This is a genomic window from Rhizobium sp. N324 (assembly GCF_001664485.1).
Lineage (GTDB): Bacteria > Pseudomonadota > Alphaproteobacteria > Rhizobiales > Rhizobiaceae > Rhizobium.
Genome location: NZ_CP013630.1, coordinates 1,983,296 through 2,036,988 on the forward strand (window position 1 = coordinate 1,983,296; position 53,693 = coordinate 2,036,988).

Here is a 53,693-nt window from a genome sequence, read left to right on the forward strand (position 1 = left end):
GATATCGTCAGCCGCCGCATCGCCGGATTCGGTTATCAGGATTTTCTCGTTCGCCCCGACGGCGTTGACCGGATCGTCGTCCAGGTGCTGGGATCGGTCGATGCTGAGCGGCTGAAGAGCCTGCTGAACCAGCCGGCCAAGCTTTCCTTTCACCTGATCGACCCAAGCATGTCGGGGCAGGAGGCGTTGAACGGCCGCTGGCCGGCGACATCGCAAGTGCTCTATTCGCTTGACGATCCGCCGGTGCCCTATCTCGTCGACCGCACGGCTTTCGTCGCCGGCAGCAACATGGTCGATATCGAGCCTGTCGTCGATCCGCAGACTCAGGATAGCTCGATTGCCTACCGTCTCGATGCCGAAGGCACGCGGCGGCTGGCTGAGGTGACGGGGCAGAATATCGGCAAGCACCTCGCCATCGTCTTCGACGACCAGGTGATGTCGTCACCGGTTATCGATGCGGCGATCACCGGCGGCGAGGGCACGATTTCGGCGAACTTCTCCGAAGACGGCGTTCGCGACCTTGCGATCATGCTTCGCGCCGGCGCCTTGCCGGCGACGCTGACGAGTGTCGAGGAACGTAGCGTCAGCCCGAGATTCGGCGCCGACTCCATCTTCTCCGGCCTCATTGCCGGTCTCGTCGCCGTCGTGCTGGTCGCCGCACTGATGATCGCACTTTACCGCATTCTCGGTGTCATCGCCGTCGTCTCGCTCGTCTTCAACCTGATCTTCATCGTCGCGGTGCTCAGCGTTGCCGGCGCGACGCTCACCTTGCCGGGGATTGCCGGCATCGTCCTCATCGTCGGCATGGCGGTCGACTCGAACGTTCTGATCTACGAGCGCATCCGTGAGGAGGAGAAAACCGCCCATTCCTTTGCGGAAGCCGTCGACCGCGGTTTCTCGCGCGCCTTCGCAACGATCGTCGATGCAAATGTGACGATCTTCATCGCCGCCATCATCCTCTTTTTCCTCGGCAGCGAATCCATCCGCGGTTTCGCGGTGACACTGGCGGTCGGTATCCTGACAACCGTCTTCACGGCGTTCACGCTGACGCGCTCGATCGTTGCCGTCTGGCTGGAAGGGCGCCATCCCCGGCATCTGCCGAAGAGCGTTCTGACCCATCTGTTCGAACACGCCAACATCCGTTTCATGGGAATCCGCCGTTACGTCTTTACCGCGTCGGCGATCATCTCGCTGATCGCCATGGCCGCCTTTGCCACCGCCGGCCTGCGTCTCGGCATCGATTTCACCGGCGGCTCGCTCATCGAGGTGACGGCGAAGCAGGGCAATGCCGACCTCGCCGATATTCAATCCCGCCTCAACGATCTCAACCTCGGCGAGGTCGGCGTCGAGCGCGCCGGCGGACCGTCGAATGCCCGCATCCGCATCGCCTCCCAGGGCGGCGGCGAGAATGCCGAGCAGTCGGCGGCGACGCTGGTGCGCGGCGAACTTGAAGGGGATTATGATTTTCGCCGCGTCGAGGTCGTCGGTCCCGCCATCTCCGGCGAATTGACGATGATGGCGACGCTCGGCGTGCTGGCTGCTCTGGCGGCGATCCTGATCTACATCTGGATCCGCTTCGAATGGCAGTTTGCGGTCGGCGCCATCGTCGCGACGCTGCACGATGTCGTTATCCTGCTTGGTCTCTTCGTCCTCACTGGCATGGAATTCAACCTGACGAGCGTCGCCGCCGTGCTGACGGTTGTCGGTTATTCCCTGAACGACACGGTGGTAGTCTATGACCGGATGCGCGAGAATCTGAAGCGGTACCGTAAGATGCCGCTGCCGATCCTGATCGATGCCTCGATCAACCAGACGCTGTCGCGCACCATCTTGACCGCGGCGACAACGTTGCTCGCCTTGCTCGCGCTCTATATTTTCGGGGGCGAGGTCATCCGCTCCTTCACCTTTACGATGCTCTTCGGCGTCGCCCTCGGCACCTTCTCTTCGATCTATATCGCCGCTCCTGTGCTGATCGTCTTCCGGCTGCGGCCGGAGAGCCCCGACGGGGAAGAGAGCAACAAAACGGATGCTGGTGTAAAATCCGGCACGGTGGTTTGAAAACATGGCAAAAGGCATAGAAATCCGCGCCGCCCATTTCCCCGGGCGCGCGCCCATCGATACTTACGGCAATGGCGGCTTCCGCTTTGCCGACATGTCGCATCGCGGCTCGATCCTTTGCCTTCCCTCCGGCATTCACGGCTGGGAGATGGACATGTCGAAACCGCTATCGGCCGAAAATTTCCGCCGCGTGCTTGAAGAGGCTGATGATATCGAGGTTCTGCTTGTCGGCACCGGTCCCGAGCTTCGCCGGCTGCCGGAGGAATTGAAGCAGGCGCTGAAATCGCGCGGCATCGCCTCCGATCCGATGAGCACGGGTGCGGCGGTACGCACCTTCAATATCATGCTTGCCGAGCAGCGCGCCGTCGCCGCGGCACTGATCGCGGTCTGACGATGGGTGAAGCGAAGACGGCGACGAACCAGGAGATCTGCCTGGCGATGCTGCGTGACAGCGATCGCGACCGCTACCTTGCCTGCCTGCTGTCGCCGGAGGAAAAGCGCGGCGCGCTTGCAGCCCTGTACGCCTTCAATGCCGAGCTTGCCCGCATCCGTGATCTCGTGCACGAGCCGTTGCCCGGCGAGGTGCGGCTGCAATACTGGCGCGACCTGCTGGAAGGCAGCGCCCATGGGTCGACGGCGGCCAACCCGGTCGCGGCAGCGCTTTTAACGGCGATCGAAACCCATCGTCTGCCGCGCAAGACGCTGATCGACATAATCGAGGCCCGCACCTTCGACCTCTATGACGATCCGATGGAAACGCGTCTTTCGCTCGAAGGTTATGCCGGCGAGACGGCATCGGCGCTGATCCAGCTTGCAAGCCTCGTGCTGTCGCCTGAAGAGGCTGCACGATCGGCGAATGCGGCCGGCCATGCCGGTGTGGCCCAGGCGGTCGCCGGCCTGTTGCTGCTGATGCCGCTGCATCGCCGCCGCGGCCAGGTCTATATTCCGCTGCAGATCCTTACCGCCACCGGTCTTGACCGCGATGCCTTCCTCGCCGGTGAAGACAGGCCGCGCATCTCAGCCGCCATCGAGGCCTTCGCCGGCCTCGGCCGCGAACATCTGGCAAAGGCGAGGGCGGCAGGCCCGATCGCGCCGGCGGTCTTTCCAGCCTTCCTGCCGGCGACGCTTGCCGAACCGGTGCTCGTCAAGGCGCAGAAGCATGGCGCCGTCCTGTTCGACCGGCCGCTGCAGCCGCCGCAATGGCGCCGCCAGCTGAGTATGGCGCTCTCCTCAGTCCGCAGAAAAATCTGACGACCGGTCAAACTCGCGCAAGTCTCACGCGTTACAAGGCCTGAACCACTACTGCTTTGATCGGAGACTCGGCGTGGGCATTATCGTCTGGTGCGTTCTTTTCGCCATCGTCATCTTCTTTGCCTTTGTGGCAACGCGTATGGCCGCGCAGAACAAGGAAGATGGCCTGCATGACACGGGCCTCGCCATCATCGAGTTCGGCCGTGCCTTTCCGAACGAGGCGATCCGCCAGTTGCAGGCGACTGAGAACGGCCAAGCCATCTTCGTGCGCCTGCATGACAACAAGGCCGGCTTCATGCGCAACATGTCGCGCCACTTCGCCTGCCATCTGATCGAGCCGGGCCGCGTGCGCGTCGTCAGCTCGCCAACGGGCAGGGGCCTGGTGATCGATTTCCTCGATGCGCCCCATCACAACGGCGATTTCGAATTCGCCTCCGCCAAAGAGTCTTCGGAAGTCGCGCTCTGGCTGCTCGGCAACTACATCGCCGAGCCGGATAGGGACCTGCCGTCCGGCAATATTGCGGCGGCGAACAAGCAGTAGATCAGAAGCGATCCATCAGGCGCTTTCGGCAAATGGCGAAGTCTGGCCGAGCCAGGCGGCGCAGTCTGCAAGGGCGCGCCGCGCGATCAACTGCCGTTTCATGATCGTCTTGTCCTTGCCGCGGAAACGCTTGACGCCTTTGGGCTTGACGATCGAACCGGGCTGGAGCTCCGGAAACAGCCCGAAATTGATGTTCATCGGCTGAAACGAGCGTTTGCCCGGCTCCTCGTCGGTGACGATATGTCCGCCGGTGATATGGCCGAGCAGCGCGCCGAGCGCCGTCGTTGCCGGCGGCAGCGAGATCGCTTCGCCCTTGCGTTCGGCGGCGGCGAAACGGCCGGCCATCAGCCCGACGCTGGCGCTTTCCACATAACCCTCGCAGCCGGTGATCTGGCCGGCAAAACGCAGGCCTGGCCGCGATTTCAAGGTTAGCGACGGGTCGAGCAAAGTGGGGGAGTTGATATAGGTGTTGCGGTGCAGGCCGCCGAGGCGGGCGAATTCCGCATTTTCCAGCCCTGGGATCATCCGGAAGATTTCCGCCTGCGCGCCATATTTCAGCTTCGTCTGGAAGCCGACCATGTTGTAGAGCGTGCCGAGCGCATTGTCCTGGCGCAGCTGAACGACGGCATAGGCCTTGACCGTCGGGTTATGCGCGTTGGTCAGCCCCATCGGCTTCATCGGTCCGTGACGCAGCGTCTCGCGGCCGCGTTCGGCCATGACCTCGATCGGCAGGCAGCCGTCGAAATAAGGCGTGCCTTCCCATTCCTTGAAACCGACTGCGTCACCCGATATCAGCGCGTCGACGAAGGCATTGTACTGCGCCTCGTCCATCGGGCAATTGATGTAATCCTTGCCGGTGCCGCCGGGGCCGACCTTGTCGTAGCGCGACTGGTACCAGCAGATATCCATGTCGATGCTCTCGCGGTAGACGATCGGCGCGATGGCATCGAAGAAGGCGAGCGAATCCTTGCCGGTTTCCGCTTGGATAGCGCTTGCAAGCGACGGCGCCGTCAGCGGCCCGGTGGCGACGATGGCAAGATCCCAGTCAGCAGGCGGCAGGCCGGTGATTTCCTCGCGTACGACGGTGATGAGCGGGTGGTCATCGATTGCCTTGGTCACCGCTTCGGAAAAGCCGTCGCGATCGACGGCGAGCGCGCCACCGGCCGGCACCTGGTGCCGATCGGCAGTGGCCATGATCAGCGAGCCCGCCATGCGCATCTCGGCATGAATGACGCCGACGGCATTGCTGGTCGCATCGTCGGAGCGGAAGGAGTTGGAGCAGACCAGTTCGGCAAGTCCGTCTGTTTTATGCGCATCCGTGCCGCGTAGCCCGCGCATTTCATGCAGGATAACGGGGACGCCGGAACTGGCGATCTGCCAGGCGGCTTCCGAGCCGGCGAGCCCGCCGCCAACGACGTGGATGGGGGAATAGGAAGAGATCGTGTTCATCCCGGGCTGATACCATGTCGGCAGGTGCGATCCAACACCCCGGAATCAAAAACGGCGCCCTGCGGCGCCGTCTTTTGAGCATCACGCTCGCTACTAGCGGGCCGTTAACGGCCGGCTAATTAGCGAAACGAGCGGGATGCGATATTGCGGATGTCGTAACGGCTGACGCCGATGTCGGACAGGGTCTGGTTCGAAAGGCCGCCGAGTTCGTTGAGCGTACGGCGGTAGCTGAGCCAGCTTTTTGCAATGCGGATCGGGTTCATTGTCTTTTTCCTCAAACAAATGTCCGCTGGATGGCGGGATCGCCTATCTCTCTGCGGTTGATGTTTATATAGGCGAGAACCGTCTTATTGTGCAGTGCAAATAATTGGCGTCTGCCATGCAATTGTGCAATGTGATGCCCGCCAATTAAGCGGTGAATATTTTTTAAGCGGGCTAACGAGCCGGAAAAACATGCAACCGCCGCGGCAGCTGTATGCAGGCAAAAGAAAACGCCCGCTGTGGGTACAGCGGGCGTTTCAACCGAGGACGATCCTGCTTGGGAGGAGCAGCGGATCGCCTGGAATTAGCGGGCAGAAGCCTCACGGGCAACGCGATGGATGTCCGAACGGTCGATGCCGAGATCGTGCAATTCGCGGTTGGTCATGCGGCCAAGTTCCGTGACTGTCTGACGATACTTGCGCCAGTTATTGAAAGAGCGAGAGAAGTTCATGTTAAGCCCCTTTCCGAGGGTTTCATCTGCCAGCAGCCACCGATCGGCGCTGACCTCTATTTGATGACCGGAATATATGTTGCGGCGCAAAAGACTAAAACAGCCAAGTTTTCAGATCACCTATGCGACGGATGCAACGCTTCCAGGGTATTTGACGCAGGCTCGCCGCTTTTCGGTCAACGAATAGGCAGAATGATTTTAAGGGGAGCAGTCTGGCTAGGTGCGCGAAACAGGTGCCACTGCTCAAAAAGGCTTCTCCCTCCGGCGGTTCTGCCCGTGCAGCCGCTCCACCGAGGCATTTCGCTCGCATTGAAAGCCGCCCACTTGTCCGCAGCGTCGGCGGGAGCGGTTTGACAGCAGTGCGGCACGACGGCGCCAAGCGGCGGAAAACCTGGGTCGCCAATGCTTTAATTGCATTTTTGCTCAACAAAAACGCCCACCGGGGGAGGATCCGGCGGGCGCATTATGGTGACTGGCAACTGGGAGGAGGAGTGTTGCCAGCCTATCATAGCGCGCTGGGAGGAGGAGTGCGCGGCTACGAATATCATCACGGACAAAGAGATCCGAGGGCGTCCGGCAAGAGCCGGGCAGGGGCGCCATTCCCGTGCTTCGATGTCTATAAATAGTATGACTAATGACTATTTTGCAGTGCAATAATTTCATGAGTGGTTTGCAGTCTGTGCATACCTCTCCGTCCATATGCTTATATTAGCGCTTCCGGCGTTAGCGGACGGTTAAGGCGCGATACAAGTTAGACCAATGAGGAAATTGTATTTTGTCGCAAGGGCGTTTGCGAAGCCACATGCTGCGTCTATAACGGCATAGGCCGCAGCGCCGAAGTCGGCATTGCGGAAATGAGGGGTGGAGCATGTATCGCGGCAGATTGGAGCGGGATCTCTCGCTCTGGGTGGGCAAGGGCCTGCTGGGGCAGGAAACGGCAGGCGCGCTTCTCGCCGAATATGACAGCCGCCCGGCAAGCTTCAGCCTCGGCAGGGTGCTGATGGCGCTGGCGGCGCTGCTGCTGGCAGCCGCCATCCTGCTGGTCGTCGCCTCCAACTGGGAGGCCATTCCGCGCCTCGTCCGCGTCGGCGTCATCCTGGCCCTGATCTGGGTGGTGCACATCGCCGCCGCCCGGATGCTCGCCCGCGGCGCGAGAGCGGCGGCAAGCGGCCTGCTGATCATCGGTGCGATGAGCTTCGGCGGCGCCATTTCGCTGGTGGGGCAGATGTATCATCTCTCCGGCGACGAGCAGACGGTGATGTATCTCTGGTTCGCCATCGCGACGATCTCGGCAATTCTGTTCCGTTCGGGCGCGGTGGCCGTCGTTGCCGGCTTCCTCTCCTGGGCGTCCTTTGCCGTTTATCTCGAGAATTACGACAGCCATTGGATCGGGCTCGATCCCTGGATGGCGCCCGTCATGGCGGCGATCGTCATCGCGCTGGTGCGGTATACCGGCGCCGAGCGGGCCCGCCATCTCGCCTATCTGCTGCTGATCGGCTGGCTTGCCTGGCTCTATGCGCTTTATGAGGAGATTGCCGTGGCGCTCGCCTTCGCAATCGGCGGCATGGCGGCCTTTGTCCTGACGGCGTTGCCAACCCGGCCTGTTGTCTCCCTGGTCAGGAGCGCCGGTGCAGCCCCGGCCTTCTACAGCTTCCTCGTCGCCGCGATCGGCTTCCTGCTGCTGCATATCGAGATCGAGGACGGCTGGCGGTTGGTGGTGCTCGGGGTGGCGACGCTTGGCGCTTCGGTGCTGGCGATCGCTCTGCATGGCAGGGACAACGGCGCGGTGCGTTATCTCGCTTATACGACCTTTGCCGCCGAGATGCTTTATCTCGCCTCCGTGACTGTCGGATCGATCCTCGGCACGTCGAGCCTCTTTCTCTTCTCCGGTCTCTTCGTCGCGCTGGTTGCGTGGATCGTCATTCGTCTCGAACGGCGCTTTTCGGCCAATGCACAGGGGGAACGCGCATGAACTCGCTGATGGCAAAGCTGCAGTCCGGCAGGGGCTATCTGTTTTCGGCAATCATCGTCGCCGGCCTGCAGACGGTGATCCTCGGCACGATCATCCAGAGCCGGGCATCGATCCTCGCCAACGGCGCCGAGGTGCTGCTGAAAACGGCGCCGGTCGATCCGCGCGATTTCCTGCGCGGCGATTATGTCGTGTTGAATTATGATATTTCCTCGGTGCCGGTGCAGACGGTCTCCGGCGGTATTCCGGCAGAGCCCGGCGAGCGCACTCTATGGGTTCGGTTGAAGAAGCAGGAGGACGGTTTCTGGACAGTGACCGAATCGTCGTTTCACCAACTGCCGCCACTGCCGGAGACCGTGATCCTGCGCAGCCAGCCATTCTACAGTGGCGGACTTGCTGCCGGCGACAGCATCCGTGTCGAATACGGCATCGAGCGCTATTATGTTCCCGAGGGCGAGGGCAAGCCAATCGAGGAGGCCCGCAATGATGGCAACGTCGCCATTTCAGTGCGTGTCTCGCCGGCCGGCAGCGCGCAGATTCGCAGTCTGGTCGTCGACGGCAAGCCGGTTTACGACGAGCCGCTCTACTGATCCGGCGGCAGCTCGGAAGAGGGCGGCTTGCGGGCCGCAAATCCCCTGTCATTTGCCGTTCATTTTTCCTTTGCCTCGACCAAATCGGGTGATATAGAGACGCCGCGCTCCGGAAGGCCTCATGCGCAGGCATAGGCATGCGGTTCTGTGGACGCGGGTATGGTGAAATTGGTAGACACGCCAGATTTAGGTTCTGGTGCCGCAAGGCGTGGGAGTTCAAGTCTCTCTACCCGCACCAGGCTGTTTGCAGGGGGAGACTAAGAACTTAGTTGTCCCCGAATGACGAAGGTTGTTCCGAATACTCGGAAGTGAGTGCCGTTCCCCGTTTGGCGGAATGATACAGGAATTGGGAAAAGCCACGCGCGGCACGCTGCCGGCGTCGTGCTCATCGAAACGAACGGCGTCTGGGCACGGCCGCCACGACATGAAGGTAGGAAGACATGCAGGTTATCGAAACGCTCGCTGAAGGGCTGAAGCGCGAAATCAAGGTCGTTATCCCGGCCAAGGACATGCAGGACAAGATGGATCAGCGTCTTGCCGATGTGAAGGACAAGGTCCGCATCAACGGCTTCCGTCCGGGCAAGGTACCCGCTGCTCACCTGAAGAAGGTCTACGGCAAATCGATCATGGCCGAGCTCGTCAACGAGATCGTCCGCGAGCAGCCGGCCGCCATCCTCTCCAGCCGTGGCGAGAAGTCGGCCACGCAGCCGGAAATCGCCATGACCGAGGACAAGGACGAAGCCGACAAGATCCTCGCCGCCGAGCAGGATTTCGAATTCACGCTCTCCTATGAAGTGCTGCCGCCGATCGAACTGAAGTCGGTCAAGGGCATCAAGGTCACCCGCGAAGTCATCGACATCGCCGACGACGAAGTCACCGAGCAGGTCCTGAAGGTTGCCGAAAGCGCCCGCGCTTACGAGACCAAGACCGGCAAGGCCGCTGACGGCGACCGCATCACCATGGATTATGTCGGCAAGGTCGATGGCGAAGCCTTCGAAGGCGGCACCGACCAGGGCGCCGAACTGGTGCTCGGCTCCGGCCGCTTCATCCCGGGCTTCGAAGAGCAGCTCGTCGGCGTCAAGGCCGGCCAGGAGAAGACCATCACCGTGACCTTCCCGGCCGACTATCCGGCCAAGAACCTCGCCGGCAAGGAAGCCACCTTCGACGTATCGGTCAAGGATGTTGCAGCGCCTGGCAAGGTTGAGATCAACGACGAACTCGCCTCCAAGCTTGGCATCGAATCCGCCGATCGCCTGAAGGAAATCGTCCGCGGCCAGATCGAATCGCAGTACGGCTCGCTGACCCGCCAGAAGCTGAAGCGTCAGATCCTCGACCAGCTCGACGAGATGTATAAGTTCGAAACCCCGGCCTCGCTGGTCGATGCCGAATATAACGGCATCTGGAACCAGGTGAACAACGACCTCGCTCAGTCCGGCAAGACCTTCGAGGACGAAGACACGACCGAAGAGAAGGCACGTGAGGAATACAAGACGCTCGCCGAGCGTCGCGTCCGCCTCGGCCTCGTTCTCTCCGAAATCGGCGAAAAGGCCGGCGTCGAAGTCACCGAAGACGAGATGCAGCGCGCCATCTACGATCAGCTGCGCCAGTATCCGGGCCAGGAAAAGCAGATCCTCGAATTCTTCCGCAGCCAGCCGGGTGCCGCCGCTTCGATCCGCGCGCCGATCTTCGAAGAGAAGGTCATCGATCATCTGCTGACCGAAATCGACGTCACCGACAAGAAGGTGACCAAGGAAGAGCTGCTCGCCGAGGAAGAAGGCGAAGCGAAAGCCGAGACCAAGAAGGCCGCCCCGAAGAAGAAGGCTGCCGCCAAGGCCGAAGCTGCCGACGCCGGTGAAGGCGAAGAAGCCGCTCCGAAGAAGAAGGCTGCTCCGAAGAAGAAGGCAGCTGACGAAAGCGCCGAATAATCGCTTCTCAGTTCTGAACTCTGCAAGGCCCCGCCATCGTGCGGGGCCTTTTGCTATCTCGACGCCTCCTCGATTATTGAGTTTTATTCACGGCAACAACAAATAGTTGCAATGAAGTATAATTCGATGCAGATTTCATTGACGGTGGGAGGACCGGACAATGACCGTAAAAGATGACATGAAGAAACGCGTTGAAGAAATCTACGCTGTGCGTGACCGCGGCGATATCGAGGGCACGCTGGCGCTGATTGGTGAGGATTGCACCTTCCGGATGGCCGGCAATACACGGTTGGCGCCTTTTTCAACTGAAGCCGGCGGCCATGCCTTTCGGCAAGTGATAGAGCAACTCATCACTGTGTGGGATCTATCCAAGGTCAAGACAGCCGGCATCTATGTGGACGAGGAGGAGCATATGGTCTTCGCCCATCGCGAAGGTGAGGTCAGGCACATCCCATCGGGTGTGAGCTTCTATACGGAATTCGTCGACAAGATCCATTTCAAGGATGGGAAACCGGTCAAGATCGTCGAATTCGTCGACACGCTGCAAGTGGCTGAGACGACCCGGATCATCCAGTTCGCTTAAGCCTCGGAGCTGATAAAGCATGTCGCGCAAAAGTGTGCCGCGGTTTTCCCAGGCAAAGCGCGAAGCGCTTTTGCGGCAACGACATGCATCAAAGCAAAGAGCTGAAGCGCGTCGCATGAAACAAGTTCGATGCGACGGGCTTTAGCGCAAATTGCAGCTCAATGCCGCGTCAGCTCCGCGACTTTCCTCACGTGGCTGACGGCCGCAGCGCCGCCGGCTGTTTTGGTAAAGAGGCTGAGTGTCTCTTCCTCATCATCGGCAACCGGCGTCAGGGCCTGATCCATATAGGTCTTCGACTTGGCGTCCCGTGAAATCAGGAATGCCGAAATCGTCAGCCCGACGATCGTGCCGGCGAGCGAAGCATGTTTTCTGAAGGTTTCCCAGGCAAAACGCGGCCAAAAGACAAGCGGATTTTCGCGCGGCAACTCGGGACGCCGCTCTGAAGGTGTCTTCAGGCGCAGGAGACCGCTCTGCAGCGGATGCACGTTTTCAAGCGGCACGGTGGTTGCGAAAGAGACGAGAACCTTGACGAGCCTTGCGAGCGGCACCCCGGTCGCCACAGCACGACGCAGCAGCGTCTTCATATGATCGGGAGAATAATAGAGCGACCAGGCCTCGTGGTAGATGTCTTCCCACTCCTGCTTGCTCATCTGAGGATGCGCGGTGCAGACGTGCTCGACATCGTAGATGTTGAGATCGGCGTCCATCTCGACGCCCTTCTTCCACAGCACCTGATGGTCCTCGGAGCCGGGCAGCGGCGTCAGGATGAAGAATTCAATGACGTCGAGCGGCAGCTCTTCCTGTATGATCGCGATGTCGCGGCGGATCGACTCCGGCGTGTCGGCCGGGAAGCCCAGGATATAACCGGCGAGCGTCATGATGCCCTGCGCCTTCCAGGCGAGCAGCATCTTGCGATATTCGGTGATCTTGTTCTGGTTCTTCTTGGCGGCGGTCAGGTTGTTGGGATTGACGTTTTCGAGGCCGATGAATACGCGGGTGACGCCGGCGCGCCTGGATTTCTCGATGAAATTGGGGATCTTGTGGCAGAGCGTATCGACCTGGATCATCAGGCCGAGCGGGATGCCGTCCCGCTCCTTGAGCTCGATCAGCCGGTCGAAGATCGCTTCCCAATCCTTGTTGCGGGCGAAATTATCATCGGTGATGAAGAATTTGTGGATGCCCTGCGCCCAGTTCATCCGCACCAGCTTTTCGACGTCGTCAGCCGAGCGGAAGCGTGACTTGCGTCCCTGCACATTGATGATGGTGCAGAACGAACACTGATAGGGACAACCGCGCCCGGCATCGAAGCTGGTGCTGAGCCCGAGCGTGCGCTGGATATTGTCCTTCGGCAGGAAGGGAACCGGCGTGCCGCCGATGCCGGGGAGGTCGTTCATGAAATTGTAGAGCGGCTTCAGCTCGCCGTTTGCCGCGTCGCGCAGCACCATATCGAGCCGGCCCTCGGCCTCGCCGGCAAACATCGAAATGCCCATGTCGCGGCAGGCTTCGAGCCCGACCGCCTTGCCATCCAACATCGACAGGCAGCCGGAAACATGGAAGCCGCCGATGGAAACCGGCAGGCCGGCATCGCGGAACGGCCGGGCGATATCAAGTGCGCGCGGATACTGGTTGGTCTGGACGCCGACGAGCGCGATCATGCCGAAATTGTCGTGGCGCTTGAACTGTGCGAGCAGTCCGGCGAAGTCGATCCGCGTATTGGTCTCGTCGATCACGGTGATGTCGATCGCCGTGTCGGGCCCGAGCACCTTGCGCTCGGCGCATTCGGCGGCGATGCCATAGAGAGCTGCAAGCGAATTGGAAGGAATCATCGCCCGCCACCAGCGGATGACGTAGCCGTCGTCGTCATAATGCGACGGCTTGATCAGGATCAGCTGAAAACGTCGGCGCGTAGCTTCCAAGACATGGGACAAGAGTATCTATCTTTCTTCAGAAGCTTTTGCCGGAGGCAAAATGGAGTTGAAGGCATCTGTCAGGCATCACGTATCAATACGATTCAGGCGGTCAAACTAAGGCGTAAAAAACGGCACTGCACGCAAAACGCTACGCACGGCAATTCCTCAATATACTACCCGATATCGAGCAGCAATGCGCGGTGGTCGGAGACCTCGGGTGCCTTGACCACCTCGAACCTGGCAATGTTCACCCCCGGTGTCACCAGCATGTAGTCCGCAAAGCGGCCCTGCTTCAGATAGTAGGAGGTGCGCGTGTCTACAAGGCTGTTGCTGGTGACGAGATCGGAAAGTCCCAATCTGGCGAGAATCGGAAAGGTCGTGCTGTCGGGCAATATGTTGAAATCGCCGCAGACAACGAGCCCTTCGTTGCCCGGCCAGATGCGCTCGACGAGCGCAACCAATGCTGCGGCCTGCTCTTCACGCGCCGGCGTGTCGCTCTTGCCGGTGGGATCCCGCAGGCCATGCATGTGGGCGATGGTCAGGCTGGAGGCGAGCTCATGGCTGAAGACACGGATGCAATGGGCGTTCCGCGGACGCGGATGTTCGCCCCAGCCATTGGTGGAAAAACTGCCATGCACGAAGTCCAGCCCCTGGGCGATGACCGAATGCGATTTGCGCACAAAGGTCGCCAACCCGAATTCGGCGGCAATGGCGGTTTCGCCGTTAAACAGCTCGCCTCTCGATGTCGGGCAGAAGAAGCCGTCGTGGCCGGGCAGGGCGGCGCCGATCTCTGCAAACAGATTGGCGCGCTGCGGCAGCTCCAGCCCCGCATCCCGATAGATCGACCATCCCTCATCCGCACCCGGCGCCCGCAGCACCTCCTGCAGGCACAGCACATCTGCATCGGCCTGGCTGACATAGTCGATCAGGGGCTCATACAGCCTGCCGCCCCAGGCGTTCAGCGAAATGATGCGCAATGCGGTTCGGCTCCGTTGTTAGCGGCCGGATTTAGACAGCGGTTCTGCCGTCCAAGCGATGCGTTTAAAGTTCCGACTTGATGTCGCCCATCCGGTTCCAGGCATCGAGGCCGGCGATCTTGTAGGCTTCGGCAAGCGTCGGATAGTTGAAGGTGTTTTCGACGAAATATTCGACCGTGCCTTTGAGATTGAGCACCGCCTGGCCGATATGCACCAGCTCGGTGGCGCCTTCGCCGACGATATGCACGCCGAGCAGGCGGCGCGTCTTCAGCGAGAAGATCAGCTTCAAAAGCCCGGTGTCGAGGCCCATGATATGACCGCGCGAGGTCTCGCGGAAGCGGGCGATGCCGCATTCATAGGGAATGCCGCGCTCCTTCATCTCTTCTTCGGTCAGGCCGCAGGTGGAAATCTCCGGCACGGCATAGATCCCATAGGGGAAATATTTCGGCGGCTCCTTGGCGACCGCGCCGATCGCGACGCGGGCGGCGATGCGGCCTTGTTCCATCGAGGTCGAGGCAAGGCTCGGGAAGCCGACGACGTCGCCGGCGGCGTAGACGTTGGCAACCGATGTCTGGAACGTTTCCGGATTGACCTTGAGACGGCCGCGGTTGTCGGCTTCGAGGCCGATGGCCGGCAGGTTCAGCGCGTCGGTCGCCCCCAAGCGGCCGGCAGCGAACAGCACCATGTCGGTCGTCAGGCGCCGGCCGCTGTCGAGTGTCAGCTCGACCTTGCCGTCCTCAAGCGTCTCTACCTTGTCGGCCTTCTGGCCGAGCAGCAGCTTCATGTTGCGGTCGCGCAGCTGGTAGGTGAAATCCTCGACGATTTCCTTGTCGATGAAGTCGAGCATCGTCGCCTTCGGGTCGATCACGGTGACGGCCGTGTCGAGCGCGCTGAAGATCGTCGCATATTCGATGCCGATCACGCCAGCGCCGATGACGACCATCGAGCGCGGCAGCTCCTGGATATCGAGCAGTTCGTCGCTGTCGAGAACGGTCTTGCCGTCGAAGGGTATGTAATCCGGGCGGAACGGTTTCGTGCCGACTGCAAGCAGTACGCTGGCGGCGGTGACCTGGGTAATCTCGCCATCATCCTTGATCACCTGCAGCGTCGACGGATTGATGAAGCTCGCCTTGCCGCGAATATGCTGCACGCGGTTGCGGGCGAACTGGTGTTCCAGCACCTCGACCTCGTGGTTGAGCGTGATCAGCAGGCGGCGGCGCAGGTCATCTGCACTGATCTCTTCCTTGACGCGGTAAGACCGGCCGTAGAAGCCGCGTTCGCGCCAGCCGGAAAGATTGAGCGCGGTCTCGCGCAGCGTCTTGGAGGGGATCGTGCCGGTATGCACGGAAACGCCGCCGACGCGTTTTCCCTGCTCGATGACAAGCACTTTCTTGCCGAGTTTCGCAGCCTGGATCGCGCCGCGGCGCCCTGCGGGACCGCTGCCCACCACAACAAGATCGTACTGAAGCATTATCTGGCCCCGGATTGGAAAGGAATCATTGCGCCGCGAAATGTCGCCCCTTTATCGGTAACCGGTCAATGTTACAGATTGTTTTACGACCGCCGTTTCAGCCGGATCTGAGTTTTATCAGCGTCAGGCCCTTAAGGCCGACACCGCCGTTGATGATGTGGTCATGGACGATGATATCAAGTGCATTTGCGGCGTCGATGATCACCATCGTCAAATCGATGTCAGCGCGCGACGGCTTCAGATCAACTTCAGCCCCTTGAGGCTGACATGCCCGTCCTTGCCGATAATGATATGGTCGTGGACGGTGATGTCGAGCGCCTTGGCGGCATCGATGATCACCTTGGTCATGTCCATGTCGGCGCGCGATGGCGTGGGATCGCCGGAGGGGTGGTTGTGGACGAGGATCATCGCCGTCGCCGAAAGCTCGAGCGCCCGTTTGACCACCTCGCGCGGATAGACCGGCGTATGGTCGACCGTGCCGCGGCCCTGGACCTCATCGGCGATCAGCACGTTGCGCTTGTCGAGGAAGAGGATGCGGAATTGTTCGCGCGTTTCATGGGCCATGGCGGCATGGCAATACTCGATGACCGAGGACCATGAGGACAGAACCTGCTTGTTCCTGAGCTCGCTCTTCAGGGTCCGTTGCGCCACCGTCGAGATCAGCTTCAGGTCGAGCGCCACGGTCTCGCCGACACCCTTCACTTCCGTCAGCAGCGCCGCCGGCGCGCCGAAGACGCCGGAGAGCGAGCCGAAGCGTTCGATCAGCGCCTTGGCGATCGGCTTGGTGTCGCGCCGCGGGATCAGGCGGAAAAGCAGGAGCTCGAGGATTTCGTAGTCGGCAAGGGCGGTGTCGCCCTGCTCACGGAAGCGGTCACGCAGCCGTTCGCGATGGCCGTGATAATGCTCCTGGCCGGCGAGCGAGGCGGGCAGGGCGCTCTTGGCATGCGGCACGGACGGTTTTTGCGAGCGTCCGCCGAAGAACGACCGTTCGTCGGCGGCAACAGGCTCTTCAATCGCAAAAGGCAGCTCGTCGTCGGAAGATGTCGCAACAGGCCCCTTCGCCATCGCATCGTCACCCGGCAAACGATGGCAGGCCGGGGCGGTCGAGGCCACCGGGCGACAGGGTAAAGATCTCGCAGCCGTTGGAGGTGACGCCGACGGTGTGTTCATACTGCGCCGAAAGCGACCGGTCGCGGGTGACCGCCGTCCAGCCGTCGGCCAGCACCTTCACGTGCGGCCGGCCGAGATTGATCATCGGTTCGATGGTGAAGATCATGCCTTCGCGCAGTTCCGGCCCTTCGTTGGCGCGGCCGTAATGCAGGATATTCGGCGAATCGTGGAACAGCCGGCCAACGCCATGGCCGCAGAAATCGCGCACCACCGAGCAGCGCTCGGCTTCCGCATAGGTCTGGATCGCCTCGCCGATCGCGCCGGTGCGGGCGCCGGGCCTGACGGCGGAAATGCCGCGCATCAGCGATTCATAGGTAACCTCAAGCAGTCGCTCGGCGGCGCGCTTGATCGTGCCCACAGGATACATCCGGCTGGAATCGCCGTGCCAGCCGTCGAGCACGAAGGTAACGTCGATATTGACGATATCGCCTTCACGCAGCGGCTTGTCGTTCGGAATGCCATGGCAGACGACGTGGTTGATCGAAGTGCAGGTCGATTTGGTGTAGCCGCGATAGTTCAGCGTTGCCGGGTGGGCGCCGTGATCCATGCCGAAATCGAAGACGAACCGGTCGATGTCATCGGTCACCAGCCCCGGCTTGACGATGTCGGCCAGCGCATCGAGGCAGCGCGCCGTCAGCTGGCATGCCCTGCGCATGCCCTCGAATGCTTGCGCGTCGTAAAGCCGGATGGCGCCTGTATTCTTCGAGGGCGCGGAAGAGGCTTCGATATAGTTCACCATTGCAGGGCCTTAGCGGAGAATATTAGAATTGTTCATAATGCAGCTATGCCGGGTTCGTCCATCGCGATCAACAGTCGGGGCGAGATTTCTGAGCATGTCCGATCGCTCTTGCTTACAGTCTTCTGCATCCTTTCGTGGCCAAATCATCGGCCAAGACGGAATATCCACAATCTTCCCAAGAGGATAGGATTGATTGCATGAAACCTCCCCGCTACTCACCGATTGGTGACAGCGGGGAAGGGTCGTTCGTGCTTGATGAAGCGGTGAAACTTGAAAATTTAGCTGAGGCCGGCGGCGAGCCGGAGCGGCGCGTGCGCGATCGGGGCGCCACCGAGCGCGCCATCCTTGCCGCCGCCAAGGGCCTGCTGGCCGAGGAGGGCTTCCAGAATTTCGGTATTAATGCGGTCGCCCGCCGCGCCGGTTGCGACAAGCAGCTGATCTATCGTTATTACGGCGGTCTTGACGGTCTGGTCGAGGCGATCGGCGCCGATCTCGGCACTTGGGTGAAGGATCGCATTCCGGAAGATGCCGGCGGCATGTTCCTGCTCACCTATGGCGACCTGATGGAGCGGCTGTCGCTTCTCCTTCTCGACGCCCTGAGAAACGATCCGCTGATGCGCCGCATCCTCGCCTGGGAGATATCTGAGAACACCGAGCAGGTGAGACGGCTTTCCGAGGCCCGTTCCAAGGCTTTGGCTCTCTGGCTGGAGCGCATGCGCGGCTCGCTGGCGCCGCCGAAGGGCGTGGATGCGGCGGCCGTCAATGCCGTCATCATCGCCGCGATCCAGCACCTCGTGCTTGCCGCCGCAAGCGGCGGGCAGTGCGCCGGTCTGTCGCTGAAGACGCCGAAGGACTGGGAGAAGGCGGCGACGGCGCTGAAGCGCATCGTGCGCGGCGTCTACGGCTGATACCTGTCTTATCCACAGGGGCGGCCGCGGCGTTAACCTTAACAAATGGTTTACGTTGCCTGGTCTCGGCTAACCCGACAGTGTGGGGGAGAGCAGAGATGGAATGAGTGAGAACCCCCGAGTTGAGGTCCATGGGAACCAGGATCGCCAAAGCCGCCTTTCTTTTGATGGCGATGATGTTCTTCGCAGTCCTGGCGCTGGATATCGCAATTCCGACGCTGGTGCTGTGCATCATGGCATTGTCGACCTGGTTGGTTTCCCTCGATCTGCCCGTCGCGCGCAAGCATGGAGGTGAGGCCGCATGAAGTGGTTTCTGATCTTCTGGGCCGGCCCCATCGTCTTTCTGGGCGGATGGTATTGGCTCTCTTATTACGACATGAACTTCGGCATCTTCATGCTGACGCGGCAGGTGCATGACCTGACGTTCCAGCTGTATGGCGAGGCGCTCGGCATTCCGCCGGAGAGCATTCCGCCGCTCGTTGCCCGTGCCATCGCCGTCGACAGTCTCGTGGTCTTTGCCATCATGGGCTTCCGCAAACGCAAGTCGATCATCGCCTGGTGGAAGGCGCGTCAGCTGAATTCGTCTCCATCGGATCTCGCCAGCAAGGAAAGCCTGTCGAGCGCGCCCTGAAGAATGAAGCTCGCCGCGGCCGAATCGATCCGTTCGGCCCGCTTGGCGCGCGACACGTCCATTTCCAGCAGCGTCCGTTCCGCCGCCACCGTCGAAAGCCGCTCGTCCCAATAGACGAAGGGCAGCGCCGTCTTCTGCTCTATGTTGCGCACGAAGGCCCGCGTCGCCTGCACACGCGGCCCCGCCGATCCGTCCATATTCATCGGCAGGCCGATGATGAAGCCGGCGACCTTTTCCGATTGTGCGAAATCCATGAGCGCCTGCGCATCGATGGTGAATTTGACGCGCCGGATCACCGGGCGGGGTGTGGCAAAGCGCCGGCCGAGATCGGACATCGAAAGCCCGATCGTCTTGGTGCCGAGATCGAGGCCGGCAATCGCCTGCCGCGGGGCAAGCGCCTCGGCCATTTCCTCGATCGTCAGCACCGTCATCGCCATTTCATCCCGTCAAAAGAAATTGAAGTCGCCGCCGCTTTTCTTTGGCGGCGCATGAGATATGTCCATAGAGCATGATGCCGAAAAGTGTGAGTGGTTTTCGGACGACATCATGCTCCAATTCTTTGATTGAGATACGGATTCAGATTTTAGGCAGATCCGGCCTAAAATCATCCGTATCTCCCCAAACAGGCTTTTGCATCACGTAATAAAGGAGAGATTTCATGAAGATCACCTGGCTCGGCCATTCCGCCTTCCGCATCGAGACCGGAAAGGCGACGATCCTGCTCGATCCCTTCCTCAGCTATAACGCCTCCTTTTCCGGCCAGGATATCAAGGATGTCTCTGCAGGCGTCACCCATATCCTGCTGACGCATGGCCATGGCGACCATGTCGGCGATACGGTGGCGCTTGCCAAGGAAACCGGCGCCGTCGTTCTTGCCAATGCCGATCTCGCCGCCTGGCTCGGCTCCAAGGGTGTCGACAAGATCGAGATGGGCAATACCGGCGGCACGATCGCGCTCGGCAGCTTCTCCGCGACCTTCACCAACGCGCTGCACTCGTCCGCCCAGATCACCGAGGACGGCGTTTCGCATGCTCTCGGCAACGCCAACGGCCTGATGCTGCACTTCGATGATGAAGCCTCGATCCTCGCCATGGGCGATACCGACATCTTCGCCGACATGGCGCTGATCAACGAATTGCACCAGCCCGATATCGGCCTCGTGCCGATCGGCGACCGCTTCACCATGGGCGGCGCCGTGGCAGCCCTTGCCTGCCGGCGCTATTTCAATTTCAAGACGGCGATTCCCTGTCACTTCGGCACCTTCCCGATCATCGAGCAGACGGCTGATAAATTCGTTGCCGGCATGGAGGGATCGAAGACGGATGTGAAGGCGCTGAAGCCCGCCGAGAGCCTGTCGATCTGACGAAATCCCCGTTGCACCGGGCGGACATGGCCTTTATAGCGGGTAGGAAAAATCCCATCCGGAGAATGCCATGTCCGTCGACCTTGCCACCGTGAAGCGCGTTGCCCACCTTGCCCGTATTGCCGTCTCCGAGGACGAGGCAAATCGCATGGTCGGCGAGCTGAACGGTATCCTGGGCTTCGTCGAGCAGCTCTCCGAAGTCAATGTCGATGGCGTCGAAGCGATGACATCCGTCACCCCGATGGCGATGAAGAAGCGGACGGATGTGGTGACCGACGGCAGCAAGGCCGCCGATATCGTCGCCAATGCGCCCGTCACCGATCACAATTTCTTCCTGGTGCCGAAAGTCGTCGAATAAGGCTTCACGCCTCTTTCCGACCCCTGTTGCCATATTCAGATCTGAAGCGAAAACATCATGAGCGAACTCACCAGCCTGACCATTGCCGAAGCCCGCCGGAAGCTGCGCGGCAAGGAAATCACCGCACTTGAACTGACCGAGGCCTATCTCTCGGCGATCGATGCGGCCAATGGTCATCTGAATGCCTATATTAAGGTGACGCCGGATCTCGCCCGCGTGATGGCGAAGAACTCCGACGAGCGCATCGCCGCCGGCAAGGCCGGCGAACTCGAAGGCATTCCGCTCGGTATCAAGGATCTCTTTGCCACGGTCGGCGTCCACACCCAGGCCTGCAGCCATATTCTCGATGGTTTCGAGCCGCGTTATGAATCGACCGTCACGCAGAACCTCTGGGATGACGGCGCCGTCATGCTCGGCAAGCTGAACATGGACGAGTTCGCCATGGGCTCCTCCAACGAGACCTCGCATTATGGCGCGGTGATCAACCCCTGGCGTGCAGCAGGTTCCAACCAGCAGCTCGTTCCCGGCGGCTCCTCCGGCGGCTCGGCCGCCGCCGTCGCCGCCCATCTTTGCGCCGGTGCCACCGCGACCGATACCGGCGGCTCGATCCGCCAGCCGGCCGCCTTCACCGGCACCGTCGGCATCAAGCCGACCTATGGCCGCTGCTCGCGCTGGGGCACCGTCGCCTTCGCCTCGTCGCTCGACCAGGCAGGCCCGATCGCCCGCGACGTGCGCGATGCCGCGATCCTTCTGAAGTCGATGGCCAGTGTCGACGCCAAGGACACGACGTCGGTCGATCTGCCGGTGCCGGATTATGAGGCGGCGCTTGGCCAGTCGCTGAAAGGCATGAAGATCGGCATTCCAAGCGAATACCGTGTCGACGGCATGCCCGAGGAGATCGAAACCCTCTGGCGCCAGGGCATCGCCTGGCTGAAGGATGCCGGGGCCGAAATCGTCGACATCTCGCTGCCGCACACCAAATACGCGCTTCCGGCCTATTACATCGTCGCTCCCGCCGAGGCATCCTCGAATCTGGCGCGGTACGACGGCGTGCGCTACGGCCTGCGCGTCGACGGCAAGGATATCGTCGACATGTACGAGAAGACGCGCGCCGCCGGCTTCGGCCAGGAAGTCAAGCGCCGCATCATGATCGGCACCTATGTGCTGTCGGCCGGTTATTACGACGCCTACTACATCCGCGCCCAGAAGGTCCGCACGCTGATCAAGCGCGATTTCGAACTCGCCTTCGACGCCGGCGTCGACGCCATCCTGACGCCGGCAACCCCGTCGTCGGCCTTCGGCGTCGCCGACGAGAACCTCGCTTCCGACCCGGTGAAGATGTATCTGAACGACATCTTCACGGTCACGGTCAACATGGCCGGCCTGCCGGGCATCGCCGTGCCCGCCGGTCTCGACCGAAAGGGCCTGCCACTCGGCCTGCAGCTGATCGGCAAGCCCTTTGACGAGGAAACCCTCTTCAAGACAGCGCATGTCATCGAGCAGGCAGCCGGCCGGTTTGCGCCGGCCAAGTGGTGGTAACAGGCCGCACGATCCCGCTCTTCCAGAGCATGAGCGAAAAGGTGCATCTTAAGAACCTATTGGCTGATCGATAACGGGAATCAGGAAGGGCTTATGGCGACCAATGATCTTGCGCGATTGATCGAGGCAACGGATCGCCTTGCCGCCGGCGGCTTTACCATGGGCGCGGATTGGCAGGCGGTTCACGAAATCTGTCAGCGCCACGAGGGCGAACAGTCGTTCGATTGGGGCCATGCGCTCTGCCATCGCATCGAAGGCGACGACTGGAACGCCGATTACTGGTATCGCCGCGCCGGCAAGCGGCGCGGCACGGGCACGATGGCCGAGGAATGGGCGGCGATGCGGACGGAACTCTCCGCAAAGGCCTGAGATTAATCCCGACCGCGCCGTTCGAAACGCGGCCAGGACGGTTGATTGCTACCTGTTGTTCAGCTGCGACCTGACCAGCTTCAGCCCTGTTTCGGTGATCCGGTAGGGCTGGCCGCTGGAGGACTTGATCGCTCTCAGCCGCTTCAGTCTGCGGAAAAGATCGAGGTCGACGCCGGGATAGAGCCAGCCGTCGCGGGTGAAGCAACTGACCGCCTCGATCTTCCTGTCGTCGTCGCGGGAAATTTCGATGCGGCCGCCTTGGGCCATGAGATGCAGGATGCGCTGTTCCGTGCGGGAAATGTCCATGTGTTGAGATCCGGTTTCGCGCCCGGCAGGGCGCATAAAAACGATCTGGCGCTCTTTCGAACGTCAGGGCTTCGTTTTTTTCGGGCCCATGCGCGCAAGCGGACTTGCGGGCAGGGCCTTTACCGAGTCTGTGACTGGCTCAACATGAAGAGTTTCTTATTTCGCGCGTAAAAGGCGGTCAAGACCGCGATCGCCGATCAAACCGGTCGAAAACCGCAGTTTCCAGCCATCGTCCCGCTGGGGACGCTGGTAAATTCCCCGACTCAATGGTCTAGTTGCGCGGTAACGCGGAGGTGTCGTTGATCCACATTCGCAATGCCCGCGACGGTGAAGCGGAGCTGTTGAGCGAGATCGGGCTGAGGGCCTGGCAAAAAGCGATGGCGTCGATCGGCGAATCGGACGCGATGATCGATGCAGCCCGCAACGCCTTTCGCAACTTCGTGGAAAACGACTGGCTGACCATCACCGTCGTCGAGCAGAACGGCCAGGTCGCCGGCTGGGCAGCGCGCGAGGGATTGGACGAAACCATCTCGGATTTCTGGATCGATCCCGCCTTCATCGGCCAGGGGCTGGGCTCCGCCCTTCTCGAGCGGATCGAAAGGGAGATCGCCGGGCAGGGCCTGGAAAGGGCGGCGATGCAAACCCATTCCGGCAACAACGAGGCGATTGGCTTCTTCCGCAAGCACGGCTACAGCATCCACTGGCTCTCGGTCGCCTATAATCCGAAGCTCGACCGCGACGTGCCCTCGGTCGGGCTGACGAAATCGCTGGTTTCGGACGGTGAGGGTGGATACGGGCAGGAATTCTGACGCTCAAAAATCCTGGAGAAGGAAAGCGCGCCATTCCAGCGCGAATATCAGCACCGCGGCCACTGCGCCGTGCAGGATCAAGATCGCCGCCAGGGTCGACCGGAACGGCTCCTTTCTCGTTTTGTGCCGCAGCAACTGCTGTGCCGCCACCGCGCCGAGGCTGCCGCCGATCAGCGCAAGCGTCAGAAGCGTGCGCTCGCTGATCCGCCACCTGCCATCGCGCGCCGCCTGCTTGTCGAGAAAATAGATCGAGAAGACGAGGAGGTTCAGCGCCAGAAACGGTGCGGCCCATTTGGTGATATCGATCATCGTCATGCGGCAACTCTATCGCGCCTCGGTTAACCCAAGGCAAATGTCGCCGCCGGCCGTCAAACCGCGCCGCACGCCATGGCGAAAGCCTTGCACCGGCACGCCATTTCCTTTACCTCACCAGTGGAAAAGAACAGCCTGCAAAGAGTATCAGATGACCCTTGTCGACGTCCGCACGCCTGATCCGAAACGCTTCATCCCCGGCGCCACCGGCGACTGGGAAGTCATCGTCGGCATGGAAGTCCATGCCCAGGTGCTGTCGAATTCGAAGCTCTTCTCCGGCGCCTCGACGGAATTCGGCAAGCCGCAGAATTCGAACGTCTCGCTGGTCGATGCCGCCATGCCTGGCATGCTGCCTGTTATCAACGAGGAATGCGTCAAGCAGGCCGTGCGCACCGGCCTCGGCCTCAAAGCCCAGATTAACAAGCGCTCGCTCTTCGACCGCAAGAACTATTTCTATCCTGACCTGCCGCAGGGCTATCAGATTTCGCAGTTCAAGGATCCGATCGTTGGCGAGGGCAAAATCGTCATTTCGCTCGGGCCGGACCGCCAGGGCCAGTTCGAAGATATCGAGATCGGCATCGAGCGCCTGCACCTGGAGCAGGATGCCGGCAAGTCGCTGCATGACCAGCATGCGACCATGTCCTATGTCGATCTGAATCGTTCCGGCGTGGCGCTGATGGAGATCGTCTCCAAGCCTGATATGCGCTCGTCCGACGAGGCCAAGGCCTATATGACCAAGCTGCGTTCGATCGTGCGCTATCTCGGCACTTGCGACGGCAACATGGACGAAGGCTCGATGCGTGCCGACGTCAACGTCTCCGTGCGCCGCCCGGGCGAAGATTTCGGCACGCGTTGCGAGATCAAGAACGTCAACTCCATCCGCTTCATCGGCCAGGCGATCGAGTACGAAGCCCGCCGTCAGATCGGCATTCTGGAGGATGGCGGCAAGATCGATCAGGAGACGCGGCTCTTCGACCCGAACAAGGGCGAGACGCGCTCGATGCGCTCCAAGGAGGATGCGCACGATTATCGTTATTTCCCCGATCCGGACCTGCTGCCGCTTGAATTCGACGATGCCTTCGTCACGGCGCTGGCGGCCGACCTGCCGGAATTGCCTGACGACAAGAAGGAGCGCTTCGTGCGCGAGCTCGGCCTGTCGATCTACGACGCCTCGGTGCTCGTCTCCGAGAAGGCGATCGCCGATTATTTCGAGGCTGTCGCCGCCGGCCGCGACGGCAAGACGGCCGCCAACTGGGTGATCAATGATCTGCTCGGCGCGCTGAACCGCACGGGCAAGGACATCGAGCAGACGCCGGTTTCACCGGCCCAGCTCGGCGCCATCATCGATCTGATCAAGGCTGGCACCATCTCCGGCAAGATTGCCAAGGATCTCTTCGAGATCGTGCTGACCGAGGGCGGCGATCCCGCCGAGATCGTCGAAGCACGCGGCATGAAGCAGGTGACCGATACCGGCGCCATCGAAAAGGCCGTGGACGAGATCATTGCCGCCAATCCCGATCAGGTGGAGAAGGTCAAGGCGAAGCCGACGTTGGCCGCATGGTTTGTCGGCCAGGTGATGAAGGCGACTGGCGGCAAGGCCAATCCGCAGGCCGTGCAGGCGCTCGTCAAGGCGAAGCTCGGCATCGAGGAATAAGCGGTGTATTTCGTCCGCACTGCCGGCGAGCGCGACCTGGAGAAGGTCCGCTCCCTGCTGGTGGAGAGCTTTCACGCCACCTATGACGGCCTCCACGGCAGAGCAAAGGTCGACGAACTGACCGCGCAGCTCTTTTCGCCGGCGGCGCTAAAGGCGCGCCTGGCCCGCAAGGATGCCGAATTCCTCGTTGCCGACGACGGCCGCACTATCGGCGGCATGGGCTATGCGGCGATGTCGCAGGAACTGACGAAGACGGTCATGCTGCATCTTCTCTATATCGCTCCGGCGCTGCAGCGCCAGGGCATCGGCCGCGATCTCTTCGCCGAACTCGAAACCTGCTTTCCGGATGCGGAGATCATGCGTCTCGAAGTCGAGCCGCAGAACGCAGCCGCGATCGCCTTCTATCATGCGCACGGTTTCACCGAGGTCGGCCGCAACGAAAATAGCGGGGTCGGGCAATCCGGCATTCCGGCGCTGATCTTCGAAAAACCGCTCGAAGGGCATTAGGTCTATGGCGGCCGCCTTGCTCGAGATCGTGACAGACGCGGGCCGACATGCGCGGGCAGGGGATCGGCGCTGGAATGATCGAGTTCGCCATTGCCGAGGCAAAAGGCCGCGGTATGAAGCGGGTAGCGTTGACCTCGAATGCGATCCGCAGGGATGCCCATCGCTTCGATGAAAGACTGGGTGTCACGTCCTCGCATCCGGGCTTCAAGATGGCTTTGAAATGACCTTTGGCTGTGGTGGAATCGCTGGACAATTCGGCTTGGCGACGGCATAAGCGAGGAAACGAATTCTGGTTTGGCCCGCATCTGGCGGGCGCAAGGAAAAGACATGTGGAATCTTCTGGTTCAGACCTTTACCTGGTGGAACAGTCAGACGATGGGCACGCGTTTTGCGACCTGGCGTTTCGGCAAGCGCGTCGGCGAGGATGAATTCGGCAACGTCTATTATGAAGGCGGCATGACTTCCTACGGTCTGCCGAAGCGCTGGGTGATCTACAAGGGCTATGCCGATGCCTCCGCCATTCCGCCGGGCTGGCATGGCTGGATGCATCATCGCACCGATGTTCCGCCCTCCAAGGAAAACTACGTCGCCAAGGAATGGCAGAAGGCGCACCGCCCCAACTTCACCGGGTCTCCGCAGGCCTACCGTCCGCCGGGCTCCCTCGCCGTTCCGGGCGAGCGTCCGCGTGTCACCGGCGATTACGACGCCTGGACGCCGGGCAACTGAGACGGCCCGACCGGGAAATCCAAAACCCGGCTTTTGGCCACAATTGACCTTTACCCGCAGGTTGGCCGCGCTTGACCGCGGCCGTGAACGAAGAATGTCTGGAGACGGGTACACATGAAGCTCTTCACGCGGAACATGGCGCTGCGTGCCGCCGGGGCGCTGCTGGCGCTCTCGGCCCTGCTTCCGCCGGTTGCGGCAAATGCCGCACGCATCGAAAATCCGGTAGCTGTGTTCTCCGGCCTCGACAAGATCACCGGCCGCATCACCACATTCGACGTCTATGTCAACGAGACGGTGCAGTTCGGCGCGCTGCAGGTGACGCCGAAGGCCTGTTATTCGCGCGACCAGGCCGAAGCGCAGAAGATCGACGGTTTCGTCGAGGTCGATGAGATCACTCTCGACCGCAAGATTCGCCGCATTTTCACGGGTTGGATGTTCGCCGCCAGCCCTGGCCTCAACGCCGTCGAGCATCCGATCTACGACGTCTGGCTGAAGGACTGCAAGACGAGTTCGGACGTCCCGGCTCCCGACAGCACGAAGGCGACAGCGCGCTAAAGCACATCGCGATCTTTCAGATTCGCTCCTTGCGCTTTAGCTCTTTGTTTCACGCATGTCGTCGCGGCAAAGGCGCTTCGCGCTTTGCCGCAACGACATGCTTTAGCGCGCCGCGCAAGCCTTATGCGGTGGGTGTCTTGTTCCTCGTGAAAAGACCCTTGGCAAAGCGAAGCGCGCCGCCAGCCACGACGACGATGAGGATGCCGGCTTTTTTGAGGAAGACGGCGGCAAGCGCCAGCAACCCAACTTTCGCGGCAATCTTGGCGCCGGCGCCTGCGGCGATCATTCCTGCCATGCCGTAGGCCGCGATCTTGTCGCCTTCGACATAGTCGGTATAGGCCATTCCCGTGTCGAACTGCACGAGCGTCGTGACGGTCGGAATGACCGCCTCGATCTCCTTCAACTGATTCAGGCCGGCAACGAAGTCGAACTCAAATACGCCCTGGCGGCCGAGGGTCCGCACGGAATAGTTCAGGGTGTGCGGCGCTCGCATGTCATCGCCGAACAACAGATCGCGCGCCCAGTGCATCGCATGCGCGGATTTGTCGTAATGCGGCGTCGAGGCCCACCCGATAAGCGTGATCTTTTGAAAACCCTGCTTCTCGCGCTCGACGTTGTTTTCCCGGATGGAATTTTTGATGTTCTGCAGCAGTTCGTCGTAATTGGTCGTCGCGGCATCGGCGTCGGAGACATAGCCGTCGGCGCTGTATTGCACGACGGAACCCCAGGCCTCGATATCGGTCGGCGCGTATTTGGCCGGGAAGATCATCCCCATCGTTCCCTCCGCCGCCTGCGGGGGATTTCCCCAGATGTCGACGAGCACCGTCTTCGTGTCGGCGGGATTGAGATAATAGAAGCCTTGCGGCACGTTCAGCGTCGCCTTTGCCTCAGGCAGCTTGATTGCCCCCTGCTGAAAATCGAGCTTCTCCAGTAACGGCTTTTCCGCTTCGGAAAAATCGGTCCTGTTCGGAAACATCTCCTGGTAAGGTCGCGCGCCGGCCTGGCCTGTGAACAAGGCGAAAAGGATCGCCGCCGCAAAATATCGTCTCAAAATTCTATCCCCCATTGCATTTTCCGAAACCTACTCAAATCGGCTCGAAAATCAACGCAGGGCTGAAACGATTCTGCTTAAAACTTCAGGTGTGGCGATTCCATCGCGGCTTCAAGCAACACACCATAATCGGCTTTCGCAACGTCGATCGCGCCGAACGTCTTCAGGTGCTCGGTGGTGAATTGTGTATCGAGCAGCGTGAAGCCTCTTTCCCGCAGTCGCTCGACCAGATGCACGAGGCAGATCTTCGAGGCATCCGTCCGGCGTGAGAACATGCTTTCGCCGAAGAAGGCTGAGCCGAGCGAGACGCCGTAGAGGCCGCCGACCAACTCATCGCCGTCCCAGGCTTCGACGGTATGGGCATGGCCCATGTCGAACAGCGTCGAGTAGAGAGATCTGATCGTCTTGTTGATCCAGGTGCTCGGGCGCCCGGATGTCTCCTCCGCGCAGGCCGCAATTACCTGGTCGAAAGCGTGATCGAAACGGATCTCGAAGGGATTCCTGCGCACCGTCTTGGCAAGGCTCTTCGACACGTGGAAATGGTCGAACGGCAGTACGCCGCGCAGTTCCGGTTCGACCCAGAAAATCTCCGGGTCGTCGGCAGATTCGGCCATCGGGAAAAGGCCGATGGAATAGGCGCGCAGGAGGATTTCAGGGGTAATGCCTGGTGACTTCCTGCGCGATCCTGCCATTCCTGCCCTATGCCGCCGGTGTGTTGGCGAGGTAGTGTTCCAGCCAGTGGATGTCGTAATCGCCGTTGGCGATATCCTGGTTGGAGACGAGATCCTGGAACAGCGGCAGCGTCGTATTGATGCCGTCGACGACGAATTCGTCGAGTGCCCGGCGCAGCCGCATCATGCATTCGACGCGGGTACGGCCGTGCACGATCAGCTTGCCGATGAGGCTGTCGTAATAGGGCGGGATCTTGTAGCCCTGATAGGCGCCGGAATCGATGCGCACGCCGAGACCGCCAGGCGCGTGGAAATGCGTGATCGTGCCGGGCGAGGGCACGAAGGTGCGCGCGTGCTCGGCATTGATGCGGCATTCGATGGCGTGACCGGAAAAATGCACCTCGTCCTGCGTCACCGAAAGACCGCCGCCGGAGGCGACGCGGATCTGCTCGTGCACGAGGTCGATGCCGGTGATGGCTTCGGTGATCGGATGCTCCACCTGCAGGCGGGTGTTCATTTCGATAAAATAGAACTCGCCATTCTCGTAGAGGAATTCGATCGTGCCGGCGCCGCGATATTTCAGCTTCTTCATGGCGTCGGCGCAGACCTGGCCGATCTTCATGCGCTGCTCGACGTTGAGCGCCGGCGAATTCGCCTCTTCCCAGACCTTCTGGTGGCGGCGCTGCAGCGAGCAGTCGCGTTCGCCGAGATGGATGGCATTGCCTTCGCCGTCGCCGAACACCTGAATTTCGATATGGCGCGGCTTGCCGAGATATTTTTCCATATAGACGGCATCGTTGCCGAAGGCGGCTGCCGCTTCGGTACGCGCCGTCGACCAGGCCTCGATCAGGTCGGCCTCGCTCTTGGCGACCTTCATGCCGCGTCCGCCGCCGCCGGCCGTTGCCTTGATCAGCACCGGATAGCCGATTTCGGCCGCCGTCTTCAGCGCATCCTCTTCGGTTTTGACTTCGCCGTCCGAGCCCGGAACGACGGGAATGCCGAGTTCCAGCGCCGTGGTCTTGGCGGTGATCTTGTCGCCCATAATGCGGATATGGTCAGCCGTCGGCCCGATGAAGGTGATACCGTGGGCTTCGAGAATATCGGCGAACTTGGCGTTCTCCGACAGAAAGCCGTAGCCCGGATGCACGGCATCGGCGCCGGTGATCTCGCAGGCGGCGACGATCTGATGGATATTGAGGTAGCTCTCGCGTGAGGAGGGCGGACCGATGCAGACGCTTTCGTCGGCAAGCCGCACATGCATGGCATCGGCGTCGGCGGTGGAATGAACCACGACGCAGGCGATGCCGAGCTCCTTGCAGGCTCGAAGCACGCGAAGGGCGATTTCCCCGCGATTGGCGATGAGGATTTTCGAAATCATGGGCATGGGCCTATTCGATGACGACGAGGGCTTGGCCGTATTCGACGGGATGTCCGTCATCGACGAGGATCTCGGTCACCTTGCCCGACTTCGGCGAGGGGATCTGGTTCATCGTCTTCATCGCTTCGATGATGATCAGCGTCTGGCCTTCCTTGACGGTCGCGCCGACTTCGATGAACGCACGCGCGCCCGGCGCCGGCGCCATATAGACGGTGCCGACCATCGGTGCACTGACGACATTCGCCGGGTTGCGGGCGGGAGCTGCGGCCGGTGCAGCGCCTGCTGTTGCTGCTGTTGGAGCGGCGGCTGCGGGTGCGGCATAGGCCGGCGCTGCGATCGGCGCCTGGACATATTGCTGGGTGCCGGCGCGCGAGACGCGGATGCGCAGGTCGTCCTGCTCGACCTCGATCTCCGTCAGATCGGTCTCGTTGAGGATATTGGCGAGATCGCGGATCAGTGCCTGATCGATACCCGATTTCTTTTCAACCATCGTGTTGCCCTGTCTTCTTCTTATGCCGTGATGTTCTTCAGCGCCTGCAGCGCCAGGATGTAGCTATGAGGCCCGAAGCCGCAGATCACGCCCTTGCATGCCGGGGCGATCATCGACTTGTGGCGGAATTCTTCCCGTGCATGGACGTTGGATATGTGGAGCTCGATGACGGGAATTGATATAGCGCGGATCGCATCATGCAGCGCGACCGATGCATGCGTGTAGGCGCCTGCATTGATGGCAACGCCGGCAGCCTTTTCGTCGGCCTCATGGAACCAGTCCACAAGCGCGCCTTCGTGATTGCTCTGGCGGAAATCGATATCGAAGCCGAGTTCGCGGCCGGCGGCCTTGCAGTCCGCCTCGATGTCCTTCAGCGTCTTGCCGCCATAAATGCCGGGCTCTCGTTTACCCAGCATGTTCAGGTTGGGGCCGTTCAGGACAAAAATCGTTTGCGTCATCGAATGTTCCGTAAAATGCACGACGGCAACCTATAGACTCCGCGACGGCTGAATGAAAGCCCTTACGGATTGGCCAGCAGGAATCGCGCCACATTTGTCCACATGGTTGAAACGCTTCGATTTTGGCGATTTGATGGGCAGCCGTCCGGCGGCTGGTCTGCTCAGCAGGCGGTCTTGCCGCAGCTGCGCATATTCTTGACCTTGGCTTCGAGATCGTCGAGCCCGACGGCGCCCGGCACCAGTTCGTTGCCGATCACATAGGACGGCGTGCCGCTGATGCCGAGACTGGAGGCGAGCTGGTAGGTCGCCTGCACGATGCCGTCATTCGGGCTCTTTGCCATTTCGGCGCGGATCTTGTCCTCGCTGACGCCGAGTGAGGCGGCAACCGCGATCGCCGTTTCGTCGGAAGCGCGGCCTTCGGTCCCGAGAAGGGCGACGTGGAAATCGGCATATTTCTCCGGCGCCAGCTTGCGGAAGGCGTCGGCCACCTTGTGGGCGGCGACCGAATCCGGGCCGAGGATCGGAAATTCCTTCAGCACGAATCGGACATTCTTATCCTTCTTCAGCATTGCCTGCATGTCGGGAAGCGCGTGACGGCAGTAGCTGCAATTATAATCGAAGAATTCGACGACGGTGACGTCGCCCTTGGGATTGCCGAGCGTGACGTCGTTCTTCGAATCGAAGATGTCGGCGGTGTTCTCTTCGATCGCCATATTGGCCTTCACCAGCCGCTGGGCTTCCTGCTTCTTCTGCAAGGCATCCTGGACATCGAGCATGATCTCGGGATTTTCGATCAGGTATTGCTTGATGAATTCGCCGAACTCCTTCTTCTGCTGGTCGTCGAGCGCGGCTGCCGGAAACGGAAGGGCAATCGATGCGGCAAGCGCCAGTGCGGTGAAGGTTTTCGGAAGAAAGGCCATGATATCCTCGTCAACGGCGATGGGGTCGTCTCTTTATCGAGATGACCGTCGCCGGGTTAATGGACTTGAATGCGTCGCGTCAAGGTACGGCGCGTCGGGTTCTGCTCAAACAGGAATTTTCATCCCCGCGCGGCCCTCGCGGGATTGTGATGAGCCGATTATTGCGGCAATTGTCAGGCCGTCATTGCAGAAGCCGAGCGAGAAGCGATCTTGTTTTCCATATCGAAACGCAGCGAAGTCGAGCCCTTTCATGCCATGGACGTGCTGGCGGAGGCGACGAAACGGCGCGCAGCCGGCCACCCGGTGATCTCGATGGCCGTCGGCCAGCCCTCGCATCCGGCACCCGCCGCTGCCCTGGAAGCGGCGCGCGCAGCCCTTGCCGAAGGACGGATCGGCTATACCGATGCGCTGGGGACGGCGCGGTTGAAATCCGCGCTTGCCGGGCACTACCGGGAACGCCATGGCCTGGAGATCGATCCCATGCGGATCGCCATCACCACCGGCTCCTCGGCAGGCTTCAATCTCGCTTTCCTCACGCTCTTCGATGCCGGCGATGCGGTGGCGATCGCAAGGCCCGGTTATCCCGCCTATCGCAATATCCTCGATGCGCTCGGCCTGCAGGTTGTCGAAGTGCCGGTAACCGCCGACACCCACTTCACCCTGACGCCTGCGAGCCTCGAGGCGGCGCAGAAGCAAAGCGGCGTGACGCTGAAAGGCGTGCTGCTGGCGAGCCCCGCCAATCCGACCGGCACGGTGACCGGCCGCGATGGGCTGAAGGCGCTTGCGGATTACTGCGAGGCCCATTCCATCGCCTTCATTTCCGATGAAATCTACCACGGGCTGACCTTTGCCGGCGAGGAGGCGAGCGCGCTTGAGCTGACCGACGAGGCGATCGTCATCAACTCCTTCTCCAAATATTATTGCATGACCGGCTGGCGAATCGGCTGGATGGTGCTGCCCGAACGGCTTGTGCGGCCGATCGAGCGGGTGGCGCAGAGCCTCTATATCTCTCCGCCCGAACTCTCCCAGATCGCCGCCACGGCCGCGCTCGGCGCCGGCGCCGAACTCGATCTTTATAAGGCGAGCTACGCCGCCAACCGCGATTTGCTGATGAAGCGCCTGCCGCAGATCGGTGTTTCGATCGCCTCGCCGATGGACGGCGCCTTCTATGCCTATCTCGACGTCACCCGCTTCACCAATGACAGCATGGGTTTTGCCAAGCGCATGCTGGCGGAAATCGACGTTGCCGCAACACCCGGTCTCGACTTCGATCCGCTGGAGGGACATCGCACCCTGCGTCTGTCCTATGCGGGCTCGCAAGCCGAGATTGCAGAGGCAGTGGAGCGGATTGCAGTCTGGTTGAAGTAGCGGATCTAAGAGGGCGAGCGGCTGCCCGCGCTCGTATCGCTTAGCTGCGCGACGAAAACAGCGAGGCGAGCGTCGAAGAGGGCTTGTTGTTCAGCCGCGGCACGACGACGAGCTGCCTGATGTCGCCGCGCTTGTAGGCGGCGAGGAAGCGCTTGTAATCCTTGAAGGAGACGCAGCCGTTGGAATCGCCGTTCTTGCCGAGCATGTAGGTGTGGGCGAGCAGGCCGACACGGTCATAGATGGCATCCGAGCCCTCGAGCGGCGTCAGCCGCAACGCCTCGACACCGTGGAAAAGGCTTTCACGCATGGTGAGGGCGTAGGTGTGCGGCGGCGTCGGCCCGCGCATCTTCTTGTTGGCGTAACGCGGGTTGTCGCGCATCTTGCCGAGGCCGGAATGGGCTTCCAGCCTCTCGCCGTTCGGCAGATAGACCGTGCTGTTTTCGATGTCGTAGATCGCCACACCGGCGCGCAGCTTCGGCGCGAAGACCGGCTTGTCGTAACGCGGCACCGCATCGTCCTGATCGTCTTCGATCGGCGAGTTCGGCTGGGCGTAGGCAAGGGCAGGCTCGCCGCGCTGCGAACCCTTGGTGGCCGGTGCCGGCTTGCCGATGAGACCGTCGGGACGCGCCATCGGCAACGGCACCGAATCTTCCTCCGGTGTCAGCACGAGATCGAAAGGCTGCCCGCCATCCGCAGCGGCAACGACCACCGGTGCGGGTTCCGAGGCAGGAATTGCCGCCGTTCTTACGGGAGATGCTGATGGTTCGACCGGCGGCGGCGAGATCTGCCGGGATCCGGCATCGGCAAGCGCCAGCAGGGCGGGCACTTCGGCGGCGGCCACGGCCTCCTTCGAGGGAACGATGATCCGGTCGCCGTCGTCTTCTGCCGTCTCTGCCGAAGCCACCTCGACGGGCGGCGGTGTGACCACATCATCCTTGTGGAATTTGGCGCTGTCCGCAATCGCCGCAACCACAGGCTGCTCGGCAGGAGCGAGCCGATTGTGTTTTGTAAGCGCCGCCAAACCGGTGGCGGCAGCATTGGTCTTGCGCGCATGCGCCTGGACAAGGTCGGCCGTCAGGGCGACGACCGGCTTGGCATCGAAGGCCGCCAGCCGATCGTCTTTGCCGACATGGATCAGTCGTTCGTGGGGCGTCGCCGGTTTGGGCTTCGGCGCCGATGCAACCTGGGTGAAACGTTCAGGCGGAGAAACCGGCACGGCGACCGAATGCATTGTCGCCAAGGTCGCGATCAGCCATGTGGAGGTCAGAAATCCGGCGCCGACGACGCCGTAAAGAAAGCCACGAGATCTGCGCAAACGAAAAGCAGATCCGCCAAGAGGGGTGACGTCATCGAACGTCCCAACCGCAAACGCCATACTACACTCGTCTTTCAAACTCGCTACGCAGGCCGGCGGCACTGACTGACTAAACTTCGCCGGGGCCGGTAATGGCGCAAATGGGCCGAATTTAGACCACTCGCGACATCCGACTGTTTCGCAAGGATGACGAATTATGGTTTCTAATTTGTTTACGCGGGATTGCTCTTTCTCACGATGTCTCAAAAAGAGATGCGGAAAGTCTTCTCAGACGCGTTCCATCACGTAACTTCCCGGCGCTTCCTCGATCGCGTTCAGCGCATCGCCGCCCGGTTTGCGCGCGGGCACACGCCTGCCGTCATGGGTTTCGATCCAGGCCCGCCAATGCGGCCACCACGATCCCGGCGTCTCGGTCGCCTGCTCGATCCAGGTCTCGTATTCGCCCTTGGCGGGACCGCCCGTCCAGAATTGGTACTTCTTCTTGTCGGGCGGGTTGACGACGCCGGCGATATGTCCCGACCCGGTGACCACGAACTCCACCTTGCCGCCGAAAAACTGGCTGCCGAGGAAGACCGATTTGGCGGGCGCGATGTGATCCTCGCGGGTGGCGAGATTATAGATCGGGATCTTCACGTCCTTCAGCGACACCGGCTTGCCGTCGAGGATCATCTCATTCTTTGTCAGCGCGTTCCGGAGATAGCAGTTGCGCAGGTAGAAGGCATGATTTGCCGCCGCCATGCGGGTCGAATCGGCGTTCCAGAACAAAAGGTCGAAGGGCAGGGGCTCTTGGCCCTTGAGGTAGCTGTTGACGAAATAAGGCCAGATCAGCTCGGAAGCGCGCAGCATGTTGAAGGCCATCGACATCTTCGAGCCGTCGAGATAGCCGGCCGCCTTCATATGCTCTTCGAGCGCTGCAAGCTGCTCCTCGTCGACGAAGACCTTGAGATCGCCGGCATGGGTGAAATCGACCTGGGTGGTGAAGAGCGTCGCGGTTTTGATGCGCTTGTTCTTCTCCTTGGCGTGCAGCGCGAGCGTCGCCGCCAAAAGCGTGCCGCCGACGCAGTAGCCGACGGCGTTGACCTCCTTCTCGCCTGTTGCCTTCTCGATCGTCTCCAGCGCGAAATCGATGCCCTCGCGGGCATAGGCAGCCCAGTCCTTCTCGGCATGGCGCGCATCCGGGTTGACCCAGGAGATGACGAAGACCGTCTGTCCCTGGTCGACGCACCATTTGATAAAGGATTTTTGCGGATTGAGGTCGAGAATATAAAACTTGTTGATCCACGGCGGGCAGATCAGCAGCGGCCGCTTCAGCACCGTTTCGGTCGAGGCCTCGTACTGGATGATCTGGCAGATGTCGTTCTGGGCGATCACCTTGCCCGGCGTCAGCGCCATGTCGCGGCCGACGGCGAATTTCGTCATATCGGTCTGGCGCAGGCGAAGATCGCCGTTTCCGGCAGCGATGTCCTCGGCGAGCATCTTCATTCCCCGCACCAGGTTTTCGCCGCTGGTTGCGATCGTCTCGCGATAGAGCTGCGGATTGGTGGCGACGAAATTGCTCGGCGAAAGTGCTGCCGTGATCTGCTTCACGTAGAAGCCGGCCTTGTGCTTGGTGTGCTCGTCGAGGCCGTCGGTCTCCGACACCAGCTTCTCGGCCCAGTCCGATGTGACGAAATAAACCTGGCGGAGAAAATCGAAGAACGGGTTCTTCTGCCAGTCCTCGTCGGAGAAGCGTTTGTCCTTGCGGGTGTCCGGCTCGGCGGGAGTCGGCTCGCCCTGCATACGCTGCATCGAGCGCATCCAGATGCCGAAGAACGAGGACATCAGCTGCGTCTGTGCCTCGAAGGTGCGGCGGGGATCGGCAATCCAGTATTCGGTGACCTTGGAAAGCGTCTTGACCATGTCGGTCATCGGATCGACGGCGGTTTCGCTGATCTCGCCGCGTTCGCGCGGCGCAAGCCAGGCGGACGCTGCCTGGCCGAGATTTTCGAGCGCCCGGGCGAAATTCTTCGCCATGGTCTCGGGATCCTTCAACAGATAGGGATCGAGATCCGTCGCGTCGAAACCGGCTTTGCCGCCATTCTTCTGGCCGCCATTCTCCTGCTTGCTGTCGGTCACCATTTCCTCCGGCGGCAGCACTCTTTTTATCCAATCGTTGTACATCGTGATTGAACGAGAAAACAAGTTCCACCCGCGCCGGCTCATGCTATTGCTTTGTGGCTGCGACAAATTTAACAGTCGACGCAGTCAGAACTGGATTTTGAGGCATGACGAAGAACGGCATTCGGCGCATCGCAACCTTCAACCGCATCGCATTGATTTGCGCGGCGGCGGCGATGACCCTGGCCGGATGCAATCTGACGGCGGAGGAAAAAGCCGCAGCCGCTGCCAAGCGAGCGGCGCCGACCGCCGTCGTCATGCCGGCCACCAAGGGCGATGCGGTCGAAGGGGGCCTGGCGAAGTCGCCGGACGGTTACCCGAATTTCGGTGCGCCGCTGACGGCCGCCAACGTCCAGATGAGCGACGAGCAGGCAGCCGAACTGCAGCATCAGCTGACCGCTCTTGCCGCCCGGCGCAAGGCCGGCACGATCTCGGAAGCCGAATATCAGGCCAAGGCCGCCGAAATGCGCCGCCTGGCCGCCGAGCACGGCGCTGATACGCTCTCCGAAATCTCCAAATAGACCTTGCCTTTCAGGCAATTTGCACGCAAAGCCTTCCGGACGGATCGGAAGACAAGATTTTCCCGATAATGCGCTTTAAGCGGCTTTTCCGTCAAAGATTTGCCGCGTGTCTTGGGTCTGATGAATACGGCGTTGCGATTCTGAAGTTCGTGTCGCAGCCGCCGGGAGACGGAACGAACTTCGACAGCGGCCCGAAAGCCGCCTTTCCATGGGGAATGAAATGGAAGAGTTTCACAAAGTCCGGCGTTTGCCGCCTTATGTTTTCGAACAGGTCAACCGTTTGAAAGCAAGCGCGCGAGCGGGCGGCGCCGATATCATCGACCTCGGCATGGGAAACCCCGACCTTCCGACTCCCCAGTCGATCGTCGACAAGCTGTGCGAGGTCGTGCAGGATCCGCGCACCCACCGTTATTCCTCCTCCAAGGGCATTCCGGGGCTGCGCCGCGCCCAGGCCGCCTATTATGCCCGCCGCTTCGGCGTCAAGCTCAACCCGGATACCCAGGTGGTCGCCACCTTGGGCTCCAAGGAAGGCTTCGCCAACATGGCACAGGCGATCACGGCGCCCGGCGACGTGATCCTCTGCCCGAACCCGACCTATCCGATCCACGCCTTCGGCTTCCTGATGGCCGGCAGCGTGATCCGCTCCATGTCGGTGGAGCCGGACGAAAGCTTTTTCCCGCCGCTGGAGCGGGCGGTCCGGCATTCGATCCCGAAGCCCCTGGCGCTGATCCTCAACTATCCGTCGAACCCGACGGCCCTCGTCGCGACGCTCGATTTCTATAAGGACGTCGTCGCCTTCGCCAAGAAGCATGACATCATCGTGCTTTCCGACCTTGCCTATTCCGAGATCTACTTTGACGGCGCTCCGCCGCCATCGGTTCTCGAAGTGCCTGGTGCAATGGATGTGACCGTCGAATTCACCTCGATGTCGAAGACCTTTTCCATGCCCGGCTGGCGCATGGGCTTTGCCGTCGGCAACGAGCGGCTGATCGCGGCGCTCACCCGCGTCAAGTCCTATCTCGACTACGGCGCCTTCACGCCGATCCAGGTGGCCGCGACCCATGCGCTGAACGGCGACGGTTCCGACATTGCGGAGGTTCGCAACGTCTACAAGCGTCGCCGCGACGTCATGGTCGAAAGCTTCGGCAAGGCTGGCTTCGAGGTGCCGCCGCCGGCTGCCACCATGTTCGCCTGGGCGAAGATCCCGGAAAAGTTCCGTCACCTCGGTTCGCTTGAATTTTCCAAGCTGCTGGTCGAGAAGGCCGACGTCGCCGTTGCCCCGGGTATCGGCTTCGGCGAAATGGGCGACGACTACGTCCGTCTGGCGCTGGTCGAGAACGAACACCGCATCCGCCAGGCTGCGCGCAACATCAAGAAGTTCATGTCGACGGCAGACGAAACGATGCACAACGTCATTTCGCTGAACGCGCACCGTTAATCCAACTCTTAAGGCAGCCGCGCCCCGCGGCTGCCGCCACACAGACATTCAGGATCGATCCATGGCAGATGCCCTCAAAATCGGCATTGCGGGCTTGGGCACCGTTGGCGCCTCGCTAGTCCGCATCATTCAGCAGAAGAGCAACGAGCTTGCCGTCACCTGCGGGCGTCCGATCACGATCACCGCGGTCTCCGCGCGTGACAAGACGAGAGACCGCGGCGTCGATCTTTCCACAGTGACCTGGTTCGACCGGCCGGAAGATCTTGCCGAAAAGGGCGATATCGACGTCTTCGTCGAGCTGATGGGCGGCGCCGAAGGGGCCGCCAACACCTCCGTACGCGCCGCACTTCATCGTGGTCTCCATGTGGTGACAGCCAACAAGGCGCTGCTTGCCTATCACGGCGTCGAGCTTGCGACGATCGCCGAGGAGAAGGGCGCGCTGTTGAACTTCGAAGCGGCGGTCGCCGGCGGCATCCCCGTCATCAAAGCGCTGCGCGAATCGCTGACCGGCAATGCCGTCTCGCGCATCTACGGCATCATGAACGGCACCTGCAATTACATCCTGACCAAGATGGAGAAGGAGGGGCTGTCCTTCGCCGAATGCCTGAAGCAAGCGCAGCGGCTGGGTTATGCCGAGGCCGATCCTGCCTTCGATATCGAGGGCAATGATACCGCCCACAAGCTTTCCATCCTGACGACGCTCGCCTTCGGCAATCGCATCGCCGCCGACGACATCTATCTCGAAGGCATCACCAACATCTCGATTGAGGATATCCATGCCGCGGCCGAACTCGGCTACCGCATCAAGCTCCTGGGCGTTGCCCAGCGCACCGATACCGGCATCGAGCAGCGCGTGCATCCGACCATGGTGCCAGTCGATTCGGTCATCGCCCAGGTCGACGGCGTCACCAATGCAGTGGCGATCGAATCCGACGTGCTTGGCGAACTGCTGATGGTCGGCCCCGGCGCCGGCGGCAATGCCACGGCCTCGTCGGTGCTCGGCGATATCGCCGATATCGCCAAAAGCCAGCCGGGCGCTCAGCGCGTGCCGGTGCTCGGCCATCCCGCAAAGGCGCTGGAGCCCTATCGCAAGGCGCAGATGCAGAGCCACGAGGGCGGTTATTTCATCCGCCTCACCGTCCTCGACCGCACTGGCGTCTTTGCCAGCGTTGCCACCCGCATGGCCGAAAACAACATCTCGCTGGAATCGATCGTCCAGCGCTCCAAGCAGCATCTGGCGCCGTCGCACCACCAGACGATCATTCTCGTCACCCACGCGACGATGGAAGAGTCGGTGCGCAGGGCCGTCGCCTCGATCAAGTCGGAAGGGTATCTCTTCGGCGAACCGCAGGTCATCCGCATCGAGCGGCCGAAAGAAGAAGCTTAAGCCTTTTCTCGTCCGGGCAATCTGAGCCGCCCCGTCTTCTTGAACTGCCAGTTCAAGAAGACGGGGCGTTTTTTTGTTGCTCGTCCGGGCTCCCCTTACGGAAGTCTATATTAACAAATACCGAAATATTGATATAAATAAAACCATAGATGGTGAGTCGTGGGCGTGGAGAATTTCATGAGCAAGGACAGCCACGCCGGCAAGGGGTATGGCCGCCCGAGCGACGCGCCGCCGGACCGTCCCGATATGCTTGGGGAGATTCTCAAGCCGGCCTACCGTGACATTCGTCAGCAGGCCCCTGATGAGGATGACGGCGATGAACACACGGAAGGCCGCAACTGGGCCATTCTGCTGACGCTGTTTTCGTTCCTGCTGGTCCAGCTTGCCGGCGTCGCCATGATCATCTGGGCGGTATTCTGGTAAAAATCCGTGTCTGCAAATCCAACGCTATGTTATCTCCGCTGCTTCTGTAGAAAGAACAGATGAAGTCAGCGGAGTAAGGCATGGCAGATCTCGTCGATCCGGTACAGCGCGCGTTTCTCGGTGTGGAGAAATCCGCGCTCGACAATCGCTGGGTGGCGCGCCTCGATCAGGCCGGGCAGAACCGGGCGCTGGCCATGTCGCAAATCCACGGCATGCCGGATCTGATCGCCCGCGTGCTGGCCGGGCGCGGCGTGACGGTGGACGAGGCGATCGAATTCCTCGATCCGACGATCCGCGGCCTGATGCCCGATCCGCATGTTTTGACGGATTGCGAAAAGGCCGCCACCCGCCTGGTGAGCGCCATCGAGCGCGGCGAGAACGTCGCGATCTTCGGCGACTACGATGTCGACGGTGCGGCCTCCTCGGCGCTGATGTTCCGCTTCCTCAGCCATTTCGGCGTCAAGGCGAACATCTATATTCCCGACCGCGTCTTCGAAGGCTACGGCCCCAACCCGGCGGCGATCAATCAACTGATCGACAATGGCGCCCGGCTGATCGTCACCGTCGATTGCGGCTCCACCAGCCACGAGGCGCTGGCGGCGGCCGCCGCCCGCAATATCGATGTCGTCGTCATCGATCACCACCAGGTGACACATGAGCTGCCGCCCTGCCATGCGCTGGTCAACCCGAACCGGGAGGACGATCTCTCGGGGCAGGGGCATCTTTGCGCCGCCGGTGTCGTCTTCATGGTGCTGGTGGCAACGCTGAGGCTGCTGCGTGCGGCCGGCAACAAGGGCATCCTGGCGCTCGATCTGTTGCAATGGCTGGATATCGTCGCGCTTGCGACCGTCTGCGATGTCGTGCCGCTGAAGGGCCTCAACCGCGCCTATGTGGTCAAGGGGCTGGTCGCGGCCCGCCACCAGAGCAATGCCGGCCTTGCAGCCCTCTTCCGCAAGGCAGGGCTCGCCGGCCCTGTGACACCCTATCATTTCGGCTTTCTGATCGGGCCGCGCATCAATGCCGGCGGGCGGATCGGCGACGCCGCACTCGGAAGCCGCCTGCTGACGCTTGATGACGCCGGCGAGGCCGAAATGATCGCCCAGCGCCTGGATGAGCTCAACCGCGAGCGCCAGGCGATGGAGGCGCTTATGCTGCAGGAAGCGGAAGCCGAGGCGCTGGCCGAATATGGCGACGGCGAGGGCGCCTCCGTCATCGTCACCGCCCATGAAAAATGGCATCCCGGCATCGTCGGGCTGATCGCGGCGCGGCTGAAGGAAAAGTTCAAACGGCCGGCCTTCGCGATTGCCTTCGATCCCTCCGGCCGCGGCACTGGCTCCGGCCGCTCCATCAACGGCTTCGACATGGGCAGGATGGTGCGCGCCGCTGTCGACGAAGGGCTGCTGGTCAAAGGCGGCGGTCACGCCATGGCTGCGGGGCTGACGGTCGAGCGCGCCGATCTCGGCAGGCTGAGGACCTTCTTCACCGAGAAGTCGGCAAGAACGGTGGCGAGTCTTGTTGCGAATGAGACGCTGAAGATCGACGGTGCGATCGGCGCCAGCGGCGCCACGCTCGAACTGATTGACCGCCTGGAGGCTGCCGGCCCCTATGGCTCCGGCCACGCCCAGCCGCTCTTTGCCGTGCCGGCGCATCGTGTGCGCGATGCACGCCTGGTCGGTGAAAAACATGTGAAAGTGACGATGGAGGCAATGGATGGATCGCGGCTCGACGGCATCGCCTTCCGCGCCGCCGATACGGCTCTCGGCAACCTTCTCATCAGTTCCCGCGGCGCCAGCCTGCATGTCGCGGGTTCGCTCGGTGCCGATCATTATCAGGGCGCCCGCCGCATCCAACTGCGTGTCTGCGATGCTGCGCCGGCAAAATAAAATTGCCGCGCAAAAACGCTCATGATGACAAATTGGGAGAGAAGAAGTGGCACGCCCTAGGGGAGTCGAACCCCTCTTCCCAGAATGAAAATCTGGTGTCCTAACCGATAGACGAAGGGCGCTTCCTTCGTGGTGGCGCCCTTATAGTCAGCACCTTCAAAAGCCGCAAGCGCCAAGGCGCGAAAAAATGATCGTTTTCGGCATTCTTTTGCTGTCGTGATTAACCACCGCGACGCCGGATACAGGCGCGCCGGCTCTAACCATTGAGCTACAGGCCCTCGGGTCGGGTGTCCGGCGCCTTGGTGCCGGAGGCCGGCACCGTAATGCCGGGGCAATGGTTCCCGCAGCACGGGTTCCGCTCTAACGCACATCCGAGGGAGCCACGATCACTTCGGCCTGCGCGTCGTCCAGACGCCTCGGCCAGACCTCGTCGATCGGCGGTCATTACCGGGACTGCCACTCCAAGACGCCAGATAGCCAATCCCACCGCCCCCAATCAACTGGCGAGGTTGAAGGGATCCACGGCTATGTCGACTTCACCTAAAGAACTAGGCTTGGTGAAATGGCCGCGCAAGGCACCAACTATCGATGATCTAGCCACTGGTTGCCAATTCACGGAGGATGGAAAAGAAGGAGCATGCCGCTCGATGAGCGGATAGCGCATGCGTCCGAGTTACCGGGAGCCTACATGCTTCATATCGCTAATATTGCGCCACCTCGGTTCAGGCTATGGACGCGTGCTTCACGAGAATGGCGCCGTGGTGAGCCCGAGCTTCGGATCCTCGACAGATTATGCCGTCGGAACCAGACTGCAATCGATATAGGTGCGAACTACGGTATCTATTCTTGGTTCTTGACCAAGTATGCGCGCGATGTCGTCGCCTTCGAACCTCAGCCTAACATGGTAGCTTTTCTCAAGGCTGCGCTTGGTTCGTCGGTTCGGGTCGAGCAGGTCGCACTTTCCGACAGCGATGGCGTTGCAACGATGCGGATTCCCCGTGATCAGTTCATGGATGGCTGCGCCACGATTGAGGACCAGAATACGCTTTCGACGCAAAATGTCGCAGAAATTTCCGTTCCAACCCGTCGTTTGGACAGCTATCAGTTCGGCACTGTAGGCTTCATTAAGATCGACGTTGAAGGGCACGAACTAAAAGTACTCGAAGGCGCAGAGGCTATATTGAACCGGTATCGCCCAAACCTGCTCATCGAAGCGGAAGACCGACATCGACCCAACGCTGTCGCCAGTTTGATCGACTATCTTAAGCCGTTTGGATATTCTGTATATTGCCTGAAAGATCGAAAATTTCGTTCCCTGTCGATCGACGACATCCGGAAGGGCTCTGCCGGAACGCCTTATAACTACGTCTTTTCTATCCGCGAGGATCTATAAAGAGCCTTTCGTGTGCCCCCGTGCTTACCACCCCGACGACCGAGCGGCTGCAAGAAGCATCTGCGCCAGGATATTTTATCGGCCGTTGAGGACGGCTTAAACGCTTCTTGAGCCGCTCTTAAAACCTGATTGGGCTTTTTCAAAAAATCCGACCTCCTGTCAAATTTCGCAAAATTGCGTCCGATTTAGACGAGAGGAATAGTGGTACGCCCTAGGGAGTCGAACCCCTCTTTACAGAATGAGAATCTGTCGTCCTAACCGATAGACGAAGGGCGCAAACCGTTCGCTAAATAGGCGTGCGCGCCAGCTTCTGCAAGCGGATGCGATAGCTTCTATATGGAGAGAAAGTGGCACGCCCTAGGGGAGTCGAACCCCTCTTCCCAGAATGAAAATCTGGTGTCCTAACCGATAGACGAAGGGCGCTTCCTTCGTGGTGGCGCCCTTATAGTCAGGCATTTTGAATCCCGCAAGCGGGAAATGCGGTTTTCTTTCAAAAAAATGACAAGAAATCCTGCTGCGTCGCAGACGCCGATTATTGAAGCTGAATCAATAGGCTGCCGGTTATTTCTTGAACAGGACGAGACGGCGCTGCCCTTTACGTAATGCGCAGATCGCGCGGCCGTCAGATCGCTCTTGCGGTCGCCATGGGCGCACGTTTGCCGCCGCAGCCCCAGTTCCAGTCGCGGCTTTTGCCGGTATCGAGATGGACCGACTCCGTGTGGCAATAGGTGCCGACGCCGCCGCGGTTCGGCAGCGAGCGGATATAGGCGGCAATATCCCATTTCGTCACGCCGTCGATCTGGATATCGGCCGCTTCGCAGCTTTTGTGCATCGATTCGTCGGCGCCGCCGACCAGGCGGTTATGCTCTTCGTCCCGATAGCCTGAGGTGACGATAACAGGCCGGCCGAAATGGCCTTCCACAGTCTTGATCACGTTCAGAAGCTCGGGCTTGAAACAGCCGACCTCGACCTTGTCGTTCTGGACGTGCAGCCCGTTCGGCGCGACGCGCGTCATGCCGGGCAGGGAGGCTTTCTGCAAAAGGCCGGAGAGGCTGCCGAGCAGGTTCTGCTTCGGTGCGCTGTAGAGCGCATTCATCGTCGGAGCGGGATGGCCGTCCGTCGCCAGCGACGCCGTTTGCACCGGCGCAATCTGCGTGCTGCCATTCTGCGAGGATTGCTGCGGCAGCACAGGCACCGCCGGCTGCTCTGATCCGGGTTGCTGACTGTAGACGCTGCTTCTTGCGGGTGCTGCACCGCCAACCGGCGCATAGGCCTGCGGCTGAATGACCGTCGACGTGCTGTTGTTCTGCGGCGCCGGCTGATGATCGGAAAAGATGCTCATCGCCTGCGCGTTGATCCGGGTCGACTGCAGCACGAGCCCGCCGATATTGGCCGGTGCCGCCGCCGGATCGGCCGGCGGGACGGGGGCATTCGGATCTGCTGCCACGGCCTGGGGCATGGCTTGAGCGCCGGAGACATTGACGAGCCGGGGATCGGTGTAGACCGAGCGTGGGGCAGGGCTTGCCGGTGCTGCTGCGGCAAGCGCAGGTGCGGCTGCCTGCGGCGCTGGAACCGCTGCGGCGGAATCGAGCGCCTTCTGGTCCGAGGCGCAACCGGACAGCGCCAGTACCGAGGTGGCGATCAGCAAAGCGCCCGTCAGGGACATCCGCATCTCAATGTTACGCAAGCGACAGTCTCCAGTTGATGCGGAAAATGGCCGAAAGCCGCCATCTTCCGCTTCGAGTCGTCCGGAGATTGCCTGCGGGGCCGGATCGCAGCAAGCGTCAAGGCGCCGGCCGGACCCGAAATCGCAAAAGCCGCAAGCCTCGCAAAAGCCTTGCGGCGAAAAGCCTTACCAGGCGCCGGTATTGCCCATGGAGACCCAGGGTTCGGCGGCGGCAAGCGGGCTGCCCTTCTGCAGGATTTCAATCGAGATGCCGTCGGGCGAGCGCACGAAGGCCATGTTGCCGTCGCGCGGCGGCCGGTTGATGGTGATGCCGTTGTCCATCAGATTCTGGCAGGTTGCGTAAATGTCGTCGACCTCATAGGCGAGGTGGCCGAAATTGCGTCCTCCGCTATAATCTTCCGTGTCCCAGTTATAGGTAAGCTCGAGGCAGGGAGCCTTTTCGCTGCGCGCACGGTCGAGATCGTCGCGAGCAGCCAGGAAAACCAGGGTGAATCGGCCCTTTTCGTTTTCGTGACGGCGGATCTCCTCCAGCCCGAACAGCGTGGTGTAAAAGGCGAGTGAAGCATCCAGGTCTTTGACGCGAACCATTGTGTGGAGATAACGCATTCTATCTACTCCTTTATTGGGTCTGGCTTTTTCGGCGAGCTGAGGTCAGCCTCGGGCAAGTCATCGATATAAAATGTGCAGTTGGGAATAACCGAAAACTAGGACTTGCGCTTATCCGTTACCAAGATGTTAATCTTGATTTCAAGAATCAGTTAACCGTAACAGTGTGACGCGTATTCGAGGGGCTGGCGACAAATGGCTGACAGGATTTCATCGAACGAATACTCCGACCTTGACGAGCTATCGGCAGAGGCGGTCGATCTTGTTGAAATCACCGGCGTCGTCAAGTGGTTCGACGTCGCCAAGGGTTTCGGCTTCATCGTGCCCGACAACGGCATGCAGGATGTTCTCCTGCACGTGACCTGCCTGCGCCGCGACGGTTACCAGACGATTCTCGAGGGAACGCGCATCGTCGCCCTCATCCAGCGCCGCGAGCGCGGCTACCAGGCCTTCAAGATCCTGTCGATGGACCAGTCGACTGCGGTTCATCCCTCGCAGCTGCCGCCGGTGCGCACGCATGTGCAGGTCACCGCGACGAGCGGTCTCGAGCGTGCGCTCGTCAAGTGGTTCAACCGCACCAAGGGCTTCGGCTTTCTGACGCGCGGCGAGGGCACGGAAGACATCTTCGTGCACATGGAAACGCTGCGCCGCTTCGGCCTGACGGAGTTGCGCCCGGGCCAGGTGGTGCTCGTGCGCTTCGGCGACGGCGAAAAGGGCCTGATGGCCGCGGAAATCCATCCCGACATTCCGAGCCCGGCCAGCCGGTCGCATTGATATGCGTGACCTCGTTTTTCTTCATGCGATCAAAAGCGCCATCCTGGCGCTTTTTTTCATGGTCGCCCTGCCGGCTTTCGGCCAGGAGCAGATCCGCTTCGACAAGGAGCCGCTGCTCATCCAGACCGCCGCGGGCAAAGTGCTGCATTTTACCGTCGAGATCGCCTCGACTCCCGATCAGCGCGCCTACGGGCTGATGTTTCGCAAGGCGATGGCCGATGATGCCGGCATGATCTTCGATTTCGACGAACCCCGGCGCGTCACCATGTGGATGGAAAACACCATCCTGCCGCTCGACATGCTTTTTGCCGATGAGACCGGCACAATCCGCCACATCAAGGAAAACGCAGTGCCTTATTCCCGCGATATCATCGATTCGATGGGCAAGGTGAAATACGTCGTCGAACTCAATGCTGGCATCGTCGGCAAACTCGCGATCAAATCGGGCGACAGAATCGTCAGCGCCACGACGACGAAGAAGTCGAAGTGACGTGACCGGGCGGCTTCAAGTCATTGAATTTGTGGCGACCCCTGCAGGAATCGAACCTGCGACAACCTGCTTAGAAGGCAGGTGACGCCTCCTAACTCCGCCAATCAGTTGATATCAACAGGTTTCGTTGAAAGCCATAGAATCAAGGGCTTGCAGGGCATGTGGTCGATCGTGATAATAACAATCACAATCACGACGTGTCACCTATCCGCCGTTACCCCGGCGTTACCCTGGATAAAGCGATGGCAAAAGCCCTTACCGTCCGCGCGATCGAAGCAATCAAAAAGCCGGAAGCCCGACAGGAGATCCCCGACGGCGGACTGCCCGGACTTTATCTGATCGTGCAGCCCTCGGGGTTGATGAGCTGGGCCATCCGCTACAGGTTTGAGGGAAAGCCGAAGAAGTTCACGATCGGTCCCGTACCTCTTTATTCGCTGGCGAAAGCTCGTGACGAGGCAGCGAAACTTTTGCGCGATGTTACTGAGGGTAGGGATCCCGCGACAGCCAAGGCATCCCAGAGAGCGCTAAAGCTCGACATCGTCGACGACGCTATCAACGAATTCCTCAGGCGATATGTGGAGAAGAAGAACCGGCCCTCGACGATCAAGGAAAGGACGCGCCTCTTCAAAAAAGACTTCCGCCCCAAGTTTGGGAAGCGGACAATGAGGAGCCTTACCAGACACGAGATTTCGACCCATCTGGATGCCGTGGCAGATCGGGCGCCTATAGTTGCCAACCGGCTTCTTTCCTTGCTCTCGAAGTTTTTCAATTGGGCTGTCCAAAAGGACATCATCGATAGCTCGCCGATGGAAAATAAGATCGACAAGCCCAGCGAAGAGACCACCCGCGACCGAATTTTGACAGATGCGGAGATCAGGCTTGTATGGCTGGCATCCGCCAAGCTTGGTTACCCCTTCGGGCCAATGGTTCGGCTGCTGCTTCTGACCGCCCAGCGCCGAAGCGAGGTTTCAGGGGCTACGTGGCCTGAAATATATCTCAAAGGGAACGATCAACAGTGGGTCATCCCACCTGAGCGGGCGAAAAATCGCAAAGAGCACTTTGTCGCTCTTACGGCGGAAGCCATCAGAGAAATCGAGGCATTGCCGAAGATCCGGCCAGCCGAGGCCGAGGAGGCAGCTTTCCTTTTCACCACAACGGGCGTGACAAAAGTCTCGGGCTATGGTCGAGCCAAAAAGAACCTTGATGCGGAAATGGTCAAACTTGCCAAAGAGGAAGCGCAGGAGCGGGGGCAGTCCCCGAATAAACTGGAACTCGAACCATGGACATTTCACGATCTGAGGCGAACAGCAGCGAGTGGCATGGCTCGCTTAGGTGTTCCCGTGCATGTCGTCGAAGCAGTGATCAACCACCGCTCGGGAACGATCAAGGGCGTGGCGGCCGTCTACAATCGATATGACTATGCTGACGAAAAGCGAGCCGCGTTGACCGCATGGTCGACCCTTGTGGCCCAGATCGTCGCATGACCATAGGCCATTCATTTCGCGCGCCTGGTCTCCAGTAGCTAGCTCGCTCCCTGTCAGAACGGGATATCGTCGTCTGGATCACGTGAGAAGTTCCCCGCGCTCTTTTCGGGCGTTGCCGTCGATCGCTCAACCGGCCACTTAGGCGCCTGCAGTTTTGCGTTCTTCAGTGCTTCTGCCATAGCCTTACCGGCTGCAAAGTAATCTTCGTGCTTCATGTCCTCGTGGAGTTGAATAAACTCGTCAATACGAGGCCAGAGCACATCCACGTAGTGGTTGAGGTACGTCCGCTTGCTCTCGCCCGTGAAAAAGAACGGCCAGTGCGTCCTCACAAATGCAAGACGGCGTTCCTCCTCGAACGTCGGAATAAGCTCGGCAACCTTTGAGACCTCAAGAGCTCGCACCCCTTCGCTCACATCCCAAAGATTCTGCCACGTGATTTCGTGGTCATCATAGCCGTCTGACCGAGTGATGACGGTGTTTGCCGCCGCGGCGAGAATGGCACGTTCGACGACCGTCGTGATCGTTTGGCCCTTGTACCTCGCCATGTAGTCGAGGATGAATCGCGTTTTTGGATCCAGCCGGATCGTCAGCGCCTCAGACTTTGGGTTTTTAGATGCAGGTCTGCCCATCGAATCTTCCCTATCGCGCGTACGCATAAACAAACTGTGAATAGTTTGCAATCATCACATTAATATTTGCCCGATCATGGTGGTTATTGTATGATAATCACCGTGCAAAAACATCAGGAGTTTGAGTATGAATGCAGAACATTCGACTCGTGAATATCTGACCGGGAAGCAGGTGGCGACGCGGTATCAGATCACGCCCGTGTCACTGTACAGATGGGAGCGTGATGAACGCCTCGGCTTTCCCCAGCCGATGATCGTCAACCGTCGCAAGCTTTTCAAAGTTGATGAACTGGTTGCCTGGGAGCGCTCTCGGGCGAAGGGGGCGGCATGACCGCCAGCGCAACGAAGCAGCAGGGACACAAAGGTTGGCGCCCGTTCCCTGCCGCCTCGCTCGAAAACCGCAAACCTACGATTTCCTCTCTCACCAGCGGAAGGACCGCAGATGACAGAAACACGTAAATCACGAACCCGGATGCGAGTCCAGATTTTGGACAAGGGCGGCCCAGTCGGTACACCGATAACCGTAGTTGGAAGAAATTGTTGGGCGCTGCAGGCGTTGATCGATGCTGGCGCTCGGGGCTTCAGCTCGATCGAACGGCCCGCTCCTCGGACTGCCCACTACATTCATCGGCTGCGAAGCTTTGGGTTCGCGATCGAAACCCAACACGAGGCTCACGGCGGGACCTACCCAGGGGTGCACGCTCGATATCGCCTGTGTTCCGAGATCCGCGTACTTGAAGGGCAGTCAGCATGACAGAGCCTCGCCAGATCAACACGGACTCGGGCGTTACCTTCGCAGCGCAATGGTGCGCGGATAATCCGCCACGGTCTGACATCATCCCCCAGCTCAAAGCTAGGTTCGCTTTGACTTCTTTGCAGGCTGCGGAAGCTTGTGCCATGGCCCAGAAATTTCGCGTTCTGCGGAGGGCTTTCGGTTGATCGAACAGGCCCAACTTCCCCGACTGGACGTGCGAAAGATTGAGCAGGAAGAGGATTTCAACTGGAAAGGACCCGATGTCATTATCCAGGCCCAGCCGGCGACCGCAATTTACCGCAACGTCCATGATGCTGTCGTCATCCGTCAGGAATCGATGACAGAAGACGACGACCACTTCGTGTTCTTCGCCACCAAATCCGACGTCCGCACCCTGATCAACGCGCTGAAGCGTGAGATTGGGGAGGTCTGATGGGGGCGTTCGCTGAATGGCAACCTCAGTACGCCGCACGGGGCATCAGCTCTTTCCCGGTGACCGTTGATGACAAACGCAAGAAGCCCGCTGTCAAGGGTTACCTCAAGATTGGGCTTCCAACGAGCAGCCAGCTCGCTCTGAGATTTCTCGCCCATGAGGCTCTTGGCATCGCTTGCAAGCGTAACCGGCTGACAGTTCTCGACGTCGATACGACCGACGAACGCGAGCTTGCTGACGGATTGGCGAGGCACGGCACGACGCCGTTCATTGTACGAAGTGGATCGGGTCATTTTCAGGCGTGGTATCGCAACGGCGGTGAGGGGCGGCGAATTCGCCCTGATCCAGCACGACCGGTCGATATCCTGGGTGATGGCTATGTCGTCGCGCCGCCCTCAGTGGGCGCACGTGGTCGATACGAGATTATTCAGGGCTCACTCGATGATTTGGATCGTTTGCCGGCGATGTTGCGGGTTGAACCGCAACATAGACCGATCCCGCGGCGCGGGGAGGCGAATGCCGATTTATCGGAACGTGTCGACAAGGCCAGTCGTCGCCTCGACGGCATGCGCCAAGGCGACGGTCGCAACAATTCTCTATTCACCCGTGCGATGCGCCAAGCCCATCAGGCAGCCACCAAGGAGGAACTAATCCAGATGGTTTCCCAAGCCAACACGCAGTTTGCTGAGCCGCTCCCACCTGATGAAGTGCTTAGCGTGTCACATTCAGCATGGAAGTATAAGGAGGCCGGCCGCCTCATGATTACCGGCGGCGAGGCGACGGCTGTCGTTTTCCAGAGCGATATCGATCACCTGTGGGACCAGCCGAATGCTGTCTCCCTGCTTATTCGCCTGCGATTAGCGCACGGACACAGAAACGGCGGGCAGTTCGCACTCTCAAGCGCCTACGCGGAGTCCATGGACATGAGCATCCCGACCTTCCGCGCCGCCCGTGACGCACTCGTCGAGCGATTTTTTATCGAGATCCTTCATCCGGGTGGAAAGGGAAAGAACGATCCGCCCATCGTAAGGTTGCTGTGAGACTGAGGCAGAGAGACAAGGAGAGAGATGTGTATAGTTATATTGTAGCAAAATTCTTTCTACTAAGCCTTCTTGCGAATGGTGGTGCAAAATGAAGGCGCCCCAGATCCTCACCGTCACGCGCAAGTACTGCTGCTCATTCGAGATTACCGATCAATGCGGCAACCTAGTCGAAGGACCATTTGACACCAATGCCGCTGCGTGGTCGGTCCTCGATCGCATCGACCGCGACACGATACCCGGGAGGTCTCGCAGCAATAAGGTTCTCTGGGGGAAGCCGGATAAGCCAGCAAAGCGCAATAGCAAGAAGGCGAGCAAGCGCAAAGAGGAGCACCGGATGAAGGTCAATGCCGCAAAGGCGCCTGGCCGGGTTCGATCCGTTGCTGCAGCCAAGTTTGACCCGGCCGGCGAAGGCAAGTTCCGAGACTACAAGCTGGGCACCTTCGGCGCCGCCTCCGAAGTGAAGCGCATGAATCCAGCAACCTATTTGGCAGAGAAAGCAGCGAAGGAGACCACTCGCGCTGTGAATAACGTGGAAGGCGGGAGTTCTCGATGATCCAATCTAACGCAGAAATTGCAGAATCAGCTTACCTTAGACCTTTCTTCCGAAAGGCGAAGAGCATGGAACTGCAAGCATTTCCGGTATTCGACGCGCGTCCACCACTCGCTTATATAGAATCATGGCGAAGGCATATTGCCGACACGGGCTCACCGGAAACCTTCGACAACGTGTCAAGCACAAAGCCGCCGAAGAACGCCTCGGTGATCCTGCTGTCGGAGGTGGTCTCGGTTCCAATGTCACTTAGACTGGGAGGGGACAGGGTGCCGTGCCCGCTTTGTTCACCGACCTCGCCAAAATTCGGGAAGGGCAGGATGGCTTGGTTTCCTGATGAATGCGTCGTCAGGTTCATCGGCCATAGTTGCGCCAAACGTTACCTCGGAGAGAATTACTCGGCTGCAGAGCGCCTCTTCAAAATCGAAGCAGCTTGTGCCGACTTTATCGAGCGGTGGCCCAGGGTTCAGGACGCGTTGCCGCAGATCGGCCCCGTTGTCCGCAACCTTTATGGCGTAGGCCAGCGTCTGAGCCAGCTTAGAGCCTACATCGACAGACAGGCTCCAGGCTTCGCTAGATCGTTCCACGGCGACCTGGTGACGATCGGGGGACGAGTGTTCACATCGAGGGAAGCTGGTGTGAAGTCCAGCGCAGTGCTTGGTCTGAAGTTCCTCTCTGAAGACTTCAACCCGGGAAGTGTCGCTGAAAAGCTGATGTCGATTTGCCGGGACATCAAAAACCCGCTGCCGAATTGGCAGGTCAGCGATGGTGAGGGGGCGGCGTCACGAGAGATAATTCGTCGCGGCCGGTCGGCATCCCGTTATCTGAAAGAAATGTCGGCATTAAGAGATCAGATCGAGGATGCTGCTGAATTTCTCACCGTGACCAACCTTCGAATTCTCGAGCAATGGTGCAAATCCGGGAATTCTCCTTTCACAGTGATCATGTTTGCCCGCGATGGCGAACGGATCGACGGTGTTGTTGAGAGCTATGCTGGCCGATACGGAT

Annotated in this window: 59 protein-coding genes, 5 tRNA genes and 1 pseudogene (2 of these 65 running past the window's edge); 38 read left to right on the plus strand and 27 right to left on the minus strand. The window is 60.5% G+C overall.

Features of this window, described 5'->3' with window-relative positions; translation table 11 throughout:
* The 4 genes from secDF to AMK05_RS09530 form a co-directional block, all read left to right on the plus strand.
* Window positions 1–2,058 carry the 3' portion of a protein translocase subunit SecDF gene (gene secDF, locus AMK05_RS09515; RefSeq protein ID WP_064838236.1) on the plus strand. The gene continues 483 nt to the left of window position 1, outside the view, so only the last 2,058 of its 2,541 coding nucleotides appear in the window; the start codon falls outside the window, past its left edge; it ends in the stop codon at window positions 2,056–2,058.
* Between the two features lie 4 nt (window positions 2,059–2,062).
* Complete coding sequence (locus AMK05_RS09520; protein ID WP_064838237.1) at window positions 2,063–2,449, plus strand: Mth938-like domain-containing protein; 387 nt, start codon at window positions 2,063–2,065, stop codon at window positions 2,447–2,449.
* 2 nt (window positions 2,450–2,451) lie between these two features.
* Entirely contained in the window at window positions 2,452–3,309 is an 858-nt protein-coding gene (locus AMK05_RS09525; protein WP_064838238.1) for a phytoene/squalene synthase family protein, read from the plus strand.
* A 73-nt stretch (window positions 3,310–3,382) separates the two neighbouring features.
* On the plus strand, window positions 3,383–3,850 hold the full coding sequence (locus tag AMK05_RS09530; protein WP_064838239.1) for a hypothetical protein: 468 nt from the start codon (window positions 3,383–3,385) through the stop codon (window positions 3,848–3,850).
* 15 nt (window positions 3,851–3,865) lie between these two features.
* Here the strand turns inward: AMK05_RS09530 and trmFO are convergent, their stop codons facing one another.
* The 3 genes from trmFO to AMK05_RS09545 form a co-directional block, all read right to left on the minus strand.
* Complete coding sequence (gene trmFO, locus AMK05_RS09535) at window positions 3,866–5,299, minus strand: methylenetetrahydrofolate--tRNA-(uracil(54)-C(5))-methyltransferase (FADH(2)-oxidizing) TrmFO (RefSeq protein ID WP_064838240.1); 1,434 nt, start codon at window positions 5,297–5,299, stop codon at window positions 3,866–3,868.
* Between the two features lie 119 nt (window positions 5,300–5,418).
* Complete coding sequence (locus AMK05_RS09540) at window positions 5,419–5,562, minus strand: DUF1127 domain-containing protein (RefSeq protein ID WP_003573524.1); 144 nt, start codon at window positions 5,560–5,562, stop codon at window positions 5,419–5,421.
* Window positions 5,563–5,864: 302 nt separating this feature from the next.
* Window positions 5,865–6,011, minus strand: a complete 147-nt coding sequence (locus AMK05_RS09545; protein ID WP_003558908.1) for a DUF1127 domain-containing protein — start codon at window positions 6,009–6,011, stop codon at window positions 5,865–5,867.
* Window positions 6,012–6,879: 868 nt separating this feature from the next.
* Between AMK05_RS09545 and AMK05_RS09550 the strand changes: the two genes are divergently transcribed.
* The 5 genes from AMK05_RS09550 to AMK05_RS09570 all read left to right on the plus strand — a co-directional run bounded on the left by AMK05_RS09550 (window position 6,880) and on the right by AMK05_RS09570 (window position 11,078).
* Window positions 6,880–7,983, plus strand: a complete 1,104-nt coding sequence (locus AMK05_RS09550) for a DUF2157 domain-containing protein (protein WP_064838241.1) — start codon at window positions 6,880–6,882, stop codon at window positions 7,981–7,983.
* Entirely contained in the window at window positions 7,980–8,570 is a 591-nt protein-coding gene (locus AMK05_RS09555; protein ID WP_064838242.1) for a GDYXXLXY domain-containing protein, read from the plus strand. Before AMK05_RS09550 ends, AMK05_RS09555 begins: the two co-directional genes overlap by 4 nt.
* A 153-nt stretch (window positions 8,571–8,723) precedes the next feature.
* Window positions 8,724–8,808 (plus strand) — tRNA-Leu (locus AMK05_RS09560).
* Between the two features lie 202 nt (window positions 8,809–9,010).
* Window positions 9,011–10,495, plus strand: a complete 1,485-nt coding sequence (tig, locus tag AMK05_RS09565; protein ID WP_064838243.1) for a trigger factor — start codon at window positions 9,011–9,013, stop codon at window positions 10,493–10,495.
* Window positions 10,496–10,655: 160 nt separating this feature from the next.
* Window positions 10,656–11,078, plus strand: coding sequence for a nuclear transport factor 2 family protein (locus AMK05_RS09570; protein ID WP_064838244.1), 423 nt, complete (start codon window positions 10,656–10,658; stop codon window positions 11,076–11,078).
* A gap of 158 nt (window positions 11,079–11,236) precedes the next feature.
* Here the strand turns inward: AMK05_RS09570 and AMK05_RS09575 are convergent, their stop codons facing one another.
* From AMK05_RS09575 to map, 6 genes are all read right to left on the minus strand, one after another.
* The gene (locus tag AMK05_RS09575) at window positions 11,237–13,006 is read right to left on the minus strand and encodes a B12-binding domain-containing radical SAM protein (RefSeq protein ID WP_064838245.1); all 1,770 of its coding nucleotides are present in this window, start codon (window positions 13,004–13,006) and stop codon (window positions 11,237–11,239) included.
* A gap of 155 nt (window positions 13,007–13,161) precedes the next feature.
* Window positions 13,162–13,965 carry an endonuclease/exonuclease/phosphatase family protein gene (locus tag AMK05_RS09580; RefSeq protein WP_064838246.1) on the minus strand — a complete coding sequence of 268 codons (804 nt, stop codon included), beginning with the start codon at window positions 13,963–13,965 and terminating at the stop codon, window positions 13,162–13,164.
* 64 nt (window positions 13,966–14,029) lie between these two features.
* Entirely contained in the window at window positions 14,030–15,436 is a 1,407-nt protein-coding gene (gene sthA / locus AMK05_RS09585) for a Si-specific NAD(P)(+) transhydrogenase (protein WP_064838247.1), read from the minus strand.
* A 97-nt stretch (window positions 15,437–15,533) separates the two neighbouring features.
* Complete coding sequence (locus AMK05_RS33185; RefSeq protein WP_237352201.1) at window positions 15,534–15,644, minus strand: DNA repair protein RadC; 111 nt, start codon at window positions 15,642–15,644, stop codon at window positions 15,534–15,536.
* A gap of 29 nt (window positions 15,645–15,673) precedes the next feature.
* Entirely contained in the window at window positions 15,674–16,501 is an 828-nt protein-coding gene (gene radC, locus AMK05_RS09590; RefSeq protein WP_064841325.1) for a RadC family protein, read from the minus strand.
* Window positions 16,502–16,508: 7 nt separating this feature from the next.
* On the minus strand, window positions 16,509–17,345 hold the full coding sequence (gene map / locus AMK05_RS09595) for a type I methionyl aminopeptidase (protein ID WP_064838248.1): 837 nt from the start codon (window positions 17,343–17,345) through the stop codon (window positions 16,509–16,511).
* Between the two features lie 248 nt (window positions 17,346–17,593).
* Here map and AMK05_RS09600 point away from each other — a divergent pair, with 248 nt between their 5' ends.
* The 3 genes from AMK05_RS09600 to AMK05_RS09605 all read left to right on the plus strand — a co-directional run bounded on the left by AMK05_RS09600 (window position 17,594) and on the right by AMK05_RS09605 (window position 18,884).
* Window positions 17,594–18,253 (plus strand): TetR/AcrR family transcriptional regulator, encoded by a 660-nt coding sequence (locus tag AMK05_RS09600; RefSeq protein ID WP_064838249.1) that lies wholly within the window; start codon window positions 17,594–17,596, stop codon window positions 18,251–18,253.
* Window positions 18,254–18,384: 131 nt separating this feature from the next.
* A complete protein-coding gene (locus AMK05_RS35175) occupies window positions 18,385–18,558 on the plus strand; it encodes a hypothetical protein (RefSeq protein WP_171899768.1) in 174 nt (57 codons plus the stop codon).
* Window positions 18,555–18,884, plus strand: a complete 330-nt coding sequence (locus AMK05_RS09605; RefSeq protein ID WP_064838250.1) for a DUF6105 family protein — start codon at window positions 18,555–18,557, stop codon at window positions 18,882–18,884. Before AMK05_RS35175 ends, AMK05_RS09605 begins: the two co-directional genes overlap by 4 nt.
* Here the strand turns inward: AMK05_RS09605 and ruvX are convergent.
* On the minus strand, window positions 18,824–19,315 hold the full coding sequence (gene ruvX / locus AMK05_RS09610; protein WP_064838251.1) for a Holliday junction resolvase RuvX: 492 nt from the start codon (window positions 19,313–19,315) through the stop codon (window positions 18,824–18,826). The two genes, AMK05_RS09605 and ruvX, sit on opposite strands and share 61 nt — an antisense overlap.
* Window positions 19,316–19,542: 227 nt before the next feature.
* On the opposite strand from ruvX, the gene AMK05_RS09615 reads away from it, so the two are divergent.
* The 4 genes from AMK05_RS09615 to AMK05_RS09630 all read left to right on the plus strand — a co-directional run bounded on the left by AMK05_RS09615 (window position 19,543) and on the right by AMK05_RS09630 (window position 22,513).
* Complete coding sequence (locus tag AMK05_RS09615) at window positions 19,543–20,247, plus strand: metal-dependent hydrolase (RefSeq protein ID WP_064838252.1); 705 nt, start codon at window positions 19,543–19,545, stop codon at window positions 20,245–20,247.
* Between the two features lie 70 nt (window positions 20,248–20,317).
* Complete coding sequence (gene gatC / locus AMK05_RS09620; protein ID WP_064838253.1) at window positions 20,318–20,605, plus strand: Asp-tRNA(Asn)/Glu-tRNA(Gln) amidotransferase subunit GatC; 288 nt, start codon at window positions 20,318–20,320, stop codon at window positions 20,603–20,605.
* Window positions 20,606–20,662: 57 nt separating this feature from the next.
* Window positions 20,663–22,144, plus strand: a complete 1,482-nt coding sequence (gene gatA / locus AMK05_RS09625) for an Asp-tRNA(Asn)/Glu-tRNA(Gln) amidotransferase subunit GatA (protein WP_064838254.1) — start codon at window positions 20,663–20,665, stop codon at window positions 22,142–22,144.
* A 93-nt stretch (window positions 22,145–22,237) separates the two neighbouring features.
* Window positions 22,238–22,513: a hypothetical protein gene (locus tag AMK05_RS09630; protein WP_064838255.1), complete on the plus strand. Its 276-nt coding sequence runs from the start codon at window positions 22,238–22,240 to the stop codon at window positions 22,511–22,513.
* 48 nt (window positions 22,514–22,561) lie between these two features.
* Here the strand turns inward: AMK05_RS09630 and AMK05_RS09635 are convergent, their stop codons facing one another.
* Window positions 22,562–22,819: a YjhX family toxin gene (locus AMK05_RS09635; RefSeq protein WP_064838256.1), complete on the minus strand. Its 258-nt coding sequence runs from the start codon at window positions 22,817–22,819 to the stop codon at window positions 22,562–22,564.
* A 299-nt stretch (window positions 22,820–23,118) separates the two neighbouring features.
* Between AMK05_RS09635 and AMK05_RS09640 the strand changes: the two genes are divergently transcribed.
* Window positions 23,119–23,628: a GNAT family N-acetyltransferase gene (locus AMK05_RS09640; RefSeq protein WP_064838257.1), complete on the plus strand. Its 510-nt coding sequence runs from the start codon at window positions 23,119–23,121 to the stop codon at window positions 23,626–23,628.
* Between the two features lie 3 nt (window positions 23,629–23,631).
* Here the strand turns inward: AMK05_RS09640 and AMK05_RS09645 are convergent, their stop codons facing one another.
* Window positions 23,632–23,943, minus strand: coding sequence for a DUF1294 domain-containing protein (locus tag AMK05_RS09645; RefSeq protein WP_064838258.1), 312 nt, complete (start codon window positions 23,941–23,943; stop codon window positions 23,632–23,634).
* A gap of 148 nt (window positions 23,944–24,091) precedes the next feature.
* On the opposite strand from AMK05_RS09645, the gene gatB reads away from it, so the two are divergent.
* The 5 genes and pseudogenes from gatB (at window position 24,092) to AMK05_RS09670 (ending at window position 27,382) form a co-directional block, all read left to right on the plus strand.
* Window positions 24,092–25,594: an Asp-tRNA(Asn)/Glu-tRNA(Gln) amidotransferase subunit GatB gene (gene gatB, locus AMK05_RS09650; RefSeq protein ID WP_064838259.1), complete on the plus strand. Its 1,503-nt coding sequence runs from the start codon at window positions 24,092–24,094 to the stop codon at window positions 25,592–25,594.
* 3 nt (window positions 25,595–25,597) lie between these two features.
* A complete protein-coding gene (locus AMK05_RS09655; protein ID WP_064838260.1) occupies window positions 25,598–26,101 on the plus strand; it encodes a GNAT family N-acetyltransferase in 504 nt (167 codons plus the stop codon).
* A 32-nt stretch (window positions 26,102–26,133) separates the two neighbouring features.
* Window positions 26,134–26,325, plus strand: a pseudogene (locus AMK05_RS09660) (GNAT family N-acetyltransferase); the annotation flags it as partial.
* Window positions 26,326–26,428: 103 nt separating this feature from the next.
* On the plus strand, window positions 26,429–26,827 hold the full coding sequence (locus tag AMK05_RS09665) for an NADH:ubiquinone oxidoreductase subunit NDUFA12 (RefSeq protein ID WP_064838261.1): 399 nt from the start codon (window positions 26,429–26,431) through the stop codon (window positions 26,825–26,827).
* A gap of 114 nt (window positions 26,828–26,941) precedes the next feature.
* The gene (locus AMK05_RS09670; RefSeq protein WP_064838262.1) at window positions 26,942–27,382 is read left to right on the plus strand and encodes a DUF2155 domain-containing protein; all 441 of its coding nucleotides are present in this window, start codon (window positions 26,942–26,944) and stop codon (window positions 27,380–27,382) included.
* A 121-nt stretch (window positions 27,383–27,503) separates the two neighbouring features.
* Here AMK05_RS09670 and AMK05_RS09675 read toward each other — a convergent pair whose 3' ends face one another.
* The 6 genes from AMK05_RS09675 to AMK05_RS09700 form a co-directional block, all read right to left on the minus strand.
* Window positions 27,504–28,433: a DUF2167 domain-containing protein gene (locus tag AMK05_RS09675; RefSeq protein WP_190237343.1), complete on the minus strand. Its 930-nt coding sequence runs from the start codon at window positions 28,431–28,433 to the stop codon at window positions 27,504–27,506.
* A 77-nt stretch (window positions 28,434–28,510) separates the two neighbouring features.
* Complete coding sequence (gene aat, locus AMK05_RS09680) at window positions 28,511–29,125, minus strand: leucyl/phenylalanyl-tRNA--protein transferase (RefSeq protein ID WP_064838264.1); 615 nt, start codon at window positions 29,123–29,125, stop codon at window positions 28,511–28,513.
* A gap of 7 nt (window positions 29,126–29,132) precedes the next feature.
* On the minus strand, window positions 29,133–30,488 hold the full coding sequence (gene accC, locus AMK05_RS09685) for an acetyl-CoA carboxylase biotin carboxylase subunit (RefSeq protein WP_171899769.1): 1,356 nt from the start codon (window positions 30,486–30,488) through the stop codon (window positions 29,133–29,135).
* A 4-nt stretch (window positions 30,489–30,492) separates the two neighbouring features.
* Window positions 30,493–30,972, minus strand: coding sequence for an acetyl-CoA carboxylase biotin carboxyl carrier protein (gene accB / locus AMK05_RS09690; protein ID WP_064838265.1), 480 nt, complete (start codon window positions 30,970–30,972; stop codon window positions 30,493–30,495).
* 20 nt (window positions 30,973–30,992) lie between these two features.
* Window positions 30,993–31,430 (minus strand): type II 3-dehydroquinate dehydratase, encoded by a 438-nt coding sequence (aroQ, locus tag AMK05_RS09695; RefSeq protein WP_064838266.1) that lies wholly within the window; start codon window positions 31,428–31,430, stop codon window positions 30,993–30,995.
* 161 nt (window positions 31,431–31,591) lie between these two features.
* Complete coding sequence (locus tag AMK05_RS09700) at window positions 31,592–32,350, minus strand: DsbA family protein (protein WP_064838267.1); 759 nt, start codon at window positions 32,348–32,350, stop codon at window positions 31,592–31,594.
* Between the two features lie 210 nt (window positions 32,351–32,560).
* Between AMK05_RS09700 and AMK05_RS09705 the strand changes: the two genes are divergently transcribed.
* Complete coding sequence (locus AMK05_RS09705; RefSeq protein WP_064838268.1) at window positions 32,561–33,718, plus strand: pyridoxal phosphate-dependent aminotransferase; 1,158 nt, start codon at window positions 32,561–32,563, stop codon at window positions 33,716–33,718.
* 40 nt (window positions 33,719–33,758) lie between these two features.
* Here the strand turns inward: AMK05_RS09705 and AMK05_RS09710 are convergent, their stop codons facing one another.
* Both AMK05_RS09710 and phaC read right to left on the minus strand, forming a co-directional pair.
* On the minus strand, window positions 33,759–35,093 hold the full coding sequence (locus AMK05_RS09710) for a DUF2778 domain-containing protein (protein WP_064838269.1): 1,335 nt from the start codon (window positions 35,091–35,093) through the stop codon (window positions 33,759–33,761).
* A 207-nt stretch (window positions 35,094–35,300) separates the two neighbouring features.
* Window positions 35,301–37,151 carry a class I poly(R)-hydroxyalkanoic acid synthase gene (gene phaC / locus AMK05_RS09715; protein WP_237352213.1) on the minus strand — a complete coding sequence of 617 codons (1,851 nt, stop codon included), beginning with the start codon at window positions 37,149–37,151 and terminating at the stop codon, window positions 35,301–35,303.
* A 146-nt stretch (window positions 37,152–37,297) separates the two neighbouring features.
* On the opposite strand from phaC, the gene AMK05_RS09720 reads away from it, so the two are divergent.
* The 5 genes from AMK05_RS09720 to recJ all read left to right on the plus strand — a co-directional run bounded on the left by AMK05_RS09720 (window position 37,298) and on the right by recJ (window position 42,842).
* The gene (locus AMK05_RS09720; protein WP_064838271.1) at window positions 37,298–37,711 is read left to right on the plus strand and encodes a hypothetical protein; all 414 of its coding nucleotides are present in this window, start codon (window positions 37,298–37,300) and stop codon (window positions 37,709–37,711) included.
* A 220-nt stretch (window positions 37,712–37,931) separates the two neighbouring features.
* Window positions 37,932–39,149 carry an LL-diaminopimelate aminotransferase gene (locus tag AMK05_RS09725; protein WP_064838272.1) on the plus strand — a complete coding sequence of 406 codons (1,218 nt, stop codon included), beginning with the start codon at window positions 37,932–37,934 and terminating at the stop codon, window positions 39,147–39,149.
* Window positions 39,150–39,210: 61 nt separating this feature from the next.
* The gene (locus tag AMK05_RS09730) at window positions 39,211–40,536 is read left to right on the plus strand and encodes a homoserine dehydrogenase (protein ID WP_064838273.1); all 1,326 of its coding nucleotides are present in this window, start codon (window positions 39,211–39,213) and stop codon (window positions 40,534–40,536) included.
* Window positions 40,537–40,713: 177 nt separating this feature from the next.
* Entirely contained in the window at window positions 40,714–40,959 is a 246-nt protein-coding gene (locus AMK05_RS09735) for a hypothetical protein (RefSeq protein ID WP_064838274.1), read from the plus strand.
* A gap of 80 nt (window positions 40,960–41,039) precedes the next feature.
* On the plus strand, window positions 41,040–42,842 hold the full coding sequence (recJ, locus tag AMK05_RS09740) for a single-stranded-DNA-specific exonuclease RecJ (RefSeq protein WP_064838275.1): 1,803 nt from the start codon (window positions 41,040–41,042) through the stop codon (window positions 42,840–42,842).
* Between the two features lie 47 nt (window positions 42,843–42,889).
* Here the strand turns inward: recJ and AMK05_RS09745 are convergent.
* Window positions 42,890–42,964 (minus strand) — tRNA-Glu (locus AMK05_RS09745).
* Window positions 42,965–43,479: 515 nt separating this feature from the next.
* Here AMK05_RS09745 and AMK05_RS09750 point away from each other — a divergent pair.
* Entirely contained in the window at window positions 43,480–44,235 is a 756-nt protein-coding gene (locus AMK05_RS09750) for an FkbM family methyltransferase (protein WP_237352202.1), read from the plus strand.
* Between the two features lie 202 nt (window positions 44,236–44,437).
* Here AMK05_RS09750 and AMK05_RS09755 read toward each other — a convergent pair.
* The 4 genes from AMK05_RS09755 to gloA all read right to left on the minus strand — a co-directional run bounded on the left by AMK05_RS09755 (window position 44,438) and on the right by gloA (window position 46,528).
* Window positions 44,438–44,511 (minus strand) — tRNA-Glu (locus AMK05_RS09755).
* 72 nt (window positions 44,512–44,583) lie between these two features.
* Window positions 44,584–44,658: transfer RNA gene (locus AMK05_RS09760), tRNA-Glu, on the minus strand.
* Between the two features lie 199 nt (window positions 44,659–44,857).
* Window positions 44,858–45,922 carry a D-Ala-D-Ala carboxypeptidase family metallohydrolase gene (locus AMK05_RS09765; protein ID WP_064838276.1) on the minus strand — a complete coding sequence of 355 codons (1,065 nt, stop codon included), beginning with the start codon at window positions 45,920–45,922 and terminating at the stop codon, window positions 44,858–44,860.
* Between the two features lie 165 nt (window positions 45,923–46,087).
* Entirely contained in the window at window positions 46,088–46,528 is a 441-nt protein-coding gene (gene gloA, locus AMK05_RS09770) for a lactoylglutathione lyase (protein WP_064838277.1), read from the minus strand.
* 195 nt (window positions 46,529–46,723) lie between these two features.
* On the opposite strand from gloA, the gene AMK05_RS09775 reads away from it, so the two are divergent.
* Window positions 46,724–47,302 (plus strand): cold-shock protein, encoded by a 579-nt coding sequence (locus AMK05_RS09775; protein ID WP_003573434.1) that lies wholly within the window; start codon window positions 46,724–46,726, stop codon window positions 47,300–47,302.
* 1 nt (window position 47,303) lies between these two features.
* Window positions 47,304–47,792, plus strand: coding sequence for a DUF192 domain-containing protein (locus tag AMK05_RS09780; protein ID WP_064838278.1), 489 nt, complete (start codon window positions 47,304–47,306; stop codon window positions 47,790–47,792).
* Between the two features lie 32 nt (window positions 47,793–47,824).
* Here the strand turns inward: AMK05_RS09780 and AMK05_RS35055 are convergent.
* Window positions 47,825–47,898: transfer RNA gene (locus AMK05_RS35055), tRNA-Arg, on the minus strand.
* Window positions 47,899–48,034: 136 nt separating this feature from the next.
* On the opposite strand from AMK05_RS35055, the gene AMK05_RS09785 reads away from it, so the two are divergent.
* Window positions 48,035–49,276 (plus strand): tyrosine-type recombinase/integrase, encoded by a 1,242-nt coding sequence (locus tag AMK05_RS09785; RefSeq protein WP_064838279.1) that lies wholly within the window; start codon window positions 48,035–48,037, stop codon window positions 49,274–49,276.
* A 53-nt stretch (window positions 49,277–49,329) separates the two neighbouring features.
* Here the strand turns inward: AMK05_RS09785 and AMK05_RS09790 are convergent, their stop codons facing one another.
* Entirely contained in the window at window positions 49,330–49,905 is a 576-nt protein-coding gene (locus AMK05_RS09790) for a hypothetical protein (RefSeq protein ID WP_064838280.1), read from the minus strand.
* Window positions 49,906–50,032: 127 nt separating this feature from the next.
* Between AMK05_RS09790 and AMK05_RS09795 the strand changes: the two genes are divergently transcribed.
* The 6 genes from AMK05_RS09795 to AMK05_RS34495 form a co-directional block, all read left to right on the plus strand.
* Complete coding sequence (locus AMK05_RS09795) at window positions 50,033–50,236, plus strand: helix-turn-helix transcriptional regulator (protein ID WP_064838281.1); 204 nt, start codon at window positions 50,033–50,035, stop codon at window positions 50,234–50,236.
* Between the two features lie 141 nt (window positions 50,237–50,377).
* Window positions 50,378–50,659, plus strand: a complete 282-nt coding sequence (locus tag AMK05_RS36190) for a winged helix domain-containing protein (RefSeq protein WP_442966262.1) — start codon at window positions 50,378–50,380, stop codon at window positions 50,657–50,659.
* A 181-nt stretch (window positions 50,660–50,840) separates the two neighbouring features.
* A complete protein-coding gene (locus tag AMK05_RS09805) occupies window positions 50,841–51,092 on the plus strand; it encodes a hypothetical protein (protein ID WP_064838283.1) in 252 nt (83 codons plus the stop codon).
* Complete coding sequence (locus tag AMK05_RS09810) at window positions 51,092–52,132, plus strand: bifunctional DNA primase/polymerase (RefSeq protein WP_064838284.1); 1,041 nt, start codon at window positions 51,092–51,094, stop codon at window positions 52,130–52,132. The genes AMK05_RS09805 and AMK05_RS09810 overlap by 1 nt, the downstream gene beginning before the upstream one ends.
* A gap of 91 nt (window positions 52,133–52,223) precedes the next feature.
* The gene (locus AMK05_RS09815) at window positions 52,224–52,688 is read left to right on the plus strand and encodes a hypothetical protein (RefSeq protein ID WP_064838285.1); all 465 of its coding nucleotides are present in this window, start codon (window positions 52,224–52,226) and stop codon (window positions 52,686–52,688) included.
* Window positions 52,689–52,753: 65 nt separating this feature from the next.
* A protein-coding gene (locus AMK05_RS34495) for a hypothetical protein (RefSeq protein WP_145924761.1) crosses the window boundary here: on the plus strand, window positions 52,754–53,693 show its 5' portion. Its footprint extends 89 nt past the window's final position; only the first 940 of its 1,029 coding nucleotides appear in the window; its start codon is at window positions 52,754–52,756; the stop codon falls past the right edge of the window.

What these genes read in the sequence shown, in the direction of transcription:
- AMK05_RS09710 (WP_064838269.1), bottom strand. Translation starts at nt 35,093, where the DNA reads ATGGCGTTTGCGGTTGGGACGTTCGATGACGTCACCCCTCTTGGCGGA.
- AMK05_RS09520 (WP_064838237.1), top strand. Translation starts at nt 2,063, where the DNA reads ATGGCAAAAGGCATAGAAATCCGCGCCGCCCATTTCCCCGGGCGCGCG.
- AMK05_RS09795 (WP_064838281.1), top strand. Translation starts at nt 50,033, where the DNA reads ATGAATGCAGAACATTCGACTCGTGAATATCTGACCGGGAAGCAGGTG.
- map (WP_064838248.1), bottom strand. Translation starts at nt 17,345, where the DNA reads ATGGTGAACTATATCGAAGCCTCTTCCGCGCCCTCGAAGAATACAGGC.
- AMK05_RS33185 (WP_237352201.1), bottom strand. Translation starts at nt 15,644, where the DNA reads ATGGTGATCATCGACGCCGCAAATGCACTTGATATCATCGTCCATGAC.
- AMK05_RS09555 (WP_064838242.1), top strand. Translation starts at nt 7,980, where the DNA reads ATGAACTCGCTGATGGCAAAGCTGCAGTCCGGCAGGGGCTATCTGTTT.
- AMK05_RS09815 (WP_064838285.1), top strand. Translation starts at nt 52,224, where the DNA reads ATGAAGGCGCCCCAGATCCTCACCGTCACGCGCAAGTACTGCTGCTCA.
- AMK05_RS09720 (WP_064838271.1), top strand. Translation starts at nt 37,298, where the DNA reads ATGACGAAGAACGGCATTCGGCGCATCGCAACCTTCAACCGCATCGCA.
- gatB (WP_064838259.1), top strand. Translation starts at nt 24,092, where the DNA reads ATGACCCTTGTCGACGTCCGCACGCCTGATCCGAAACGCTTCATCCCC.
- sthA (WP_064838247.1), bottom strand. Translation starts at nt 15,436, where the DNA reads ATGCTTCAGTACGATCTTGTTGTGGTGGGCAGCGGTCCCGCAGGGCGC.
- aat (WP_064838264.1), bottom strand. Translation starts at nt 29,125, where the DNA reads ATGGCAGGATCGCGCAGGAAGTCACCAGGCATTACCCCTGAAATCCTC.
- AMK05_RS09635 (WP_064838256.1), bottom strand. Translation starts at nt 22,819, where the DNA reads ATGGACATTTCCCGCACGGAACAGCGCATCCTGCATCTCATGGCCCAA.
- AMK05_RS09725 (WP_064838272.1), top strand. Translation starts at nt 37,932, where the DNA reads ATGGAAGAGTTTCACAAAGTCCGGCGTTTGCCGCCTTATGTTTTCGAA.
- accB (WP_064838265.1), bottom strand. Translation starts at nt 30,972, where the DNA reads ATGGTTGAAAAGAAATCGGGTATCGATCAGGCACTGATCCGCGATCTC.
- recJ (WP_064838275.1), top strand. Translation starts at nt 41,040, where the DNA reads ATGGCAGATCTCGTCGATCCGGTACAGCGCGCGTTTCTCGGTGTGGAG.
- AMK05_RS09730 (WP_064838273.1), top strand. Translation starts at nt 39,211, where the DNA reads ATGGCAGATGCCCTCAAAATCGGCATTGCGGGCTTGGGCACCGTTGGC.
- AMK05_RS09605 (WP_064838250.1), top strand. Translation starts at nt 18,555, where the DNA reads ATGAAGTGGTTTCTGATCTTCTGGGCCGGCCCCATCGTCTTTCTGGGC.
- AMK05_RS09810 (WP_064838284.1), top strand. Translation starts at nt 51,092, where the DNA reads ATGGGGGCGTTCGCTGAATGGCAACCTCAGTACGCCGCACGGGGCATC.
- tig (WP_064838243.1), top strand. Translation starts at nt 9,011, where the DNA reads ATGCAGGTTATCGAAACGCTCGCTGAAGGGCTGAAGCGCGAAATCAAG.
- trmFO (WP_064838240.1), bottom strand. Translation starts at nt 5,299, where the DNA reads ATGAACACGATCTCTTCCTATTCCCCCATCCACGTCGTTGGCGGCGGG.
- AMK05_RS36190 (WP_442966262.1), top strand. Translation starts at nt 50,378, where the DNA reads ATGCGAGTCCAGATTTTGGACAAGGGCGGCCCAGTCGGTACACCGATA.
- ruvX (WP_064838251.1), bottom strand. Translation starts at nt 19,315, where the DNA reads ATGACGGTGCTGACGATCGAGGAAATGGCCGAGGCGCTTGCCCCGCGG.
- AMK05_RS09790 (WP_064838280.1), bottom strand. Translation starts at nt 49,905, where the DNA reads ATGGGCAGACCTGCATCTAAAAACCCAAAGTCTGAGGCGCTGACGATC.
- aroQ (WP_064838266.1), bottom strand. Translation starts at nt 31,430, where the DNA reads ATGACGCAAACGATTTTTGTCCTGAACGGCCCCAACCTGAACATGCTG.
- AMK05_RS09775 (WP_003573434.1), top strand. Translation starts at nt 46,724, where the DNA reads ATGGCTGACAGGATTTCATCGAACGAATACTCCGACCTTGACGAGCTA.
- gatA (WP_064838254.1), top strand. Translation starts at nt 20,663, where the DNA reads ATGAGCGAACTCACCAGCCTGACCATTGCCGAAGCCCGCCGGAAGCTG.
- AMK05_RS09645 (WP_064838258.1), bottom strand. Translation starts at nt 23,943, where the DNA reads ATGACGATGATCGATATCACCAAATGGGCCGCACCGTTTCTGGCGCTG.
- AMK05_RS09665 (WP_064838261.1), top strand. Translation starts at nt 26,429, where the DNA reads ATGTGGAATCTTCTGGTTCAGACCTTTACCTGGTGGAACAGTCAGACG.
- AMK05_RS09570 (WP_064838244.1), top strand. Translation starts at nt 10,656, where the DNA reads ATGACCGTAAAAGATGACATGAAGAAACGCGTTGAAGAAATCTACGCT.
- AMK05_RS09735 (WP_064838274.1), top strand. Translation starts at nt 40,714, where the DNA reads ATGAGCAAGGACAGCCACGCCGGCAAGGGGTATGGCCGCCCGAGCGAC.
- AMK05_RS35175 (WP_171899768.1), top strand. Translation starts at nt 18,385, where the DNA reads ATGGGAACCAGGATCGCCAAAGCCGCCTTTCTTTTGATGGCGATGATG.
- phaC (WP_237352213.1), bottom strand. Translation starts at nt 37,151, where the DNA reads ATGGTGACCGACAGCAAGCAGGAGAATGGCGGCCAGAAGAATGGCGGC.
- AMK05_RS09780 (WP_064838278.1), top strand. Translation starts at nt 47,304, where the DNA reads ATGCGTGACCTCGTTTTTCTTCATGCGATCAAAAGCGCCATCCTGGCG.
- AMK05_RS09670 (WP_064838262.1), top strand. Translation starts at nt 26,942, where the DNA reads ATGAAGCTCTTCACGCGGAACATGGCGCTGCGTGCCGCCGGGGCGCTG.
- AMK05_RS09525 (WP_064838238.1), top strand. Translation starts at nt 2,452, where the DNA reads ATGGGTGAAGCGAAGACGGCGACGAACCAGGAGATCTGCCTGGCGATG.
- AMK05_RS09700 (WP_064838267.1), bottom strand. Translation starts at nt 32,350, where the DNA reads ATGGCCTTTCTTCCGAAAACCTTCACCGCACTGGCGCTTGCCGCATCG.
- AMK05_RS09785 (WP_064838279.1), top strand. Translation starts at nt 48,035, where the DNA reads ATGGCAAAAGCCCTTACCGTCCGCGCGATCGAAGCAATCAAAAAGCCG.
- AMK05_RS09630 (WP_064838255.1), top strand. Translation starts at nt 22,238, where the DNA reads ATGGCGACCAATGATCTTGCGCGATTGATCGAGGCAACGGATCGCCTT.
- gloA (WP_064838277.1), bottom strand. Translation starts at nt 46,528, where the DNA reads ATGCGTTATCTCCACACAATGGTTCGCGTCAAAGACCTGGATGCTTCA.
- AMK05_RS09550 (WP_064838241.1), top strand. Translation starts at nt 6,880, where the DNA reads ATGTATCGCGGCAGATTGGAGCGGGATCTCTCGCTCTGGGTGGGCAAG.
- accC (WP_171899769.1), bottom strand. Translation starts at nt 30,488, where the DNA reads ATGCCCATGATTTCGAAAATCCTCATCGCCAATCGCGGGGAAATCGCC.
- AMK05_RS09540 (WP_003573524.1), bottom strand. Translation starts at nt 5,562, where the DNA reads ATGAACCCGATCCGCATTGCAAAAAGCTGGCTCAGCTACCGCCGTACG.
- gatC (WP_064838253.1), top strand. Translation starts at nt 20,318, where the DNA reads ATGTCCGTCGACCTTGCCACCGTGAAGCGCGTTGCCCACCTTGCCCGT.
- AMK05_RS09750 (WP_237352202.1), top strand. Translation starts at nt 43,480, where the DNA reads ATGCCGCTCGATGAGCGGATAGCGCATGCGTCCGAGTTACCGGGAGCC.
- AMK05_RS09545 (WP_003558908.1), bottom strand. Translation starts at nt 6,011, where the DNA reads ATGAACTTCTCTCGCTCTTTCAATAACTGGCGCAAGTATCGTCAGACA.
- AMK05_RS09615 (WP_064838252.1), top strand. Translation starts at nt 19,543, where the DNA reads ATGAAGATCACCTGGCTCGGCCATTCCGCCTTCCGCATCGAGACCGGA.
- radC (WP_064841325.1), bottom strand. Translation starts at nt 16,501, where the DNA reads ATGGCGAAGGGGCCTGTTGCGACATCTTCCGACGACGAGCTGCCTTTT.